We start from the raw sequence: 57,671 nt of genomic DNA on the forward strand, positions 1-57,671 counted from the left end.
ACCACTACTACTACCAAGACCGCATCGACAAGATCAGCGCCCGCTACGGGCTGGACCCGTGGGAGGTCGGCCGCCGCATCGGCGCCACCCGACCCCGCAAGGTGCTCGACGACGTGGTGGCGGACGTCTGCCACGAGATGACCGGAGGACACACCGCATGACCGAGCAACACCCCACCACCGCGCGCGGCACCCGCCTCACCCCCGCCGAGGCCCTGCGCGCCGCCCTGCACGCCGAGCGCCCGGCCCGCGCCATGGGCGCCCACAGCCCGCTCAGCGCCCGACTCGCCGAGGAGGCCGGCTTCGAGGTCATCTGGTCCAGCGGCCTGGAGATCTCCGCCACCGCCGGCGTACCGGACGCCAACATCCTGGCCATGCCCCAGTGCCTGGAGGCCGCCGCCGCCCTCGCCCAGGCGGTGTCCACCCCGATCCTCGCCGACTGCGACTCCGGCTTCGGCAACGTCAACAACGTGATCCACATGGTGCGCGCCTACGAGGCCCGCGGCGTCGCCGGCGTCTGCATCGAGGACAAGCAGTTCCCCAAGCTCAACAGCTTCATCGAGGGCAACCAGGACCTCGCACCGCTGGACGACTTCGCCGCCAAGATCAGGGCCGCCACCGAGGTCCGCCGCGACCTGGTCGTCGTCGCCCGCCTGGAGGCGCTCATCTCCGGCCAGGGCATGGCCGAGGCCCTCCGCCGCGCCGTGGTCTACGAACGCGCCGGCGCCGACGCCCTGTTGATCCACTCCAAGATCTCCGACCCCGGCGAGGTGTTCGCCTTCCGCGAGGCGTACACCGGCGACCTCCCCGTCATCGTGGTCCCCACCACCTACCACCAGGTGACCATCGAGGAACTCCGACAGCGCGGCTTCGCCATGGCCATCTACGCCAACCAGGCACTGCGCAGCTCGCTGCGCGCCATGCGGGAGACCCTCACCAAGATCATCCAGGACGGCTCGACACACGGCATCGAGGACGGCATTGCACCGCTGAAGGAGATCTTCGACCTCCAACACATGCCGCAGATGCTCGAACAGCAGGCCCACTACGAGGCGTTGGGCCGCGAGCTCGCGGAGGCCGGCCGATGACCACCGCACCCCACGCCACCACCGCACTGCGCCTGTCCTTCCTCGACACCTGCCTGGACATCGAGCCGGCCCCCGGCGCCGACATCGACGAAGCCCTGCGCTTCCTCGACACCCACGTCGCCGTCGCCCCCCGACCCGCGGGCGCCGAACCGCCGTTGGCCACGCTCCGCACCGCCCCGGCACCCGACGACCGCCACACACCCCCGGACGGCACGCACTGGGAGGACATCTACCTCCGCAAGAGCGCCAGCGACTTCTTCACCGTCCCGGCCCGCCGATCCCAGGCCGACGGCCGCACCTACGTCGAGTGCACCAAGACCGGCACCCGCTTCGCCTTCGACGGCGCCGCCCGCACCATCGACGTCGCCATGACCGCGACCGGCGCCATGGACCTCGTCGAACTCGTCCGCGACCTGGTCCTCAAGGACCAGGAGAACCGCGGCGCCGCCGTGCTGCACGCCACCGCCGCCGTCAAGAACGGCACCGCCGTGCTCGTCACCGGCGCCAAGGGCGCGGGCAAGAGCACCATCCTGCTGGAACTGGTCGAGCACTTCGGCTACCAGATCATGAGCGGCGACAAGACGGTCGTGCACGAACAGCCCGACGGCACCACCCTGGCCGCCGGCTGGCCCGACTACCCCCACCTCGGCTACGGCACCATCGCCAAGTACCCGGGCCTGAAGGAGATCGCCGGCATCGCGGACGACTACCAGCCCACGGCCGGCCAGGCGTTCTCGCCGATCGGCAAGTTCGCCGTGGACCCCTACGGATTCCGCGAGCGCTTCCCCAGCGCCCCCCTCGGCCTCGCCGTCCCCGTGACCGGGGTCATCCACCCCAACATCGGCCCCGGCGACCACACCGTCCTCGCCCCCTTCCCGCCCGACCCCGCCGAACGCACCGAGGCACTGGCCGCCAACATCGAATCCGCCTTCGACGGCGCCAACGCCGGCTGGCACCACTACCTCGACGACGGCCGCGCCCGGCACACCGAACGCCGCGCCCGCATCGCCGCCGAACTCGCCAAGGCACCGGCCTGGACCCTCACCGGCCCCGGCGACCTCACCCCCGACAACACCCCCTCACCACTGGCACACGGGGGAGCGGCATGATCGAACTCACCGTCGACAGCACCGGACTGAACTCCCACTACGACCTCACCGACGAGATCGCCGCACACCTGCGCGCCACCGACGCCGGCGACGGGCTGGCCGGCGTCTTCGCACACGGCAGCACGGTGGGCCTGACCATCATGCGCTACGAACAGGGCGCCGTGACCGACCTGTTGCGGACCCTGGAGCGCATCGCGCCCGACGACGGCAACCGCTACCTGCACGAGCTCACCACCGGCGATCCCAACGGCTTCTCGCACCTCAAGTCCTCGCTGCTCGGCACCAGCGTGCTGGTCCCGTTCCGGGACGGCGAACCCGCCATGTCGCCGACCCACCGCGTGGTGCTCTTCGACTTCGACCTCAAGCCCGCCACCCGCCGGATCTTCCTCGACCCGCCCCGCCCGCACCGGAAGGACCCCGCATGAAGCTCCGCCTGGCCACCCCCGGCCCCACCGAGGTCCCGCAGCGACTGCTGCTGGCCGGCGCCCGCGAGATCATCCACCACCGCTCGGCGGAGATGGCCGGCCTCCTCCACGAGATCAACGAGGGCCTGCCCCCGCTGTTCGGCACCGAGCACCCCGTCTACACCATCGCCGCCTCCGGCACCGGCGCGATGGAGGCATCCGTCGCCAACTGCTTCTCGCCCGGCGACGAGGTCCTCGTCGTCTCCAACGGCTACTTCGGCGAGCGCTTCGAGGCGATCTGCACCAACTACGGACTGACCGTCCACACCGTGCGCAGCGACTGGGGCACCAGCGCAGACCCCGACCAGGTGGCCGCCGCGTACGCCGAACACCCGGCCATCCGCGGCGTGTTCACCGTCTACAGCGAGACCTCCACCGGCGCCCTCAACGACGTCGAGGCCATCGCCCGGATCTTCCGGGACACCGACGTCATCGTGGTCGTCGACGCCATCAGCGGCCTGCTCGTCCACCCCCTCCCCATGGACGAATGGGGCCTGGACGTCGTGCTCGCCGCCTCCCACAAGGGCTTCATGCTCCCGCCCGGCCTGGCCTTCGTCGCCCTCTCCGACAAGGCATGGACGGCCGTGGAACGCGGCTCGGGCCCCACCTACTACTGGTCCTTCGAGCGGCTGCGCCACTTCTACCCGATGTCCTCCTCGTCCCCGGCCGTCTCACTGCTGCTCGCCCTGCACGAGTCGCTGAAGATGCTCAACGAGGAGGGGCTGCCGGCCTTCCAACGCCGGCACGCCGCACTCGGCGAGGCCGCCGGCCGGGCCCTGACGGCCCTCGGCTTCCAGCCCTTCATCCGAGAACCACACCGGCGCAGCCACGTCATCACCTCGGCGCTCGCACCCGAAGGCATCGACACCGGCGAGCTGTTGAAGACCCTGTCCACCCGGCACGGCGTCACCATGACCGGAGGCCAGGCCCACCTCAAGGGCAAGCTCATCCGCGTCGGCCACGTCGGCGCCGCCGACCCCCTGGACCTGTGCGCCCTCTTCGGCGCCGTCGAGATGGCCCTGCTCCAACTCGGACACCGCTTCACCCCCGGCACCGGCACCGGCGAAATCGTCCGCGCGCTCGCCGACTTCACCAACGAGGAGAGCTGATGCTCGTTCTGTTCCAACGCGAGACCTGCCCCGACTGCAAGCCGGTCCGCGAACTGCTGACCCGCCTCCAGGTCTCCTACCTCAACATCAACGTGCCCAAGCCCCGTGACGAACGACACGAGTTGATCCGGACCACCGGCAGCAAGTTCATCCCCGCACTCATCGACGGCGACACCGTCATCCCGGGCAAACTGCGGGAGAACGCCGACCTGATCGCCTACCTGGAGAAGCGGTTCGGCGCACCGGACTCCGACGCCGCCCCCGCCGAACCGGGAAGCGCCAGCTGACCCTTGCGTTACGCCATCGTCACCGACCTCCACGGCGACCTCGCGGCCCTCCGCCGGGTGCTCGTCGACGTCGCCCGCGAACGGGTCGACCAAGTGCTGTGCCTGGGCGACGTCTTCGAGTGCCACATCGGCAAACGGGACCGCGCCGACTACGCGTTCGGGTCCGTCGCGGAGGTCTTCGACCAGGTCCCGGAGCTGGTCGCGCTGCTCGACGGGGCCGTGGTCGTCCGCGGCAACCAAGAGGAGCGGATCGCCTCCCTCGTGCCCGACCACGCCCTGCCCGCCTGGTCCCGCGCCGTGCTCGACGCCCCGCTGGAGCACCGCACCCCGTTCGCCACCTACTGCCACGGCCACCCGCTGCCGTGGCAGCAGGTGGAACCGGGCAAGTGGTGCCCGCTGGACGCCGAGTTCGCCGGGCGCGCCCTCGTCCACGGGCACCACCACCGCAGCGCGGTGCACCGGCTGCCCCGCACCGGGCGCGCCTGGCGGGACGTGACGACCCTGCCGTTCCGCTACGGCGAGCCGGTGCCCCTCACCGCCGGCCACCGCTACCTGGTCAACGTCGGCCAGGTCCGGGGCGCCGACCCGAACTGGGCCGTCATCGACGAGCGGGCGGCGACTGTCACCTACCACCGACCCGCCCAACAACCTACGGAGAGCGCATGACCCGGCAGGTCCTCCTGCTCAACTCCGACAAGCCCGAGGCGCTACGCGCCCTCGCACACCGCCCCGACCTGCGGGTCCGGGTGATCACCCGGGAAAGCTACGCACCGCTCCACGCCGGTCACGACACCGTCTGCATCGACAGCTTCGAGGACCTCGCCCAGGTCGAGCGCGCCGCCTACGACCTCACCCGCGGCGCACCCGTCGACCACGTCATCGCCGCCACCGAGAAGAGCATCGTCCCGGCCGGCCTGATCCGCTCCCTGCTCGGCGTCCCGGGCCCCACCTTCGACGAGGCCCTGTGGTCGGCGCACAAGCGCGCCATGAAGCAACGACTGCGCGCCGCCGGCCTGACCGTCACGGACTTCGCGCAGGTCACCAGCGTCGACGAGATACCGACCGCGGCCCGCGCCACCGGCTGGCCGGTCGTCGCCAAACCGGTACTGGGATCGGGCACCCACTGCACCCACCGCATCGACTCCGCCGAGGAGTTCGCCAGGCAACGCGCCGCGGGCGCCCTCGACGACCTGGCGGCCCGCGGGCTGCCCGTCCAGGTGGAACGCCTGGTGGACGTCGTCGGCGAATACCACTGCGACGGCATCGTGCGGGACGGCACGGTGACGTTCGCCGCCACCTCCCGCTACTTCGCCCCGCTGCTCACCGTCCAGGCACCGCTGCGCGGCGGCCACCTCGTCGACCCCGACCACCCGCTCGCCCGCCAACTGCCCGGCCTCCTCCAGGAGGTGGCACACGCCCTCCGCGTCCGGGACGGCGTCCTGCACCTGGAGGTCTTCGAGACGCCCGACGGCCCGGTGATCGGCGAGGTGACCACCCGGCCCCCCGGCTCCGGCGTGCCCCGGATGTGGCAGCGCGCCCTCGGCGTCGACCTGTGGGACGAGTTCATCCGCGCCGCGCTCGGCGAGGAACCCGCCCGCACGGCGCCCCACCGACCCGACCGGATCCACGCCTGGACCCACCTCCCCGACATCCCGGGACTCCTGGACCGGCTCACCCGAGTCGACGGCGTCCGCACCGCACTGCCGCCCACCGAGAACGGCTCCGCCCACATCGAGGTCCAGTTCACCGCGCCCGACGCGGAGCAGGCCGGACTCCGCCAAGCCGGGCTGCACGCGCTCGCGGAGGCGGCCCGCACGTGAGCCGCCTCCTCGCCAACGCGCTGCCCGCCCCCGGGACGCCACGCCTCCTGGCCGCCTCCTGGCTCGTCAACACCCTCGGCAGCGGCCTGTACCTCCCCACCAGCTCGCTGTACTTCACTCGCGTCGTCGGCCTCCCCGTATCCCGGGTCGGCATCGGCCTCACCGTCGCCGGGCTGGTGGCCCTCGCCGGGGCCGTGCCGATCGGCAACCTCGCCGACCGCCACGGCCCCCGGCGGGTCCTCGCCTGCGTACTGGCGGTGCAGTGCGCGGCCATGCTCGCCTTCACCGTCGTCCGCTCCTTCCCCGCCTTCCTGGCCTGCGCGTTGGTGTTCACCCTCGCCGACCAGGGCAGCAACGCGGCCCGCGGCGCACTGGTCGCCGCGGCCGGCGAGGGCGCCGAACGCGTCCGCCTACGCGCCTACCTCCGCGTCGTCACCAACCTCGGCATGGGCGCGGGCGCCGGCCTGGCCGCCCTCGCCATCCAGGCCAACAGCCCTCTTTGGTATACCGTCCTGATCGCGGTGAACGCGGCCACCTTCCTCGGCGCCGCGGTGCCACTGCGCTGGCTTCCCCCGGACACCGGCCGCCACCCCGCCGCCGACGCACCGGACTCCCCACCGATCTCCCGCTGGCAAGTGCTCCGCGACACCCGCTACGTATGCACCACCGCCCTCTGCGGCGTGCTCAACCTCCAACTCCAGGTGATCTCCTTCGCCGTTCCGCTCTGGGTCGCCGACCACACCTCCGCCCCGAAGGCGATGGCCTCGGTGATCGTCGTGGTCAACGCTGTCATGGTGGTGCTCTTCCAGATGCGCGCCAGCAGGGGAGTCGAGGACGACGCCCGCGCCGCCGCCCTCTGCCGCCGCGCCGGCGTGGCCCTGCTCGCCGCCTGCGCGGTGGTCGCCCTCACCAGCGGCCGCGGCCCCGCGCCGACCATCGGACTGCTCCTGGTCTTCGCGGTACTCCTCACCCTCGGCGAACTCTGGACCTCCGCCGGCGGCTTCGGCCTGAGCTTCAACCTCGCCCCCGCATCCGCCCACGGCCAGTACCAGGGCTTCTACTCACTCGGCAAGGGCTCATCCCAGGCAGTGGCCCCCTCCCTCCTGGCCGCCCTCTGCCTGGGCGGCCACACCGCCGCCGGCTGGCTCGCCCTCGGCGCCCTCTTCGCCACCGCCGGCCTGCTGATGCCGATCGTGGTCCACCGCGCACCCGCCGCCCGCCCCACCGGAGCCGACCCGCTCACGCCACCTGGAGCTCCCTGACCGCACCCCTCGACAGACCGACCCGCACCAGCGCAGCGGCCAACCTGGCGGCATCCTCCGGCCGCACCAACGCGCCCAACCCGCGCGCCGTATGCGGCAACCCCAACTCCTTGGCCGTCGCGCAACTCCGCTCGTCGAAGAACGGACGCAACCCGGGCCACACGGCCTGCGCCTCCCGACAGAAGATGCCCGCGCCGACCGGCCCGATCCGAGGAACCTCCTGCACCAACCCCGCCAACTGCCCCCGCTCCCCGCCGGCTTCCGCCCACATCCGCCGGAGATCGCCGTGCCAGCGGTCGAGCACGAACTCCGCCCCCCTGCCGAGGGCGGTCGCGGTGCTCTCGTCGTAGCGCACGTAATGGGCCCGCCCCAGCGCGTCCACCCGCACCCGCCAACCGGAGTCCGCCATCGCCCGCGGCGTCCGCAAGCCGGCCGCGAAGAGCTCCCGGGCGGCGCCGGCGGCGATCTCCGCCTTGATCCGGATCGAGCACAACACCGTCAGCACCAGCAACTGGTACAGCGGCGCGGGCTTGTCCCGCAGCGTGATGCCGGCCTCCTCGGCGTACGTCCGGCCGTACGCAGACAACAACTCGGCCACGGTCTCATCAGACTTCATTGCGCACCTCACCATCGTCCGACCTCCCGCACAAACCCCCACCACCCCTCAGCCACTCAACTCACCTCGTCTCCTGGTCACTTGCGCAGACCCGCCAGGCGTCGACGGGCGGGGTTGAGGGAACGCCCACGGAGGTTGCCGCCCCGCCAGGCATCGACCTTGAGGAGCTGCTCCGCGCGAGCCAGCGTCCAACGCCCCGGGCTGAGCTCGGGATCGTCCACATCCGCCGAGGCCACCGGCGCGGCGACGGGTGTACCCGGCCGGGCCCGCACGGCAGAGGGGGCGACGGCGGTCTGGGTCGCGGTGTCGTCGCAGACGGCGTAGGTGACGGTGGTGCCGCTCTCTTTCGGCAGCTCGACCCGGCCGATCCAGCCCGGGAAGTAGTCGGGGACGTCCTTCTGCATGAAGCCGCGACCGTCGATGCCGTCGGGGTGTCGCTCCCACATCAACGGACGCCCGCGCAACTGCGGCGGCATGCGACGGGCCACGGTGCGGTAGTACCCGGCCGGCTCGGCCTTGGTGATGCCGTCCTCGGGGAACAGCACCTTCTCCGGCCGACCGATCTCCACGGTCCTACCTCCGGCCCGCAACCCTTCGACGGCGCTCATCGCTCCTCCCTCGGGCCCAGAACGGTGCCACTGGGCCGCGGCGGCTCGACGGAGCGGGAGGGGTCCCCGAATTTCAGCGTAGGGGGTGGGCCCGGAGGCGGCCACGCCGACTGCGGAGCGGAACGAACCAACCGCGCACCGTACTCCGCCCCCCGACCGCCCATCGTCCCTCACCCACCGCCACCGATTGGCCGTAAGGAAAAGGAGAAGGAGGTGATATCGGTGTGGCGTCGGGTCGGTCGCGTCGGCGAGCCGCTACACACGAAAAACGCCGTCGCGCCGGAAGAAGTCCCGGTCACCGTGCTCCGGAGGAGCCATGTCACAAGTGGGCCACACCCCTCACCGCGCACCGCTGGATTCGCCCGCCAATCCACGGGTCCGCACGGGCGGCCGGATCAGGAAGTACTTCACGACCACCGATCACAAGGCGATCGGCAACATGTACCTGGTCACGGCCTTCGGCTTCTTCCTGTTCGCCGGACTGCTGGCGATGATGATGCGCGCGGAACTGGCGCAGCCCGGAATGCAGTTCTTCAGCCACGAGCAGTACAACCAGCTCTTCACCATCCACGGCACGGTGATGATGCTGCTCTTCGCGACACCCACGTTCGCCGGATTCGCCAACGCCGTCATGCCCTTGCAGATCGGCGCGCCCGATGTCGCCTTTCCCCGACTGAACGCGATGACGTACTGGTTCTTCCTCTTCGGCGGGCTGATGGTCGTCTCGGGCCTCGTCGTTCCCGGCGGCGCGGCCTCGTTCGGCTGGTTCGCCTACGCCCCGCTGAACCGCGCCGAACACACGCCGGGCGCGGGCGGCGACCTGTGGGCGGCCGGGCTGGTCGTGGCCGGCCTCAGCACCGTGCTGGGCGCGGTCAACTTCATCGCCACCATCATCACGCTGCGGGCCCCCGGCATGACGATGTTCCGGATGCCCATCTTCACCTGGAACATCCTCTTCACCTCCATCCTGACCCTGCTCGCCTTTCCGGTCCTGACCGCCGCACTGCTGGCCCTGCTCGCGGACCGGAAACTCGGCTCCCACGTCTACGACCCGGCCAACGGCGGGGCGTTGCTGTGGCAGCACCTCTTCTGGTTCTTCGGCCATCCGGAGGTCTATATCGTCGCCCTGCCGTTCTTCGGGGTGGTGAGCGAGATCATCCCGGTGTTCAGCCGGAAACCCGTCTTCGGATACATGGGCATGGTCGGCGCGACGATCGCCATCACGATGCTGTCGGCGACGGTGTGGGCGCACCACATGTTCGCCACCGGCGGGGTCCTGCTGCCGTTCTTCTCGCTGATGTCCTTCCTCATCGCGGCGCCGACCGGAGTGAAGTTCTTCAACTGGATCGGCACCATGTGGAAGGGCAGTCTCTCCTTCGAGACGCCGATGCTCTGGTCGATCGGATTCATGGTGACGTTTCTCTTCGGTGGACTGAGCGGGGTGTTGATCGCCTCACCGCCACTCGACTTCCACGTCACCGACTCCTATTTCATCGTCGCGCATCTGCATTACGTCCTGTTCGGCACCATCGTCTTCGCCACCTTCGGCGGCTTCTACTTCTGGTGGCCGAAGTGGACCGGCAAGATGCTCGACGAACGGCTGGGAAAGGTGCACTTCTGGATCCTGTTCGTGGGATTCCAGACGACCTTCCTCGTCCAACACTGGCTGGGGGCGAGCGGCATGCCGCGCCGCTACGCCGACTACCTCCCCGCCGACGGCTTCACCGTGCTCAACTCCGTCTCCTCCACCGGCGCGTTCCTGCTCGGCATCTCCACGCTGCCGTTCCTCTACAACGTGTGGCGGACCGCCCGCTACGCGCCCAAGGTGGAGGTGGACGACCCCTGGGGATTCGGGCGCTCCCTGGAGTGGGCGACCTCCTGCCCGCCACCTCGGCACAACTTCGAGGCCCTGCCCCGCATCCGGTCCGACTCCCCGGCCTTCGACCTGCACCACCCCCACGTGCGCATGCTGACGGAAGGCGAGCGCGGCACCACCGAACCCACCCCCGACACCCCCGGAGGCCAGACCCCATGAAGACGGAGGCACTTCTCTTCGCCGGCGTGGCCGCCTTCTTCCTCGTCACCGACGTGATCTACATCTGGCTGGCCCGCGAGCCCGCCGGCGGCGCCGCGCTCGCCGTCTCCTTCGGCATGGCCTCGGTCATCTCCTTCTTCTGCGCGATGAACTACCGCCGCAAGGGCACCCGACCGGAGGACCGGGAAGGCTCGGAAATCCAGGAGCGCGCCGGAGAGCTCGACTTCTTCCCGCCCGAGAGCGGATACCCGGCGGCGGTGGCCTTCGGCGTCTCCCTGCTGGCCCTCGGCCTGGTCTTCGGCCTGTGGGTCTTCCTGATCGGCGTGGGCGTCACCGGCGGCTCGCTCTTCGGGACGGTGTTCCAATTCGCCCGACGCGACCACTGAGGAGACGCCTCACGGGTCCGGACCAGCGAACTTCCTTCCCCTATACGCCAGTTGATCGATCCTCGCTACACTTCCGCACTATGGCCGATCCGCTCTTCGACGCCGTCGAGCGAGCACAGCTCTGCGACCTGTTCGACGAACTCGGTCCCGAGGCACCGACCCTCCTCGGGCCGTGGACGACCCGCGACCTCGCCGCGCACCTCGTCCTGCGCGAGCGCGACCACCTCGCCGGCCCCGGGCTCGCCCTGCCCGGTGCCTGGGGCCGCTTCGCCGCGCGACGAAGAACAGCGCTCGCGCCGAGGGACTTCCGGCGGCTCGTCGCGACGATCCGATCGGGACCACCACCAGGCCTCTTCCGCATCGGATGGGTGCGCCGACTCCCGAACCTCAACGAGTTCTTCGTCCACCACGAGGACGTACGCCGCGCCAACGGTCGTGCTCCGCGCACCAACGCGTACGCGATGGACGAGGCCCTGTGGCGCAACGTGGGTCGCGCGCCCTGGTTCCTCGCGCGGCGACTGCGCGGCGCAGGTCTTGAGCTTCAGTGGGCAGGCACCACCAAGACCGTGCGAGCGCGACGAGGCGAACCCACCGCCAGCATCACCGGCCCCCCAGGCGAACTCCTCCTCTCTCTCTTCGGCCGACAGGGCGCGGCACACGTCGAGTTGAACGGACCCGAAGCGGCCGTCGAAGCCGTGCGATGCACGCGATTCGGCATGTAGCAGGGGCCGACGGTGCCTGGCGGGCGCGATGGCACAATGTGCGGATGGTGACGGACCAGTCCTGGGCGGGGCTCCACGGCGACCTGCTGGCGGCGAAGACACTCGTCTACGACCCCAGTGGCTTTGCCTGCTCACAGCCGGTGCCCGAGCCGGAGAGCGCCGAGTACGCAGCGCACGGGTTCACGATCGACGGGGCGTCGGTCAGGTTCCGCGTGGCCAAGACCACCCCGACGAAGGTGGGCCAGTTCGTCACCGTGTGGCTGCGATCCGCAGAAGGCCCGATCCGGCCCTTCGACACCGAGGACGGGGTCGACCTCTTCGTCATCAGCAGCCGTGACGGCGACCACTTCGGACAGTTCGTGTTCCCGCGGGAGGTGCTGTGCGAGCGCGGCATCATGTCCAGGAACCGCTCCGGCGGGAAGCGAGGATTCCGCGTCTATCCGCCATGGGTGACCACGACCAGCCGCCAGGCGAGCAGCACCCAGGCATGGCAGATCACCTACTTCCTGCACGTCGCGGAGAACGGACCCCTCGACGCGGCGCGCGCCCAAGCCCTCTACCACCCGTAGGCGCACCCTTCACCGGTTCCGTCTGACGCTCGGGCCGGGACGCGCCGCCCGTGCGACCGTAGAATCTGCGCGGGTCAACGGGGGAGGGGCGGCATGTTCAGGTCGCGAGCGCGCGCTGCAAAGCTGACGGAGCGACAGGGCGGCGGCGAGGTCAGGAGCGTGGTCCTGCTCCTGCCCGGCGGATTCGTTCGCAGTCGGCTCAGGCCGTTGAAGATCGTCGAGCAGGGGCTCCAGGAGCTGGCGGCCGAGCTCACGGAACGGGGGTGTTCCGACGGGATCGCCGTCCACCTGCTCCACTACCGCTACGCGGGCTGGAACGGGGCCGCTGCCGACACCGCCTCGGACACTCGCTGGGCGCTGGCGGAACTCGCCAGCCGGTACGGGGACGTACCGGTGGTGCTGATCGGCAACTCGCTCGGTGGGCGCGCGGCGTTCTGGGAGGCGGGCCATCCAGCGGTCGTGGGCGTGGTCGGCATCGCTCCCTGGCTGCCGTACGGCGACCTGGTGGAGCACCTGGCCGGCCGCCGGGTGCTGATCATCCACGGTGACCGGGACCGCAGCCAAGCGAGCGCTGCCAAGTCGCTCGACTACGCCCGGCGGGCCCTGGCCGTCGTCCCGGACCTGGCCCGGTACGAAGTGCCGCGCGGCAGCCACTACCTGGTGAAGCAGGCCGATGCCGTCCGCGCGCTCACCACCGCCTTCGTACTGGCCACCCTTGGTACGGAGCCGTCGCCGCTCGCCAACGGCGGACTGCGCACCCCTCTGCCGACTCGGGACACCAGGGCCGGTTGACGCCCCGACGTCTTGGGCAACGCCCTTGGGGGCGCACCGTTGGGTGCGCCCCCGTTTCGCTTCATGGTGTTGGGGCGCCTGGTGGCGGGGCTACCGAGTCACTCGCGGGTCACTGGTGGACGGTCCAGTGATCGTTGGCGCCTGCCTGGACGAACTTCAGCGGCGGGCACAGGAAGGCGTTCGGATCGGGGTTGGTGTCGGTCCACGGTGAGTCGGTCGGGCTCGCCGGCTTCCAGGCACCGTTGTGGCGCAACTGCACGGCGCTGCTGTCGAAGGTGGTGTTCCGTGCCTCCGTGCAGTAGTACCCCTCTCCCGTGGCCGGGTTGACGCTCGCATAGATCTCGAACATGTCCCATCCGTGGTCCAGCCCGCTCTGGTCCGCCCCCGACTGCTGGAACAACAGGTCCCAGGCGGCGGTGCGGTAGTTGTAGAGATAGGCCGACCAGCGGTTGGTGGCGGCGTCGTCCTGCACCATCTGCACGCTGTACGCGGCCGGCCCACCGTTGCCGGGGGTGTAGTTCTTCAGGAAGTTGTCGTCGATGGGGACGGTCTTGGCCGGACCGACGGTCCCGCACCAGTCCCACGCCCAGATCTCGTTGCCGGTGTTGGTGTAGGCGGTCACCACTTCCATGCAGGAGTTCTGTGCCTTGGTGGTGGGCGCGTAGGTGACGTTGTCCGCGTCGGTGACCGTGTAGGACGGGTCGACGGTGTGGGTGGCCATGATGCCGTCATGCGTACCGGGCTGGGGGAAGACGCCCCACCAGTTGTGGGTGACCTGGCCCGCCTGGGGAGCCGATGCGGTCGGCTGGCTGCCGGGGATCCGGGGGTGGTGCGTCCACGCGGGGCCGGATACGGCGCGACGCCCGGCCAGGAACGTACGGACGGCTTGCGCGTGCTCCGGCGTGCGGGCCGGCGTGTGCGCCCCGGCGACGACGCCGGTGTGGGGAGCCGTGGGGGAGGGCGGCGGAGTGGTCCGGGCGGTCGCCGGGTGGGTGGTGGCGGTGGCGGGGGCGGCCAGGGGCACGGTCACCAGGGTGACCAGGGCGGAGGCGGCGAGGACCAGGGCGGCGAGGGGCGAACGACGTCTTGCTCTGGAACCGGTTCGGGGTCCTGGGCTGTTCACGGTTGACCTCCAGGGCGTGTGGGGGGTTCCCCTGAGCTGGTCCGAGCGTGCAGTTACGTGTCTGCGCCGACCTGAACGTGCCCGTACCTACCTGCACTTGCCTGAGCGTGTCCGTGCCGGCCTGCTCTGGCCTGGACCAACCAGGGCCAAAGGGAATGTCCATGACGGAGCATCGGGTGTCAAGGGATCCGACGGAGCGGCAGCGCAACACCGTCCGACCGACCCCATCGTCAGTCGCACCGAGCACGCGCAGGACCGCGCCCTGTCTCGCTCCCTGTCCCGGCTCCGCCTCGGACGCTGCCCCTTCGCCGCGCTCGTGTTGCGTCCGGGCGCACGTGCTGCCCGTGGCGGTGGCTCGAAGGGATCGGCCGCTCGGGATCCCGTGACGACGCGACCACGCCGCGGGATGCGCGCGACAAGATCGCTTGGGTCCGCGTCCACCGCGGCACCGAACGGCGCAGCATCCCGCGCCATCGGGCTGGGTACATGATCGCGGAAGCCGACCCTAGCTCGTGCGTTCCTCGCCGGCGCCGACCTTCGGGCTGGCCACCGTTTCGGCGATCTGGCGCCGTTGTTCGGAGGTGACCGGGAGTTCCACGCGGTCGCGGAAGTACCAGGCGCTGAGGGCGGCGCGCAGGCGGTCCAGGCGGGGGGCCTGGGCGCCGGGGTGTGGCAGGGGTTCGGGGATGTCCCTGGCCAGCATGCGGTAGCGCTCGGTGGTCGGCACCGGTTCCTGGGTCTCGCGCAGGCCGCCGTAGACGCTCTGCAGCACGTAGCCCGTTTCGCGGCCCTCCAGGAGGAGTTGGCGTTCGCGGTCCTGGAGGGCCAGGCAGATGCGCTTGGTGAGGAGGAAGGCGAGGACCGGGCCGAGGACGAACAACACCCGGAAGATCCAGGTCAGGGTCTCGACCGAGACCCGGAAGAGGGTGGCGATGACGTCGTTGCCGCCCGCCGCCAGCAGCACGGCGTACCAGACGATGGCGGCGACGCCGAGCGCCGTGCGGGTGGGGACGTTGCGCGGCCGGTCGCACAGGTGATGTTCCATCAGATCACCGGTCACCCAGCGCTCGAAGAACGGGTAGGCGTACAGCAGCACGAAGAGGATGCCGGGCAGGACGATGGCGGGGAGCAGCACGTTCCACATCAGCGTGTGGCCCGCCACGTTGGTCTCCCAGGCCGGCATCAGCCGCAGTGCGCCTTCGAGGAAGCCCACGTACCAGTCGGGTTGGGCGTCGGTGGAGACGGTGTCGGTGAGGTACGGGCCGTAGGCCCAGACGGGGTTGATCTGGGCCAGCCCGCCGAGCAGGGTCAACACCGCGAAGACCATGAAGAACAGGCCGGAGGACTTGGCGGTGAACTGGGGGAACATCGGCTGTCCGACGGCGTTGCGGTTGGTGCGCCCGCGGGCCGGCCAATGGGTGTGCTTGAGGTACACCACGAGGAGAAGGTGCAGGCCGATCAGTGCGAGCAGCAGCCCGGGGACGAGGAGGATGTGCACGGTGTAGAGCCGGGACAGCAGGATGTGGCCGGGGTAGGAGCCGCCCCAGATGAAGTAGCTGAGGTACGTCCCCACCAACGGCAGGGACAGCACGATGGTGTTGGCGGTGCGCAGGCCGGTGCCGGACAGCAGGTCGTCGGGGAGCGAGTAGCCGGCGAAACCCTCCAACATGGCCAGCATGAACAGCGTCACGCCGACCGTCCAGTTGACCTCCCGCGGCCGGCGGAACGCGCCGGTGAAGAAGACCCGCAGCAGATGCACCCCGAGCGCGGAGACGAAGACCAGGGCCGCCCAGTGGTGGATCTGACGGATCAACAGGCCGCCCCGGACCTCGAAGCTGATGCGCAGCGTCGAGGCGTAGGCACCCGACATCGACAGCCCCCGCAGCGGGCCGTACGCACCGTCGTAGATGCGGTGGGCCATGCTCGGCTCGAAGAACAGCGTCAGGTAGACGCCGGTCAGTACCAGGACCAGCAGGCTGTAGAGCGCGATCTCGCCGAGGAGGAAGGACCAGTGGTCCGGGAACGCCTTGCGCAACAGGGCCCGCCCGGCCTCCGAGGCGGGCAGGCGGCCGTCAACCGCGGTGAAGGCGGAGCGGCCGGCCCGACGGGCCCTCGCCGCCGTCCCTTCCTCTGCGCTCCCGAACAGCATCTGCGGCCCTCCTCGGCGCGGTGGTTCACGCGGGCACCCGTGGTGCCCGCCCCACCGCACCCTGCCTGGCCGATCGCCGCCCGGTGCGCATTACGCAGATCGGGGGCACCGCCGGACGGCCGGGGACGTCACGCCACGACGCCGATGTCCTGCCGCACCGGTCGGCCGGTGAGGTAGTGGACGTACTCGTCGGCCAGCCGGAAGCCGGCGGTCCAGGCGAGCAGGCGACTGGCCCGGTTGTCGCGGGAGCAGGTCCAGCTCGGGGTGTGGCCCCGGGCGGCGATGTCCCGGCACAGGGCGGTGACGCAGGCGAGGGCCAGCCGTTGCCGGCGGTGTTCGGGGAGGGTCACGCAGGCGACGTCCTCGTACCCGGTGCCGCGGAAGTACGTGCAGGCGACCGCGAGCACCCGGCCCGCGTGGAAGGCGCCCCAGCCGTGCCCGGAGGCGGCCAGGCCCGCCGGGCCGCCCCAACTGGCGTGGATCCAGGAGGCGTCCGCACCCAGCGAGCCCAACGCCGCGGCGTCCTGGGGCAACAGGCGGCGCACCTTCACGCCGTGCGGCGGACGCGGGGCGGCGGTGGACTGACGGTGCAGGTACACCATGCGCTCCCAGGGCACCAGGAGGTCGAACGAGCTGCCCAACAGGGGCAGGAAGCGGGCGGGCGCCTGGGCGTGGTGCCCGGCGAAGCCGGCCAGGGAGAGCGGTGACAGCGCGGTGGGATCGCCGCGGAAGAGCGCGTGGTCGGCGCAGGAGACGACCACCGCGCGGGGCGCGTCCGGACGGTCGACCCACCAGCGGCCGTTGCCGGAGATCAGCGCGTGTTGGGTGAGGGCTACCGTGCCGGGCGGACCGTCGGCGAACCAGTAGGCGAGGTCCGGGAGTTGGTGCGGCAGGATTTCGATCACGGCGATTCCTAGTGGCTGGGTACGCTGGGCCGGCCCTGCGCGGTGCGGGCCTACGGGTACGCGAAGAGGGGCGCCCGGTCGGGTCACGGGCGCCCCAGGTGCGGAGACGTGTCAGCGGGCGGTGGACGTCTCCGGGCAGCGCGGCGCGTGACCTCGGCCCGCCGTATGGGGCGGGTGGGCGAGCACGAGCCGGGCGCTGTTCACGTCCCTATCGAATGCCATGGCGTACCCCGCCGCAAGCGGTGGCAGCGCCTCTTTACGTACCCCTGATGAACTGGGATTTCGCCGCTTGGCGGGGGCCTGCGTGGGCACGGTGGGGTTCCGGAGTTCCGGCCCTGAGCGCCGCGCCCACGCCCGCCGTCGGCTCACATGCCGGTTATCCGTCCGGCGCCGGGGCGGAGGTAGACGGCCCAGGTCACCAGCGAGCAGAGCGCGTAGACGGCCAGGAACGCCCAGTAGGCGGCGTTGCCGTTGCCGACCGTCAGGAACGACTGGCGGAAGGCGAAGTTGACCAGGACACCGCCGAACGCCCCGACGGCACCCGCGAGTCCGATCAGCGCCGAGGCGCGGCGTCGCGCGTCCTGCTCCGCGGTGGCCGGATCGGTGCCGCCGTCCGCCACCGCCGCCCGCGCCCTGGCGTGGAAGACCGCGGGGATCATCTTGTACGTGGAGCCGTTGCCGAGGCCGCTCAGGGCGAAGAGGGCGACGAAGCCAGCCAGGAACAGCGGCAGCGAACCGGCGCCCGAGGCGACGAGCACGGTGACCGTCCCGAGGGCCATCAGCAGGAACGTCAGCACGGTGATCCGCGCACCGCCGTAGCGGTCCGCGAGCCGCCCGCCGACCGGCCGGGCCAGCGAGCCCAGCAGGGGCCCGAGGAAGGTGAGGTACGCGGCCTTCACGGGGGTGTCGAACTGCTGCTGGAACTGCACCTGGAGGACCTGCCCGAAGGCGAAGCCGAAGCCGATGAAGCTGCCGAAGGTGCCGATGTAGAGCAGCGAGATGACCCAACTGTGCGGTTCTCGGACGACCTCGCGCAGCGCGCGCCGGTCGTTGCGCAGCGAGGGCAGGTTGTCCATCCGCAGCGCGGCACCGAGCGCCGCCAGCACGATCAGCGGCAGATAGACCAGCGGCACCAGGCGCGGATGGGCGGCGCCGGCGGTGGCCAGCACGGCCAGACCCACCAACTGCACCACCGGGACGCCGAGGTTGCCGCCGCCCGCGTTCATGCCCAGGGCCCAGCCCTTGAGGCGCTGCGGGTAGAAGGCGTTGATGTTCGCCATCGAGGAGGCGAAGTTGCCGCCGCCGACGCCCGCGACACAGGCGACCGCGAGCAGCGTGCCGTAGGAGACGCCCGGCTCCAGCACGAGCCCGGCCAGCACCGTGGGGACCAGCAGCAACGAGGCGCTGAAGACGGTCCAGTTGCGGCCGCCGAAGCGCGCCACCGCGTAGGTGTAGGGCAGCCGCAGCGCCGCGCCGAGCGCGGTGGGCAGCGCGGTGAGGGTGAACTTGCCCGCGGGGTCGATGTGGTACTCCGGGCCGAGGAAGAGCACCAGCACCGACCACAGGCTCCACACCGAGAAGCCGATGTGCTCGGAGAGGACGGAGTAGATGAGGTTGCGGCGGGCCACTCTGGCGCCGGCCTCGGCCCAGAAGTCCTCGTCCTCCGGTCGCCAGTCGGTGAGGGTACGGGCCCGGACCGGGGCCGTTGCGGTGGTGGGTTCGCTGCCGACGGCAGTGCTCGTCATGACGTGTCACCTGATCGTGAGAGAGGGGATCCGGACGGTGGGGGTGTGGTGAGGTGACGGTAGTGCGGGGTGCTCGGGGACGGCTCGCGTACGCCGGCGGGCGGGCCGTCGGCGGGCTACGACCCGAGGCGAACCGGCCAGATGCGCAGGACCGCGGGCCGCCCGTCGGGGGTGGTCTCCTCGTCCAGGCAGCGGCCGTCGCGCAGGTCGAACGCCTGCTTGTACATCGGGGAGGCCACCGTCGGCACGCCCGCGCGGCTGCCGAGGATGCCGCGGGAGAGGACGTAGGCGCCGCTGAACGGATCGCGGTTGTCGACCGCGTACAGCTCGCCGGCGCGGTCCCGGAAGACCGCGACCTGCTGGCCGCTCGCACTGAGCACGGCCACGCCGCGGCCGGGCGTCAACTCGTCGTAGTGGCAGACCCGGGTCCACCTCCGGCCGTCCAGGATCTCGACGGTTCCGGTCGCGGGGGACGTCGTGGTCGCCGGGTGGGTTTCGAGGGTGGTGTCGGTCATGCGGTTCGCACCTCCAGTTGGGAGCCGGCGATCAGGGCCGGGGTGCCGTGCCCGTCCTCGTCGGGACGGGCGGGACGGATCTGGCCGCGCTCGGGGACGAAGGTCACGGCCGGGTCGGGGGTTCCGGGGGCGTTGACGAAGGAGGTGAAGCGGCGTAGCCGATCGGGGTCGGCGAGCACCGCGGCCCACTCGTCCTCGTAGCGGTCGATGTGCCGCTCCATCTGCAGCTCCAGCTCGGCGCAGATGCCCAGCGAATCGTCCAGCACCACCTCCCGGACGTGGTCCAGGCCGCCGTCGATGCGGTCCAGCCAGGTCGAGGTGCGCTCCAGCCGGTCGGCGGTGCGGATGTAGAACATCAGGAACCGGTCGATCGTCCGGAGCAGGGTCTTCTTGTCCAGGTCGGCCGCGAGCAGATCGGCGTGGCGCGGGGTCATGCCGCCGTTGCCGCCGATGTAGAGGTTCCAGCCCGCGGAGGTGGCGATGATGCCGAAGTCCTTGCCCTGGGCCTCGGCGCACTCGCGGGCGCAGCCGGAGACCGCCGCCTTGATCTTGTGCGGCGAGCGCAACCCCCGGTAGCGCAGCTCCAGTTCGATGGCCAGCCCGACCGAGTCCTGCACGCCGTAGCGGCACCAGGTCTCGCCCACACAGGACTTCACCGTGCGCAGCGACTTGCCGTACGCGTGGCCGGACTCGAAGCCGGCGTCGACGAGGCGGCGCCAGATCCGGGGGAGCTGGTCGACGGTGGCGCCGAACAGGTCGATCCGCTGACCACCTGTGATCTTGGTGTAGAGGCCGTAGTCGCGGGCGATCTCGCCGATGGTGATCAGGCCCTGCGGGGTGATCTCGCCGCCGGGCACCCGCGGCACGACCGAATAGGAGCCGTTGCGCTGCAGGTTGGCGAGGAAGTGGTCGTTGGTGTCCTGCAGCGCGCCCTGCTCCCCGTCGAGGACGTGGCCGCCGGCCAGGCCGGCCAGGATCGAGGCGACGACCGGCTTGCAGACCTCGCAGCCCTCGCCGCCGCGCCCGTACCGATCAAGCAGATCGCCGAAGGAGTCGATCCCGGCCACCTGGACGATCTCGTAGAGCTCGGCACGGGTGTGCCCGAAGTGCTCGCACAGGCTCGTGTCGACGGTGACACCGCCGGCCGCCAGCTCCTCGGTCACGATCGTGCCGAGCTGCTTCACACAACTGCCGCAGCCGGTACCGGCCTTGGTGCACTTCTTGACGTCGGGGACGGTGGTGCAGCCCTGCTCGGAGACGGCCGTGCGGATGGCGGCCTTGGTGACGTTGTGACAGGAGCAGACGATCGCGTCGTCGGGCAGCGCGGTCGACCCGGTGGCCGGTGCGAGCCCGGCGGGCAGCACCAGTTGCTCGGGCGCGGTCGTCAGCGGCTTGCCGCCGAGCGCGAGCGGGCGCAGCAGGCCGTAGGACTCGGTGTCGCCGACCAGCACGCCACCCAGGAGTTGGCCCTCGCGGCCGACCACCAGCTTCTTGTAGATCCCGGCCCGACTGTCGCTGTAGCGGACGTCGGCCGCACCCTCGGCGGCGCCGTGCGCATCGCCGAAGCTGGCGACGTCGACGCCCAGCAGCTTGAGCTTGGTGGAGGTGTCCGCGCCGGTGAACAGGTGCTCCGCCGCGGGCGGTTGCTCGGACCGCCCGGCGGTCAGTGAGCGGGCGGCGGCCTCGGCCATCGCATAGCCGGGGGCGACCAGGCCGTAGACCCGGCCGTCGGCGGCCAGCGCGCACTCGCCGATGGCGTGGATGCGCGGGTCGGTGGTGCGGCAGCGCTCGTCGACGACGATGCCACCGCGCTCGCCGACCGGCAGCCCGCAGTCCCGGGCCAGTTGGTCGCGCGGCCGCACGCCGGCGGAGAACACCACCAGGTCGGCGGGGAGTTCGCGGCCGTCGGACAGGCCCATGGCGCGGACCCGGCCCTCGTCGTCGGTGACGATCTCCTGGGTGCCGGCCCCGGTGTGCACGGAGACGCCGAGGTCCTCGATCTTGCGGCGCAGCAGCTGGCCACCTCCCTCGTCGACCTGGATCGCCATCAGGCGCGGGGCGAACTCCACGACATGGGTCTCCAGGCCCAGGGCGGTGAGCGCGCCGGCGGCCTCCAGGCCCAGCAGCCCGCCACCGACCACCACACCGATCCGGGTGCGCTCCGCCTCGGCCTCGTCCCGTATCCCCTGCAGGTCCTCGATGGTGCGGTAGACGTGGCAGCCGGCCGCCTCCCGGCCGGGGACCGGCGGCACGAACGGGACCGAGCCGGTGGCCAGCACCAGCGCGTCGTAGCGCAGTTCCGCGCCGGAGGCGCAGGTGACGGTCCCGGCGGCGCGGTCGATCGCGGTCGCCGGGTCGGACAGGCGCAGGTCGATGCCGTGCTCGGCGAGGAAACCGGCCGGGGTCAGGGAGAGTTCCTCCGTACTGGTGCCGGAGAACCACGAGGTCAGATGGACCCGGTCGTAGGCGGCGCGGGGTTCCTCGGCGAGCACGGTGATCCGCCACCGCGCGGCCTCCGGCTGCTCGACGAAGGTCTCCAGGAAGCGCTGGCCGACCATGCCGTGGCCGACCAGGACCAGGTCCTTGAGCGGGCTGTTCGAGGGGCGCTGCGTCATGAGGAGGCTCCGAGGGTGGTGAGCAGGTGCAGGGGGTGGTCGGGCAGCGGCTCGTCGCGCTCCAGCGCGCGGGCGAGGTCGCCGACGGTGGTCAGGTCGCCGAGGAGGATCGCGCCGACCAGACGGTCCCCGCGCAGCACCAGCTTCTTGTAGCTGCCGCGGGTGGTGTCGGTCAGGCGCACCACGGCCAGCCCCGGGTCGTCGCCCGGGTCGGCCTCGTCGAGGTGGACCTCGCCGAAGGCCGCGTACTCCAGCGGTCCGGCGCTGAGCCGGGCCAGCGGCCGGGAGCCGGTGTAGCGGGCGTCCGGGGCGCTGCCGGAGAGCCGGGCGGCGAGCACGTCCGCCTGCTCCCAGGCCGGGCCGGCCAACCCGTGGACGGTGCCGCGGTGTTGGGTGCAGTCGCCGATCGCGTGCACATGAGGGGCGGAGGCGGCCAGGGCGTCGTCGACGACGATCCCGGTGCCGACCGCCAGGCCGGCCGCGTGCGCCAGCGCGGTGCGCGGCCGCACCCCGCAGGCCAGCACGAGCAGATCGGTGCCCAGCCGGTAGCCGCTGGCCAACTCGACCTCACCGTCCTCGGTCAGGGCCCGCGCGCGGTTGCCGAGATAGACCTCCACGCCGAGCGCGCGCAGGGCACCGCGCAGCGCCGCAGCGGCGTCCGCATCGAGTTGGCGCTCTATCAAGTACGGTCCCTGGTGCACGATTTCGACCTGGATGCCGAGCGTGGCCAGCGCCCGCGCGGCGCTCACCCCGAGCACCCCGCCGCCGACCACGACGGCCCGCCTCGCGCCGGCCGCCTCCTCCGCGAGCCGGGCGCAGTCGGCCAACGTGCGCAGCGCGTGCACCCCGGCCCGCAGCCCCCGGCCGTCGGGGCGGCGCAGCCCGCGGACCGGCGGCAGTACCGGATTGGCGCCGGTGGCCAGGACGAGCTCGTCGTACTCCGCGCTGTCGCCGTCGGCGAGGGCGAGCGTGCGGGCCGCGGTGTCGAGGGACACCACCTCACAGCCGGGCCGCACCGCGGCACCCCCGATCGGCAGCGCGATGGCCTCGGCGTCGAACCGGCCGGCCAACACGTCCGCGAGCAGGACGCGGTTGTAGGGGGCGCGCGGCTCGGCGCCGTAGAGCGTGACCCGACCGGAGCCGCCCAGCGCGTGGTACCGCTCGGCGAACCGCGCCGCGGCCATGCCCGCACCGACCACCGCGACATGACGCGCACTCATCCCAGGTCCCCCGCCCCCGAGACCCGGCCAGGTGCCCCGCCCGGGACCTCCAACCGCACCGCGCACACCTTGAACTCCGGCATCTTCGACGTCGGGTCCAGCGCGGGGTTGGTCAGCGTGTTGGCCCGGCCCGGGCCCGGCCAGTGGAACGGCATGAAGACCGTGTCCGCCCGGATGGCGTCGGTGATCCGGGCCGGGGCGAGCGCCCGACCGCGCCGGGAGACCACCGAGAGCGGTGCGCCCTCCACGACGCCGAGCCGGGCCGCCAGTCGCGGATGCAGCGCCACGAACGGGCCCGGCGCGGCCTCGGTGAGCTCGGCCACCCGGCGGGTCTGCGCGCCGCTTTGGTACTGCGCCAGCACCCGGCCGGTGGTCAGATACAGCGGGTACTCCGCGTCCGGCTCCTCCGCCGCCGGCCGGTGAGTGACCGCGGCGAACCGCGCCCGGCCGTCCGGGGTGGCGAACGCGTCGAGGAAGAGCCGCGGCGTGCCGGGGTGCTCCGCGTCCGGGCAGGGCCAGAAGACGCCGTCCTCGGCGCGGATCCGGTCGTAGCTGATGCCCGCGTAGTCCGCCTGCCCGCCCGCCGAGGCGCGGCGCAGCTCGGCGAAGACGGTCCGGGGATCGTCGTCGAACCGGGCCGGTCGGCCAGCACGCGTCGCCGCCCCCAGCCTTTCGGCCAGCTCGCGCAGGATCCACAGGTCGCTGCGGACGCCGGGCGGGGGAGTGGTGGCCTGCTGGCGCAGTATCACCCGGCCCTCCAGATTGGTCAGGGTGCCGGTCTCCTCCGCCCACTGGGTGCTCGGCAGCACCACGTCCGCGAGCTGCGCGGTCTCCGAGAGCACCACATCGGAGACCACCAACAGCCCCAACGTCCGCAGCCGCTCGGCGACGTGGGCGGCGTGCGGCGCGGAGACCACCGGGTTGGACCCCATCACCAGGAGCGCGTGCACGCCTCCCGGGCCCGACCGGCCCAGGCTGTCCAGCAGCTCGTAGGCGGAGCGGCCGGCGCGCGGCAGGGCGTCCGGAGCGACGCCCCAGACGGCGGCGACATGGGCCCGGGCGGCGGGGTCCTCGATGGAGCGGTAGCCGGGGAGCTGGTCGGCCTTCTGGCCGTGTTCACGCCCGCCCTGGCCGTTGCCCTGGCCGGTCAGGCAGCCGTAGCCGGAGTAGGGCCGACCCGCCTTGCCCGCGGCCAGACAGAGGTTGATCCAGGCGCCGACGGTGTCGGTGCCCTTGCTCTGCTGCTCGGGACCGCGGGCGGTCAGCACCATGCCGCGCGGGGCGCGCCCGAAGTGGCGGGCGGCCTGCCGCAGTTGGGCCACCGTGACGCCGGTGATCCGCTCCACGCGCTCCGGCCAGTGCGCCATCGCCGCGGCCCGGGCGTCCCCGTACCCCTTGGTGCGGGCCGCGATGAAGTCCGCGTCGACCAGGCCGTCGGCGACCAGCACGTGCAGCAGGCCGAGCGCCAGCGCGAGATCGGTGCCGGGCAGCGGTTGCAGATGCAGGTCGGCCTGCTCGGCGGTCCGCGTCCGGCGCGGGTCCACCACGATCAACGTGCCGCCGTTCTCCTGGAGTTCCCGGAAGTAGCGCAGCGCCGGCGGCATCGTCTCGGCCGGGTTGCCGCCGACCAGGATGAGGCACCCGGTGTGCGGGATGTCCGCCAACGGGAACGGCAGCCCGCGGTCCAGCCCGAACGCCAGCCGGCTCGCGGCGGCGGCCGACGACATGCAGAACCGGCCGTTGTAGTCGATCGAGGCGGTCCCCAGCGCCACCCGGGCGAACTTGCCGAGCTGGTAGACCTTCTCGTTGGTCAACCCGCCGCCGCCGAAGACGCCCACCGCGTCCGCGCCGTGCTCCGCCCGCACCGCGGCGAGCCCGGTCGCCACCCGGTCCAGCGCCACCGGCCAGCTCGTGGCCCGCAGTTCACCCCGTTCGCGTACCAACGGCGTCGTCAGCCGCGCGGCGGGAGTCAGCAGCCCCGCCGCGCTCTGCCCCTTGCCGCACAACGCGCCCCGGTTGACCGGGAAGTCGGCGCGCTCCCACACCTCCGGGGGCACCCCGGCACTCAGCCGCATGCCGCACTGCAACGAACAGTACGGACAGTGCGTCGCCGTGCCGGCGAGGGCGGTGGTGGTGACGGTGTCGGTCATGACTCGACCCTGACCGCAGCGCGTTACATCCCCTCACCCCGTGCATTGCGCCCTTGATACGCCTCGCGCACGCCACCACTGCCACGTGGTGCGGCCAGTGACATATGCCGTAACACAACGAACGGTTCGCTAACACCGGTGTGACGGCTGGGCAACCTGCGGGTAACTTATGCCCCCGACTCTGCCGACATGGGAACTGCCGCCGCCTCCAACCCCACCGGCCCCGCCGGTGACGCACACCTCCCGCTGACCGGCTTCACCGTCGGCGTCACCGCCGCACGCCGCCGCGAGGAGCTCGTCGCCTTGCTGACCAGGCGCGGAGCCCGGGTGGTCGAGGCGCCGGCGCTGCGCATCCTCCCACTGGAGGACGATCTCGCGCTGCGCCGCGCCACCCAACAGTGCCTGGCGAAACCACTGGACTACGTGGTGGCGACCACCGGCGTCGGATGGCGCGGCTGGATGAGCGCCGCCGACGGCTGGGGCCGGGGCGCCGAACTCGCCGCCGCCTGCCGGAACGCGGTCGTCCTCACCCGCGGCCCCAAGGCGACCGGCGCGGTCCGGGCCAGCGGAGTGGACGAGAGCTGGTCCCCGGAGACCGAGGCCACCGACGAACTCCTCACCTGGCTCCTGGCCCGACCGCTCGACGGCCGCCGGATCGCCGTCCAGGAACACGGCCTGCCACTGGACGACTTCGCCGCCGCACTGCGCGAACGCGGAGCCGAGGTGATCTCCGTCCCCGTCTACCGCTGGGCACCACCCGAAGACCCCGGCCCGGTACGACGACTGGTCGAGCAGACCGCCCGCCGGGAGATCCACGCGCTCACCTTCACCAGCGCCCCCGCGATCGCCGCCTTCCTGGCCACCGCCACCGCCGACGGCCTGCACGAGCAGGTGGTGGCCGCGCTGCGCACCGACGTGCTCGCCATCTGCGTCGGCCCCGTCTGCGCCCGCCCGCTCCTCGACGCCGGCCTCCCGGTCGTCTGGCCCGAACGCGGCCGACTCGGCGCCCTGGTACGTACCGTCACCGAGGAACTCCCGCCCCGCAGCCGCCGGACGCTCACCGTCGACGGCCGCGAGCTGGTGCTCCAGGGCAACGCCCTCCTGGTGGACGACGAGAGCTACTGGCTCTCGCCCAAGAGCGCCACCGTGCTGCGCGCCCTCGCCGAACACCCCGGCTGGGTACTCAGCCGCGCCGAACTGCTCCGCCGCGCCTGGGCCGGCTCCGACGCCGACGAACACGCCGTCGAGGCCGCCGTCGGCCGGCTGCGGCACTCGCTCGGCAGGCACGGCGACCTGATCCGCACCGTCCCCAAGCGCGGCTACCGACTGGCGGCGGGATGACCGACACCCCGACCCTGCTGGCCGTCGCCCACGGCACCCGCGACCCCCGGGGCGCGGCCGCCACCGAGGCCCTGATAGCCCGAACCCGCGCACTCCACCCGGAACTCCCCGTCGAACACTGTTACTTGGACCTGCTCACCCCCTCGCTCCCCGAAGCCCTGGCCGGCCTGACCGGCGAGGTGATCGTGGTCCCACTGCTCCTCGGCACCGGCTACCACCTCCGCGTCGACATACCCGCCGCCCTCGCCGGCGCACCCCACCTGCACGCCCGCATCGCCCGCGCCCTCGGCCCCGACCCCCTCCTCGCCGACGTTCTGACGGACCGCCTGCACCAGGCCGGCTGGCGCCCGGGTGACCACGCGGACGGCGGCGCCCTGGTCCTGGCCGCCGCCGGCTCCACCGACCCGCGCGCCAACGCCGACACCGTGGTCATGGCCGAACTGCTCCGCGCCAGACTCCCGCAGGGCGGCCCCGTGCTGCCCGCCTACCTCTGCGCCGCCGGCCCCACCCCCGCCGAGGCCGTCGCAGCCCTCCGCGCGGCCGGCCACCCCCGCGTCGCCGTCGCCGAATACCTCCTGGGCCCCGGCCTCTTCGCCCGCCGCGCGGCCCGCTCCGGCGCCTGCCGCACCACCGCCCCCCTGGGCACCCACGACGCGGTCGCCCACCTCATCGCGCGGCGCTACGAGGAGGCGGTGGGGGAGCTGGTGGCGGCCGGTTCCGCCCGGAATCCGGAAATGACGGCGCGGAGTCGCACTCCTGACGCAGGGCCACCGCATACCTGACACGTGCCGGCAATATTGGGCGAGTTGACGCACGCCTTGCGGCCGTCTCCTGTCACGGCCGGCGGAGAGTGGTGCCACAACTGGACTGACGCGACGTCGAGATGATGCTGTGTCAGATCGCTGTCGCGCGGAGCTCTCCTCTTTCCCTCTTCTCTTGCCGGTATGTGTTTTTTTGGTTTCCGGAACATGGCGCGGCAGGGGCGCCGAGGCAACGCGAATCGGGTGCCGGGAAGAGGTTCTCGGATGGGCGCGGGGATCGCCTCGTAACGTGCGCAGGTGAATTCCCCTGCGTGGTAAGTGACATGGGGGAGTAAAGGATGCGTCAGGGCGGCGTTTGGATCGGGAGTCGCTGCTCAGGGCGGTGATGCGGAGGTAAGGGGTCTACCCGGCGGTAATTTTAGGCGGGCGGGGGGCGGTTGGGGTGGAGAGTGCGCCGCGGGGCGTTTTTCGGCGGTCCGCGATGCGTAATACGTGTGAACAGGGTCACGTTGCACCAGGCTGTGTAGCTGCTGCTACGTTGAGTGCGTTGCAGGGCGACCGAGGGGGCGCACGACCATTTGCCACGTCACTATTGTTGCGGGATCAGGTTCCTGTCGGTGTGGTGAATCCGCTATAGGGGGAGACCGGAAAACCGGACGGTGAGCCGGCGGCAACGGCGTGCCACGCCACGCCAGTTGCCATGGGGACGGGCCCGGTCTGAATGACCACCCCTCGCCCCTGTCCGCTATCCCGGCAGCACGACGCCCCATTACTTCAATTCGCATCACTTCAATACCGTTCCACCGCGACGGCGCTCGGGAGACCCCCGCTGCCCGTCGGTTCGTATGCGTGCCCGACCGGCGCGCGACGGGAAAGGTCCATCCGTTGATGAACACGGCGCCTGTGCCAGGCACCAGTCAGCAGCCATTACTCGAAGAGCTCTTCCGGGAACAGGTGGCATGCCGCCCCGACGCGCCGGCCGTGGTCGACGGCGAGACCACGCTGTCGTACCGCGAACTCCACGACCGTGCGGGCCGGGTGGCGGCCGGGCTGATCGCGCTGGGCGTGGGCCGGGAGACGCCGGTGGCCATGGCCTTCCCGCGCTCGGCCGACGCGATCGTATGCACCGTGGCCACCGTGCTGGCCGGCGGCGCCTACCTCCCGGTCAACCCCGACTTCCCCGGCGAGCGCCTGGCGCACATGCTGGGCGACAGCGGCGCCGAACTGCTGGTCTGCGCGCCGGGACTGACCGGAGCACTGGCCCCCGCGTTACCGCAGACGACCCGGGCCATGACGCTCGGGGCGCTGATCGCCGAAGGGGAGCGCGCCGGGATCGCCCCGCCGACCGAGGCCCTGCCCAGCGCGGGGGAGCGGTCCCCACTGGCCTACGTGATGTTCACCTCCGGGTCCACCGGCCGCCCCAAGGGCGTGCTCGTGGAGCAGGCCGGCATCATCCGACTGGTCAAGGACAACGGCTTCTTCGACTTCTCCGCGGACGAGCGGTTGCTGCTGACCGGCGCCCTGGAGTTCGACGCGGCGACCTTCGAGATCTGGGGATGCCTGCTCAACGGCGCGACGCTGTATGTGACCGGCAAGGAAACCCTGCTGGTCCCCTCCGCCCTGAAGACCTTCCTGCACCGCCACGCCATCACCGCGATGTGGATGACCGCCCCACTGTTCAGCCAGACCGCGGACGCCGACCCCGCGGTCTTCGCCCGACTGGGCGCGGTTGTCGTGGGCGGCGATGTGCTCCCCGCCCGCCAGGCACACGCACTGCGGACCGCGTACCCCGGGTTGCGGATCATCAACGGCTACGGCCCGACCGAGAACACCACCTTCACCACCACCCACGAGGTGCGTGACGAGGAGCCCGGCGCGGTGCCCATCGGACGCCCGCTGAACGGCACGACCGTGCGGGTGTTGGACGAGGCCGGACGACCGGTGCCCACCGGAACGCCCGGTGAGCTGTACACCGGCGGGAGCGGACTGGCCCGTGGCTATCTGGGCCGGCCGGACCTGACCGCGGAGCGCTTCGTCATGATCGACGGCGAGCGCTGCTACCGCACCGGCGACCGCGTGACGATGGACGCGGACGGCCTGCTGCACTTCCACGGCAGGATCGACGACCAGGTCAAGATCCGCGGGCACCGGGTGGAGGTCAAGGAGGTCGAGGCGGTCCTGCTGGGCTGCCCCGGTGTCCTGGACGGCTGCGTGATCGTCGCGGCGGACGAGGCCGGCAAGCACCTCGTCGGCTACGCGGTCCTCGACGAGGGCATGGGCGCCGAACAGGTCCAGGCGGCACTGGCCGCACGGCTTCCCGACTACCTGCGCCCGGACGACCTGGTGGCGCTGGACCGACTCCCGCTGAACGCCAACGGCAAGGTCGACAAGGCCGCGCTTCCCCCGGTGGCGAAGGAAGTTGATGACAGGTCAGGGAGCGCGGACGCCTACGCCGCGCTCTCCGACGAGCAGCGGCGGCTCGCCGAGGTGTGGGACGTGGTGCTGCGGCTGAAGGGCCGAGCCGTGCGGCCCGAGGACGACTTCTTCGCGCTGGGCGGCAACTCCCTCGCCGCCGGGGCACTCATCGGGCGACTGGCCGTGCGGGACGGGGTGGCGCTCTCCTACCGGGAGGTCTTCGAGAGCCGCACCCTGGCGCGGATGACGGAGGCCGTGGGGCGCGCCGGGCAGGCGTCGTCGGCCGGTCTGCCGCCGGTCACGCCGGCCCCGACCGGCGTCCCCACCGCCCTCCACCCGCAGCAGTACGGGCTGCACACCCACGCCCAGGTCGCTCCGGCCTCGCTGGCCTACCACATCCCGCTCCGCATCGACCTCGACGGACCGGTGACGGCGTCGGCGGTCAGGTCGGCGCTGAGTGAACTGGTGCGCCGGCACGACGCGTTGCGGACCCGCCTCGTCGTCACCGACGAGGGCGTGCGGCAACTGACGGACCCGCACGCGGTGGTGGAGATGATGGGGCCGCCCGACTCCGACGTCTTCGCCGACGAGGACGACCGGTCGCTGCTGGCGTCCTTCGTCCGGCCGTTCGACCTGGACAGCGGGCCGCTGTTCCGGGCGCTGCTGATCCGGCTGGACGACAGTTGCCACCGGCTCTACCTCGACGTCCACCACGCGGTGTTCGACGGGGTGTCGTTGCGGATCGTCGCGGAGGAGCTGACCGAGCTGCTCTCCGGCGGTGTCCTGCCGGAGCCCAAGTGGGGCTACGCCGACGCCGCGCAGTGGTACGCCGAGCGGCTGGCCGAGGGCGCGTTCGCGGCCGACGAGCGGTACTGGACGGAGGCCCTGGCCGATCCGCCGCGGCTGGAGCTGCCCACGGACCACCCCCGCCCGCCCGTGCGCGCGGAGAGCGGGGCGGTGGTGCGGCTGGGGCTGACGCCCGAGCGCGAGGCGGCGGTCCGACGGATCGCCGAACGGGCCGGCAGCACGCCGTTCACCGTGCTGCTCAGCGCCTACGGCGCAGCGCTGATGCAACTCTCCGGCCAGCGCGACGTGGTGGTCGGCAGCCCGATGAGCGGGCGGATCCACCCCGACTTCGAGCCCGTGGTGGGGATGTTCGTCAACACCGCCCCGCTGCGCCTCACCGTCGACGAACCCGCCACCCTCACCGACCTGTTGGACACCGCCCACCAACGGCACCAGGAAGCCCTGGAACACCAGGCGTACCCCTTCGACCGGATTGTCGGGCAGCTGGGGCTGCCCCGGGACACCGCCCGGCTCCCCCTCCTGGACGCCTTCTTCGCCTGGCAGAACATCGACTTCCACGGCTTCGCCCGCGACGGGCTGCGGGTGGACGTCACCCTGCTGCACCCGGACTCCTGCCGCTTCGACCTGAACCTCCAGGCGTACCAGCGGCCCGACGGCACGGTGCTCGAATTGGAGTACAGCACCGCGCTGTTCACCGCGTCCTCCGCGGAATACCTCCTCCACCGCGTGGCCGAGCTGATCGACGACCTCGACGCCGCCCCGCACACCCCCCTGTTCGACTCTCCGGCGTCCACGAGCGCGGCCACCCCCGCCTACGCCGATTTCTCTTTCTAGAAGGACCCCATGACCAGCGCACTTCAGGTCCAGCAGGCCCTCCGCAACCACCCCGACCAGCAGGAGTTCTGGGAGACCCGCGGTCAGGGCTGGACCGAACCCGTCCAGGCCATCCGCGACCACCTGCGTCCCGGGGCCGGCGAACACCGCACCACCGACGCCCCGTTGGACGCCACCACCACGGCCGCCCTGGCGCGGATCACCTCGGGCGACGCGGTGCTGCTGCGCACCGTCGCCGCCACCGTGCTGGCGCTGCTCGCCGCGCGGACCACCGACCGCGACGACGTCGTCGTCCACCTGCCCGTGCCGCCGCAGCACTTCGACGCCCCCAACCGTGCCGTCCCGCTCGACGTGCGCATACCGGCGCAGACCGCGGCCAGGCAACTCCTCGGCGCCGTCCGCGCCGGCTACCTCGACGCGGCGGCCCATCTCGACGTGCCCGTACGGCACTTGCTGGAGCGCACCGGCAGCCGCCCGACCGACTTCATGGTCGCGGTCGACGGCGACCTCGGCCCGGAGGACGCCGACCAGGCCGGCGCCCCCCTGCTGTTCACCCTGACCACCGGCGCCGACCCGCGCCTGGCCCTGCGCTACGACCCGACGCTGTTCACCGAGGCCACCGCGGACCGCCTGCTGGACGGCTACCGCACGCTGCTGCACACCCTCACCACCGCGCCGGACACCACCACCGACGCCCTGCGCGCCCCGTCCGAGGACGAACTCGCCCTGCTCGAAGGCGAGTTCAATGACACGGACGCCGACTTCCCGAGTGGACGGCTGCTGCACAGCTTCCTGGAGGAGCGGGCCCGCGAGCACGGTGACCGGATCGCCGTCGCCGACGGCAGCGGAACCACCTACGCCCAGCTGAACGCGGACGCCAACCGCCTGGCCCGCACCCTGCGCGCCCGCGGGGTGCGTGCCGGCAGCATCGTCGGCGTCTGCATCCCCCGCTCCGCCGCGATGCTCACCGCCATCTACGCCGTGCTCAAGGCGGGCGGCGCCTACCTGCCGATTGACCCCACCCTGCCCGACAACCGCATCGCCTACCTGCTGGAGCACAGCCGCACCGAGCTGGCGCTCACCACCGGCGACACCGCCCACGTGCTCGGCACCCACCCCACCCTCGACCTCGACGACCCGGCCAACTGGGCGGCCGAGGACGGCGACCTCGCCCCCGTCACCGGGCCCGACGACGCCTGCTACGTCATCTACACCTCCGGCTCCACCGGCCGTCCCAAGGGCGTGGTCGTCGAGCACCGCGCCATCGTCAACCGGCTGTGGTGGATGCAGCGCCAGTACCCGCTGGGCGCCGACGACGTCATCCTGCACAAGACGCCGTTCACCTTCGACGTGTCGGTGTGGGAGATCTTCTGGTGGTCGCTGGCCGGCGCGTCGGTCGCCACCCTGCCCAACGGCGCGGAGAAGGACCCCGAGCGGATCGCCGAGCGGGTCGCCGAGAGCGGGGCGACCACCCTGCACTTCGTGCCCAGCATGCTGCACGCCTTCCTCACCTTCACCCGGGCCGCCGGCACCACGACCCACCTCCGCACACTGCGGCAGGTCTTCGCCAGCGGCGAGGCGCTCGCCGCGGCCCATGTCGAGCTGTTCCGCGAGGCGTTGCCCGACGCCCGGCTGAGCAACCTCTACGGCCCCACCGAGGCCGCCGTCGACGTCAGCTACTTCGACTGCGAGACCGTCGACACCACCCGCTCGGTGCCCATCGGCCGCCCCATCGACAACATCAGGCTGCTGGTGCGCACCCGCGGCGGCGCCCCCGCCCCGATCGGGGTCCCCGGCGAACTGTGCATCGCCGGCGTCGGCCTGGCCCGCGGCTACCTGCACGCACCGGAGCTGACCGCGGAACGCTTCGTGGCCGGCCCGGAGGGCTTCGGCCGCCTCTACCGCACCGGCGACCTGGCCCGTTGGCTGCCCGGCGGAATCCTCGAATACCTCGGCCGACTCGACACCCAGGTCAAGATCCGCGGCTACCGCATCGAACTGGGCGAGATCGAGCACCTGGCGAGCGGCGTGGCCGGAGTCGTGGAGTGCGCGGTCGCGGCCGTCGAGGGCGACCGCGGCGAGAAGGCGCTGTGCGCCTACGTCGTGACCGGACCCGACTTCGACGAGACGGCTCTGCGCACCGCGCTCGCCGCCGAACTGCCCTCCTACATGGTCCCGCAGTTCATCGTCACCGTCCCCGCCATCCCCACCAACCACAACGGCAAGCGCGACCTGGCCGCCCTGCCGCGCCCGACCCAACAGACCGCCGAAGAACAGCACATCGAGCCGGCCACCGACACCGAGCGCCTGATCGCCGCGGTGTGGGCGGACGTCCTGGGCACCGAACGCATCGGCGCGCAGGACAGCTTCTTCGCCCTCGGCGGCGACTCCATCCTCGGCATCCGCGTGGTCGCCGCACTGCGACAGGCCGGCTACGAGATCACCGTCGGCGAGGTCTTCGCCCACCAGCGACTGACCGACCTCGCGACCGTGGTCCGCCCGGTCCAGCAGGCGACCCGACCCGAGCCCGCGACCGACGACACCGGCTCCTGGCCGGCCTCCGCGCTCCAACAGGGCATGATCTACCACAGCAGCGTGGACACCGACGTGCCCGTCTACCACGACATCTTCCGCTACCACGTGGACGTTCCCCGCGTCGACGAGGACGCCCTGGTGACCGCCTGGCGCCGACTGACGGAACGCCACCCCGTCCTGCGCGCCCGCTTCGACCTGGAGACCTTCGACCGGCCCCACATGGTCGTCGAGGACACCCCGGAGCTGCCGGTGGACGTCGTCGACCTGCGCACCGCCGCGGACCCGGCCGCCGACGTCACCGCCTGGGCCGAACAGGAGAAGCGCACCCCCATCGACCCGGGCACCGCCCCCGTCTACCGCGTCCGGATCTTCGTCACCGCGCCCGACCGCGTCACCCTCGGCCTGAGCTTCCACCACGCCCTCCTGGACGGCTGGAGCGTCGCCTCACTCGTCGAGGAGTGGGTCCGCGGCTACGGCGACCTGCTCCAGGGCCGGGACGAGACCCCCACCCCCGCCGTGACCCTGCAGTCCCAGTACGCCGTCCTGGAACGCCGGGCCGAAGAGGACCCCGCCCAACGGGACTTCTGGGCCGCCGAACTCGACGGCGCCGACCTGACCGAGGTGCCGCGGCTGGGCACCGACCGCGGCCACGGGGTCACCTCCGAGGTCGTCATCGCCGCCCGCCCCCTGGACCCCGAACTGCTGGCGACGCTCCGCCACCGCGCCCAGGAGTGGTCCGTCCCGCTCAAGAGCGTCTTCCTGGCCGCCCACCTGCGGGTGCAGGCGTTCGTCGCCAACCGGCGCCAGGTCATCACCGGCCTGGTCGCCAACGGCCGGCCCGAGGTCGACGGCGCCGAGACCGCACTGGGCATGTTCCTCAACACCCTGCCGTTCCGGCTCGACCTCGACACCGACCACACCTGGCGCGAACTGGCCGAACGCTGCTTCGCGTTGGAACAGCGACTGCAACCCCACCGCTGGTTCCCACTGCCGGCCATCCAGAAGCTGCACGGCGGCCCGGTCTTCGACGTGCTGTTCAACTTCACCAACTTCCACGTCCACCAGCAGGACGCACAGACCGACGGACCCGCCGTCCGCGCCGTGGACTACTTCGAGCAGACCAACGCACCCCTCGTCGTCTACGTCGGCGCCAACGCCTACGAGGGCGGCTGGGAATACCGCATCGGCTACGACCCCGGACAGTTCACCGCCGAGCAGATCGACCGCTACCTCGGCTACTACGGCAAGTGCTTCGCGGAACTGGCCACCGCCGGCGAACGCCCCTGGGCCGACACCGTCCCGCTCACCGCCGACGAACGCGCCGTGCTGCTGCCCGCCGTCGCCCACTCCACCGTCCCCGAACTCGACGGCAGCGCCACCCTCGTCGACCGCTTCGCGGCCATGGCCGACAAGCACGGCGACGCCACCGCCGTCTCCTGCGACGGACGCCGGCTGACCTACCGCGAACTGGACCGCCGCGCCAACGCGTTGGCACACCACCTGGCCTCCCGCGGCGTCCGCCCCGGCGACCTCGTCGCCCTGGCACTGGAACGCGACGTCGAAATGGTCGTCAGCATCCTGGCCACCCTCAAGGCCGGCGCGGTGTACGTGCCGATCGACCCCGGCTACCCCGAGGACCGCATCCGCACCACCGTCGAGGACGCCGGCGTCCGCCTGGTCCTGGCCACCGCCGAGGTCTGCGCCCTCTTCCCCGACCGCGCCACCCTCACCGGCACCGCCGACGTCCTGGACACCCTCATCGGCGAGGGCGTCGAGCACGGCCCCGAGCACGGCCTGAGCGCCGACTCCCCGGCCTACGTCATCTACACCTCCGGCTCCACCGGCCGTCCCAAGGGCGTCCTGGTGACCCACGGCAACGTCCTGCGCCTGTTCTCGCGCACCGCGCACTGGTACGACTTCTCCGAGGACGACACCTGGGCGCTGTTCCACTCCTTCGCCTTCGACTTCTCCGTCTGGGAGTTGTGGGGCGCCCTGCTGTACGGCGGCCACCTCGTGGTCGTCCCCTACTGGGTCAGCCGGTCCGTGGAGGACTTCGCCGACCTCGTCGTCACCGAGGGCGTCACCGTCCTCAACCAGACCCCCTCCGCGTTCGGACAGGTCAAGCAGGCCCTGATGGACCGCGTCGGCCCCGACGACGTCCGTCTGCGCCACGTCGTCTTCGGCGGCGAGGCCCTGGACTTCGCCGGGCTCACCGACTGGTTCGACCACTTCGGCGACGCCCGCCCCGAGCTGGTCAACATGTACGGCATCACCGAGACCACCGTGCACGTCACCTACCGCCCGGTGCGCACCGCCGACACCCGCGCCCCCGGCAGCATGATCGGCGAACCCATCCCCGACCTCGGCCTCTACCTCGTCGACGACCTGGGCCGGCCGGTGCCCCTCGGCACCCCCGGCGAGATCGCGGTCACCGGCGGCGGCGTCGCCCTCGGCTACCTCAACCGGCCCGAGGAGAACGCCAAGCGGTTCGTCGAACTCGACCTGGGCCACGGCCCGACCCGCGCCTACCGCTCCGGCGACGTGGCCCGCCGACTGCCCGGCGGCGACGTCGAATACCTCGGCCGCGGCGACGCCCAGGTCAAGATCCAGGGCTACCGCATCGAGACCGGCGACATCGAGTCCGCACTGGTCGCCCACCCCCGGATCGACTCGGCCCTGGTCATCGCCTTCACCCGCCGCTCCGGCGGCAAGGCCCTGGCCGGGTACTACGTCCCGCTGCCCGGCGAGACCATCGACCGCCAGGAGTTGCGCGCCCACCTCACCGACCGGCTGCCCGGCTACATGGTGCCCAGCTTCCTGGTCGAGGTCGAGCGCTGGCCCCTGACCATCAACGGCAAGACCGACCGCCGCGCGCTGCCGCACCCCGAGGACCACTCCGGCGGCACCGACCGCGCCCACACCGCGCCGCGCAACGCCACCGAGGCCCGCCTGACCGCCGTCTGGCAGGACGTCCTCGGTCTGGAACGGGTCGGCATCGACGACGCCTACTACGACCTGGGCGGCGACTCCCTCCAGGGCATCCGCCTCATCGGCGCCCTACGGCGCGCCGGTTACGAGGTGCCGCTGCACGAGCTGTTCCGCCTGCAGACCATCCGCGCCCTGACCGACCAGAACATGATCACCGGCACCAGCGACCCGTCGGCCCAGGCCCCCGAGAGCCGGCCCTTCGACCTCGTCGACACCGAGGACCGGGACCGCCTCCCGGCGGACGTCGTGGACGCCTACCCCGCCACCCAGCTCCAGCTCGGCATGATCTTCCACACCGACCTCGAACCGGCCCAGGCGGTCTTCCACGACCTGATCCGCTACCGCGTCGACCTCCCCTTCGACCAGGAGGCCCTGACCGGCCTGCTGACCGCCATGGTCGACGCCGACGGACACGAGATCCTCCGCACCTCCTTCGCGCTGGACGGCCACCGCCGCCCGCTCCAACTGGTCCACCCCCACGGCCGGGTCGAGCTGGCCGTGCACGACCTCACCCACCTCGACGACGCACCGCGCACCGCGCACGTCGACGCCTGGTTCGAGGAGGAGAAGAGCACCGGTTTCGACTGGCACCTGCCGACCCAGATGCGGTTCTTCGCACACCGGGCCACCGACGACTCCTTCTACCTCTCGGTCAGCTTCCACCACGCGATCATCGACGGCTGGAGCTTCTCCGGCCTGATGGCCCGACTGCTGGGCGACTACCGCAACGTCCTGGCCGGCCGCGCCCCGGCCCCGCACCAGCCGGCGCCGCTGGCCTACCGCGACTACGTCGCCCTGGACCAGGCCGCCCAGCAGGACACCGCGGCCCGGGACTACTGGACCGACCTGCTGGCCGACGCCCCCGACACCACGCTGCCCCGCCTGCCCGAGCCCGGACGCCGCTGGTCGGAGTCCGAACTCCTGCTGGACGAGGGGCAGTACGACCGCCTGACCACGCTCGCCGCCCGGCACGGCGTCTCCGTCAAGCACCTGTGCCTGGCCGCACACTTCCGCGCACTGTCACTGATCACCCGCACCACCGACGTGACCACCGGCGTCTTCGGCCACGGCCGCCCCGAACACCTGGAAGCCGACCGCATGGTGGGCCTCTTCCTCAACATCGTGCCGCTGCGCGCGGCCACCGACGGCCCGTGGGACCAACTGATCGCCGCCGTCAACCGCGTCGGCCACGAACACCTCCCGCACCGCCGCTACGCCTACGCCGGCATCCAGCAGGCCACCGGCGGACGCCGACTGGTCGAGACCGCCTTCAACTTCGTCAACTTCACCGCCTACGCGGACCAGTTGGGCGAGGACGGCGGACAGGTCATCGGCGAGCTGAAGTGGTTCGAGCACGCCGACTTCGCCCTGCTGGTGACCTTCAGCGCCGACCTGTTCACCCGCCAGATGCGGGTCAACTTCAACGCCGCGGCACACGTCCTCGGCAGCGAGGCGGTCCACACCCTCGCCGCCGTCTACCGCGCCGTCCTCGCCGACCTGCTGGACGAGCCGGCCGAGGGACCGGACCTCACCGCGCTCCTCGCCCACCTCCCGCCGCCCGCCGACGGCGAGGGCCACCCCTACGACCGCCCGGCACCGACCGCGCACCCCGCCGGCCTCGACACCGTCGACCCGGCGGCCCTCCGCGACCTGCTGACCGAGCTCCTCGGCGACACCGCCTCCGACGGCCCCCTCCCCGCCCTGGACTCCCTGACCACCCTCCGCCTGGCCCACGCCCTCAACCACCGCCACGGCATCGACATCCCGCTGCCGGAGCTGCTCGACGGCACCGCCCTGACCGACGCCCTGGAACGGTGACCATGAAGGCGACGTTCTCCACCATCCTCCTCAGCTCACTGGGCTCCACGGTCCTGTGGCTGCTGCTGGTGCCCAACTTCCAGGCGCAGACCCACTCCGACGGCCTGGTCGGCCTGCTCGGCATGGAACGCCAGGTGCTCGGCGTGGTCGGCGCGCTGCTGGTCGGCGTCTGGGCCGACCGGGGTCGGATCGGCCGGAAGTTCGCCCTGCTCCAGGGCATGCAACTGGCCCTCGCGGTGGCCTTCCTCCTGCTGACCTGGCTCGGCACCGTGGGACCGGACTTCGTCCTGGTATGGACCGCGCTGCGGTTCACGCTGGTCGGCGCGAGCTCCGTCCTCGCCTACCGACTGCTCGCCGACGCCTCCGGCTCCAGCGCCCAGGGCGCGGTGCTCCAGATGGTGACCTCCCCGCAGGGCGCCATGGTCTTCGCCGCCGTCATCTGCGCGGCGGTACCCGCCTGGACCGCACACACCCTGGTCACCGCGCTGGTCTTCGACATCGTCTCCTCGCTCCTGGTGATCTGGCTGCTGCTGGCCCGCCCGGAGGTCGGCGAGGGCGAGTTCGGCTTCGAGTGGCGCCACGTCCTACGGCGCGGTGCCGGCGCCGTGCGCAGCTACTGGCTGCCCGAACTGTGGCCGTGGAACCTCCTCCAACTGGCCTTCCTGGTCAGCCTCTCCGGCATGATGGTCTACGCCAGCGCCATCGCCGAGGCCCAGACCCTGGTCCCCACCAGCATCGCCTTCTCCGGCAGCTGGTTCTTCTACGGACTGGCCTTCTGGCTGACCGCCCCCCTGCTGCGCAACCCCGAACGGGCCCGCCGCTGGGCCCTGGGCTTCGCCGGCGTCCTCATCGTCTGCGGCGTGGTCGGCACCGTGATCGGCCGCTCCGCCTTCCCCGTCCACATGGCCCTCTACGTGGCGCTGACCTTCGTCAACGCCTACTGGATCCACTTCACCAACGCCCGCATCCTCGAACCGGCCCCCGCCGCCCACCTCGGCCAGATCCGTGCGAGCATGATCTTCTACCTCGGACTGGTCTTCGGTATCGGCGAACAAGTGGTGGGCCTGTTGCTGGAGTTGAAGACCGGACTGCTGCTGCTCGGCCTGGCCCACGTGGTGGGCGGCATCGCCCTGGCCGGCGCGCTGCTCACCATCCGCACCCGCACCCGCCGCCGCGCCCTCGTGCCGGTCGCCTGACCCAAGGAGTACCCATGACCCCCGAAGAGATCGTCGACGGTCAGCTCGCCGCCTACAACGCCCGCGACCTCGACGCCTTCCTCGGCTACTACGTCGAGGACGTCCCGGTGTACGCCTTCCCCTCCGGCGAGGTGCTCGCCGACCGCTCGGGACCGGCCTTCCGCGAGCGCTACCGCGCCCTCTTCGATGGCAGCCCCGACCTGCACGCCGAACTCGTCTCCCGGGTCACCCACGGCCGCATCGTCATCGACCAGGAGCTGGTCTCCGGCTTCCAGGGCGACGAGGTCCGCGCCGCCGTCGCCCTCTACGAGGTCGGCGAGGAGCGCATCGAACGCGTCTGGTTCGCCGTCTGACGCCTCACCGTCACCCTCGCCATGCGTGACCCTCCCGCGGACGCCCTGTGCACGGCGTCCGCGGGAGGCGCGGTTCGCGGGGCGGGCACCGGCCGGGGGCGTGCCGTCCCCGGCAGCCCGCCGTCACACCGTCGGGATGGTGGCGCGGAACTTCTTCGTCAGGTCGGCCCCGCGGATCACCCCGCCCTTGTGGTACTTCAGCCCCCAGGCATCGATCACCGAGCCGTCCGCGAACATGCAGGCGGACCTGGCCTTCGACGGGTCTTTGAGGTTCCTGGGACCCCAACCGCCCCCGTCCGTGGGCCGGTTGCCGAACATCGCGGTGCCGTTGATCCCCTGGCAGTAGGCGATGGAGGGGTTGCCGGGGCTGCTCGGACCGTTGGGCTTGCGGACGTAGGCGAGCGCGGCCAGCGTCGGCTTGTCCGCGGCCAACGTGTCCGCACCGATCATGATCTGACTGCCGTCGCCGGCGGTGAACAGACACATCTCCCGCTCACCACCCAGCGGCGTGATCTTGTTGCCGGTGCTGGTGAAGTAGGGGACCCGGGTCTCGGCCTTGCCGCCCTGTTGCGCACACCAGGCCGCATCCGCGGAGACGGAGTGCCTCGCCGGGCCGGCGGCCGGGCCGCCGCGGGGCGTTCCGGCGGCGCCGGTGGCCGCGTTGGCCGCCACGGCCGTACCGGAGAGCAGGGCGAGCACGGACACGGCAAGGACATGGGAGCGCTTCACGCTTCCTCCTCAGGATGCTGCGCGGAAAGTGGCTGTCGGCCGGCGGGGTGCACGCGCCCATCCTCAGCAACCCCCGTCGCACCGTCAACGCACGTCACGCGGCCTTCCGGCGGCCCCGCGGACATTGACGCGATCACGCGGGTGCGCCCCCGACGACGTGCCCGGACCGACGATCGGATCCGGCCAGTAACGGGGGCGTAATTCCCGCGTCTATGAGGCGTGTTGGGGAACGGATAGAGTCTTCGCCCGATGAACGCCCCACTGCTGCGCATCCGGCTGCTCGGCGGCTTCCGCCTCGCCCGCGAGGACGGCGCACCGCTGGTGGCGCGCTGGGCCCGGCCCGGCGCACGCACCCTGGTCAAGCTGCTCGCCCTCGCCCCGGACCACGCGCTGCACCGCGAACAGGTCATGGCCGTGTGCTGGCCGCACGCCGAACTCCGGGCCGCACTGGGCAGCCTACGGGTGGCACTGCACACCGCCCGGCACGCGCTGGAGCCCGAACTGCCACCGCGCGGCACCTCCGCCTATCTCGTCAGCGACGGAGAGCTGCTGCGCCTGGTACCCGACACGGTACGCGTGGATGTCGACGAGGCCCAGGCGCGCGCGGCGCGGGCCCTGCGCAACGGTGGGCGGCGCGAACTGGCCGACGCACTGGAGGCGTTGGGCGGCGAGCTGTTGCCCGAGGACCGCTACGCGCCATGGGTCGAACCGGTCCGAGAACGGCTGGCGCGCCGGCGGGCCGAGCTGCGCGACGCGCTCGCGGAGCAGCGCAGATCCACGAGCCGCCGGCCGGCGCCGTCCGAGCTGGACGCGGCGCGGGTACGGCTGGACTGGGCACTGCACCTGGACCGCTCGGGGCAGTACGACGAGGCCGTCACCGTGGTCCGCGAGGCCCTGCACGCCTACCAACGCCAAGGACTGCGCGACGCCTGCACATTGGCCGCCGCCCGGCTGGCCGAGGTGCTCAGCCGCGGCCGGGGCGCGGAACAGGCGCTCACGGTCCTGGACGCCCACCCGCCCGATCCCGGCGCCCCCGACGCCATCCGGGCCGCGCACCACATGGCGCGCTCGGCGGTGCTGTCGTACCGCGGCCGGTACGCGGACGGACTGGCGGCCGCGCGGGCCGCGGAGCGCTGCGCGGGGGCCGCCCGCGGGGCCGACGGACCGGTGCTGCTGGCCCGTTCACTGGCCCAACAGACCGTCTGCCTGGGCCTGTCCGGCCTCGCCGACCAGGCCGCCGGACCCGCCGCCGCGGCACTGGCACCGGCCGAGGAGTCCGGCGACCGGGCACTGCTGGCCACCGTGCTCTCCGTACTCCGGGAAACCGAGCGCCGCGCGGGCCGGCTCGGGGACGCGCTGGCCCACGGACACCGCGCCCTCGCCCTGGCCGAACAGGCGGGCCGGCCCACCGCCACCGCCTTCGAACGCGCCAACCTGGCCGAGCTCCACCTCCTGCGCGAGGAACGGGCGGACGCCGAGCGGCTGGCCCGGGCCTCGGTCGAACTGGCCGAGCCGTTCGGCGGCACGGCACTGGCCTTCGCCCTGACCGCACTGGCCCGCGTACGGGGCGGGCCCGCGCCACGGGAGGCCGCACGGCTGCTGACCCGGGCCGGGCGCTGCGCGGCGGACGGCGGGCACCTTCAGGCCATCGAGGAGGTGCGCACGGCCCGCGCCGAGATGGGCGAGGCCGGCGAGGCGCGACGGGTGTCGCGGTGATTCCACGAGCCAGCCGTGCCGGGGCAGTTCGGGCCCGGTCGCCCAGCACCGCGCCCTGGAAGGCCGCCCGAGCGCGGGCGTAGCCTGCCGGCTGACGAGACCACGCCGGCTCGGCCGCGGGCCGGCCAGCGGAAGGAGCCGTCTTGGAAGGCACCACGCCGTCACCACCGCCCGCACCGCCGCACCGACTCGACGCCACGGGAGCCGGCGGGCACGCGGAGGCGGGGCTCCTACGGGAGCGTGGGCCGGCCGCTCCGGTCCTCCTACCGGGCGGAGTGCCGGCCGTCGCGGTCACCCGCTACGAGGAGTTGCGGGAGTTCCTCGCCCACCCCGACGTCGCCAGGGACCCCCGCCACTTCGCGGCCCTCCAACAGGGCGCCGTCCCGGACGACTGGCCGCTGACCGTCTTCGCCACCGTCAGCGGCATGGTCACCGCCGACGGCCCCGACCACCGCCGCCTGCGCGGCCTGGTCACCCGCGCCTTCACCGCCCGCCGCGTCGAGGCCCTCCGACCGCGCGTCGAGAAGCTGACCGCCGACCTCTTGGACCGGCTCCCCGAACGGGCGGCCCCCGACGGCACCGTGGACCTCCGCACGCACTTCGCCTACCCGCTCCCCATGGAGGTCATCGGCGAACTCCTCGGCGTCGACGGCGAGCTGAGGGACACCCTCCACCGCTGCTCGCAGACGATCGTCAGCACCTGCGCCACCCCGGAGGAGACCCGTGCCGCCCACCACGAGACGGCAGCCACCCTCGAACGCGTCGTCGCGGCCCGCCGCGCCGCGCCCGGCGACGACCTCACCAGCGCCCTGCTCGCCGCCCAACAGGAGGACGGCTACCGGCTCACCGACGGCGAACTGGTCGGCACGCTCCTGCTGTTGATCATCGCCGGCCACGAGACCACGCTCAACCTCCTGACCAACGCCGTGCGGGCACTGTGCACGCACCCCGACCAACTGGCCCTGGTCCGCACTGGCCGGGCCGGTTGGGCGGACGTCGTCGAGGAGACCCTGCGCCACGACAGCCCGGTCGGCCACTTCCCCTTCCGCTACCCCACCCGAGACCTGACGATCGGCGACACCGTCGTCCCGCAGGGCACCGCGGTCCTCGCCTCCTACACCTCCGCCGGCCGCGACGAACGCGCCTACGGCCCGGACGCCGCCCGCTTCGACGTGACCCGCCGCCCCGCACACCGCCACCTCTCCTTCGGCCACGGCCCCCACCACTGCCTCGGGGCACCCCTGGCCCGGATGGAGGCGACGATCGCGCTCCGCGCGCTGTTCACCCGCCACCCGGGGCTCACCCTCGCCGTCCCCGACGCCGAACTGCCCCGACACCGCAGCTTCGTCGGCAACAGCACGGACACCCTTCCCGTCCGCCTCGAACCCGCGCGGTGAGCAACGCCCGGTGCCCTTCCGGTACGCGTCCCGTACCTGACGCACGCGACCGTGACCGCCGCGATCCACTGACTGATCCGGGTCGGATCGGGTCGTGATCGCGGCGGCCGAAGTCGCGCAGAGGGTCATCCGGAAGGTCAACCGGAGTGTCGATTACGGGTCAACTGCCGGTCACCAGGGGCCACAACCGGTCGCCGGCCTCCACCACCCGCCGCCCGATGCCGCGCTGCCAGGCGTGCTCGCCACCGTCCTCGTCGCGCCAGGACCACATCCGGGTGGTGGCCAGACGCAGCGGGCTGAGCTCGGTGAAACCGATCGCGCCGTGGAGCTGGTGGGCGATGCGGGCGATCTCGGCCACCGAAGCGGAAGCCTGCGCGGCCGCGATCCAGGCGGAGAACTCCGCCGCGCCCGGCTCGGCCAGGGCGGCGGTCGCCGCGCCCACGGCCGCGCCGATCAGCGCCGCCTCCTCGACCAGCTTGGCCTCCTCCTGCTTCACCGCCTGGAAGTGGCTCAACGGGCGCCCGAACTGCACCCGGGACGAGGTGTGAGCCACGGTCAGCTCGACGCAGCGCCGCGCCGCCCCGGCGATCAGCGCGGCCCGCGCCAGACCGCTCCGCCACCGCGCCTCCTCGACCAGCGCCGTCGGAATCCGGCGCACCCGCTCGGCGGGCACCGCCACATCGATCAGCACGAGCTCGTCCCGGGGCTCGCCCGCCAGATTGCTGCCCGCGACCTGCCGGCCCTGGCCGGCGTCCAACAGCAGCAGCATCGGCCCGCTGGACGGACCCTCGGTCAGCACCACCACCGCGTCCGCGCCGCGGGCCCACGGCACCCGGCTCAGTGTGCCGCTGACCCGCACGGCGTCATCGGTGCCGCCGGCCCCCAGTGGGCCGACCCGGCTGCCGGCGTCCACGTGCCCGAACCGCACGTCAAGCGGACCGGAGGCGACGGTGAGCGGGCCGTCGGGGACGGGCAGTTGGGCCGCGGCCAGCAGCGGTCGGGCGACGAGCAGCGTCTCGGCGAGCGGCGCCGGGGTGCCGCGGCGGCCGGCCTCGCACACCAGGTCCACCAGGACGGCCGGGTCGGCATCGAGCGGCGGCAGGGCGTCGGCGGCGCGCAGCGCCTGCCACAGCGCGTGGGCGGACTCGGCGGGGCGTTCCAGGGCACCGGTCCCCAAAGTTCCGTCAGCTCTGTGGGTACCGCCGGTCTCGTTGGCCCCGTCGGTCTCGTCCGTTGCGGCGAGAACGGCGGCGGCGCGTGCGAAGAGGGATTGCGTGCTCATGAGTTCAGCTCCAGACCTCGGGTGATGATGCCGCGCAGGATCTCGTTGGTGCCGCCGCGCAGGGTGTAGCCGGGGGAGTGCAGGATGGCGGTGGCGAGCAGCTCGGGATAGGTGCCGCGGGTGGCGTCGAAGCGGGCGGCGACGGGGAGGATCTCCCGGACCTCGCCCACGAGTTCACCCTCGAAGCGCGTGCCGAGGTCCTTGACGAGTGCGGCCTGCACATCGGCCGGGCGCCCGGCCTCCAGGGCGGCGGCCACCCCCAGCGAGAGCTGCCGGATCGAGGCCAGCCGCGCGGTCAGCCGACCCACTCGACCGTGCTGCTCGGGGCTGCACGCGGCCCGCTGCAACTGACCGACGAGCGCGGTCAGCAGCGGCAGCGTGGACAGGAAACGCTCGGGACCGCTGCGCTCCAGGGCCAGTTCGCCGGTGACCTGCCGCCAGCCGTCACCGGGGCGACCGAGCAGCGCGTCCTCGCCGACCTCGACGCCCTCCAGATGGAAGTAGTTGAAGGTGTGCTCGCCGGTGAGCAGGCGGATCGGCTCGACCCGGATGTGCGGAGCGCGCAGGTCGACGATGAACTGGCTCAGCCCGGCGTGCCGGTCCTCGGAGTCCTCGGTGCGGGCGAGCACGATCGCGTGGTCGTTGATGTGCGCGCCACCGGTCCACATCTTGGTACCGGTCAACCGCCAGCCACCGGCCGTCCGTTCGGCCCGGGTCCGCACGGAGGCCAGGTCCGAGCCGCTGGTCTGCTCGCTCATGCCGATCGAGAAGAAGCACGCGCCGGCGGCGATCCGGGGCAGATAGAACTTCCGCTGCTGCTCGGTGCCGTGCCGCAGGATGGAGGGCCCGGCCTGCCGGTCGGCGACCCAGTGGGCCGAGACCGGGGCGCCGGCGGCAAGCAACTCCTCGATGACCACATAGCGTTCGAGGTTGCCGCGCCCGCCACCGCCGTACTCCTGCGGCAGGGCCATGCCGACCCAACCACGCTCGGCCAGCCGGCGGGTGAACGCGGGGTCCCAACCGGTCAGCCAGGAGTCGGGCCGGCCCAGGATGGTGCCGGCGGCGCGCTCCTCGGCGAGGAAGTCGCGCACCTCCTGCCGCAGTTTCCGGGCCTCGGGGGGCAGTGTCACGGCCCCGGGGGCAAGGGTGGAGAGAGCCATTCGGATACTCCTCACGGGTAGTGGTCGTTGGGTCAGGGGTGGGCCGGCCGTCGGCGGTCAGGCACCCGTGAAGCGCGGTCGGCGACGCTCCTGTTGGGCCCGGACGCCCTCGCGGAAGTCGTCCGTGGTGGTCGTCACGGGCTGGGCGAGAGCCTCCCAGGCAAGGGCCTGTTCGACGGTGGGCCGCCCCTGGGCCAGGCCGCTCTTGGTCAGCCGGACCGCCAAGGGGGCCGCCGCGGCGATCTCCTCGGCCACGCCGAGCGCGGTGTCGAGCACCTGGTCGGCGGGGACCGCGGACTGCACCATCCCCATGTCCGCGGCCTGCGCGCCGCTCACCAGCCGGCCGGTCAGCAGCAGTTCACGGGCCCGCGGCAGCCCGACGGCCTCGGCCAGCGTCGCGGTGGTGGCCATGCCGGCGTGCAGCCCGAGCCGGACGAACGGCGCACCCAGCTTCGCGTCCTCGGCGGCGTACCGCAGGTCGCAGGCGAGCGCCAGGGCCAGTCCGGCACCCACCGCATGGCCGTTGACGGCCGCGACGGTGGGAACGGGCAGGTCACGGACGGCCAGCCAGGTCCGGTAGAAGTCCGACAGATGGGCCCGCGCGCCGGCGAGGCCCTGGTCGTGTTGGTCGCCGAGTTCGCCGAGGTCGGCGCCCGAGCAGAACGCGGGGCCGGTGCCGGTGACCACAACGGCGCGCAGGTCGGGGGAGTCGTGAAGGGACCGGAGGGCGCGCCGCCACTCCTCGGTCAGCCGACTGGTCATCGGGTTGCGCCTGGCGGGGTTGTCGAAGGTGAGCACGGTGATGCCGTGCGGGCGGTGCTCGACGCGCAGCGGTTCCTGCTCGCTCATGAGGGACCTCAATTCCGGGAGTTGGGGACTCAGGCGGCCGGGCTGCGGCCGATCTCGGCGAACACTTCCTCGGTGTGCTCACCGAGCGCCGGGCAGTGCCGGTGCAGACCGGCCGGGGTCGCCCAGTACCGCACCGGCTGCCCGATCAGGTAGTAGCCGCCCTCGGTGGGGTGCTCGACGGTCTTCAGCAGCTCGCCCTCGACGGCGTAGTCGCTGTTGGCGGCCTCGTCCAGGCTCAACACCGGGGCCGCCGGAATGCTGGCGGAATCGCAGAACGACTGCCACTCCGCGTTGGTGTGATGGACAGTCAACTCGGCCACCAGGGCGTAGAGTTCGTCGACGTTGCGGGCGCGCTCGGGCAGCGAGGCGAAGCGCGGCTCGTCGGCCAGCTCCGGGCGGCCGACGAAGGCGAAGAAGTCCCGCCAGTTGCGGTCGCTGTAGGGCAGGATGCACATCCAGCCGTCCGCCGTGCGGGAGGCGGTGCGCTGCGAACTGAGGGCCCGCCGATAGCCGATGGGCCCCTCCGGCGGATCCAGGGTCGCCGCGGCCAGGTGCTCGACCAGGTTGAAGGCCAACATGGTGTCGGCCATCGGAACCTCGACGTGCTGCCCCTGGCCGGTACGGTCTCGGTGGTGCAGCGCGGCAAGCGCCGACTGCACGATCACCAGGCCGCAGATCTTGTCCGCGAGGACCGTGGGGACGAAGTACGGGACCCCGCTGACCTGTTCGTTCAGCCACACCAGGCCGGAGGCCGCCTGCACGATGTCGTCGTAGGCGGCGTGTCCGCCGAGCGCGGAGTCGCTGCGGAAGCCCTGCGCGTTGAGGTAGACCAGGCCGGAGTTGGCGGCCGCCACCTCCTCGTAACCCAGGCCGAGCCGGGCCAGCGCCTGCGGCCGGACGTTGGTGAGGAACACATCCGCGGTCGCGAGCAGATCGAGCAGCGCCTCGCGGCCGCCCGGTGCCTTGAGGTCGACCACCACGCTGCGCTTGTTGCGGTTGAGATTGAGCGTCAGCGCGCCCATCCCGGGGTTGCGGGTCGGCGGGTAGTGGCGGGTCATGTCCCCGGCCGGCGGCTCGACCTTGATCACGTCCGCCCCGAGGTCCCCGAGCTGCTGCGCCGCGTACGGTGCCATGATCACGCTGGCCAACTCGACCACCCGCACGCCGCTCAACGGCCCCACGCCACCGGCCTGTTGCTGCCCTGCCGCCATGCCACGCCTCCGATCTCCTTCGGAACCGGCGCTGGCTGCCGGCCCGTTGAGAGAAGTCAAAGCCCGGGCAACCCATATCGTCCAATACTTCCTACTGCCACCTCCCATATGCTCTTCCATATGAAACGGGGTGGGCGCATCCGACTGGCCCCTCGCTCCTTCTCCGCGGATGGCCGAAGCGCGCCCTGGGTAAGGTGCCTCCATGTCCCAGCCGAACGCCACGGATTCCCGTCTGCTCACCGAGGCCGTCACGCGCCTGCGACGCTCCCTGCGCGCCTCGATCCGCACCGACTATCCGTGGGAGACGCTGCCCATGGCCCAGGTCGAACTGCTCCAGGTCCTCGCCGAGCATTCACCGGCCCGGGTCGGCGACCTGGCGACCCGCCAGCGGCTCGCCGTCAGCACGGTCAGTGGGCTCATCGGACAGATGATCAACGCCGGTCTGGTCGCCCGGGCCGTCGACCCCGCGGACCGCCGCGCCTCCGTCGTCACCCTCACCGAGCAGGGCGGCGAGCAACTGGCCGCCTGGACCCGTGCCCACGAGAGGCGCCTGGAGTCCGCGTTGGGCTCGTTGGACGAGCCCGACCGCGCCGCCGTACGGGCCGCATTGCCGGCACTCTTCCGGGTCGCGGAGTTCTTGGAGGACCGGGGGAGTGCCTGACGGAGGCGCCGCCTTTCGGCAACGGTCTCTCCACCGCAGGTAATTGACGCCTGCTCAGCCATACGCGAGGAACGGTTCGGCGAGCGCCAGTCCGGGCAGGGGACGCCGCCAGGAGGCGGTCCCCGGCCGGCGGACGGGTGCGAATTCTTCCGTGGTGCGGTGGTGCGGTGGTGTGCCCGGAGTTTCGGCGCACGGGTCCCGCACGGCCGACCGGCGTCACCACCGACGACCCCGTCACCGAGCAGACCGGTCAGCCGCGGTGCCGGAGCCGAATCGCCAGGGCCGGGCACTGGCTGACCGCACGACGGGCGCCGTGCTCCTGCCAGGAGGCGACCGGCATGGCGGTGGAGGTGGGATAGCCGTGCGGGCCGAGACGGACGAGGTCGGGAGCCAACACGGCGCACAGGCCATGGCCGGCGCAGCGGGACCAATCCACCTCCAGCCGGGCGCCGTTGGCGCGCGGCAGCGGCAGTACGCCGCGCACCGGACGGCCGCAACCGGGACCGGCGAGGTGCGCGTCGACGTCCTCGGCGAAGACGTCCAGCGCGGTCAGCGCGAAGCGGGCCGTGCCGTCGGGGTGCGAACAGGCGCCCCCGCCCTGGGCCGCCCCGAGCGCGGACCGGGCGTCCTCCAGCGCCGAGGGCTCGGCGGCACCGGCGGCCAGCAGGGCCAGGGCCTCGGCGGCCGCGGGCAGGCCGCGCTTGCACGGCCCGCACTGGCCGGCCGACTCGGCCGCCAGCCAGGCCGCGACCTGGGCGATCTCGCCGAGCGGGCAGGTGCCGTCCGGCAGCGCAACGATCGCGCCCGCGCCGAGAGTTCCACCGCGGTCGGCCAGCCCGGCCCGGGAGAGCGGCACGTCGACGGCGTCCGTCGGCGGCAGCCAGGCACCGTGATAGCCACCCACCAGCACCCCGGCGCCCGGCCGGAGCCCACAGGCATCCAACACCAGACCCAGCCGGATGCCGGCCGGAACCTCGACCACCAGCGGATCGCCGTTCGGTTGGTTGACGGTGAGTAGGACCGTGCCGCCTTCGGCAGCGGTGCCGACGGCGGCATGGGCGTCGGGGCCGAGACGGGCCGCAACGGCGAGTTGGGCCCAGGTCTCGGCGTTGGAGAGCAGCGTGGGACGGCGGCGCACCCCGCCCGTTCCGCCGTCGGACGCGCGGGACTTCAACGGCGACGGCACCACCGGCAGACCGTTGACGCCACGGATCAGGGCCCCCGACTCACCGGAGACGAAGCGCTCCGGCAGGCACAACGTCCGGGCCTGGCAGGGAAGTTCGCGTTCGGCGAGGGCGGCCGGGACCGATATCTCGCCGGGGCTGCCCGCGGTGACGGCGATCACGATCTCCTCCGCGCCGAACGCCGCCGCGGCCAGACAGGCACCGTCCAACACCAGATGCGGAACGCGGGTGAGCAACATCTTGTCCTTGGCGCTGGCCGGTTCGCCCTCGGCGCCGTTGACCACGATGACGGGCGGTGCACCGGTGCGGTCGGCGGCGGCGAGCGCGGCCCGGGCCTTGCGGGCGAACGGGAAGCCGGCACCACCGCGACCGGGCAGCGCAACGGCGTCAGCCAGCGCGAGCAACTCCTCCCGGTCCAGTTGGCGCAGCGGTTGATGGGTACGGGCGTGCGCGGCGAGATCCAGGCGCTGGTGGCGGTCCAGACCGGCGGTGAGTCGGGCCGATCCCATCCAGCCGACCTCGGGCAGTTCCAGCGGGGCGTCGTTCACTCGCTGCCCCTCGGTCGGGCCCGCCGGAACGGTCGATGCCGCGGCCCCGCGGCGTGCCTGGGCTGCCCGGTCGGGCCGACGCCCCGTGCGGACCGCGGACGGGGCACCGCCGGCGTCGCGGACTCAGCCGCCCAGGCAGTTGTGCGGGCGCTGGTCACGGGCCGGGCGGACGGCGCGGACAAGGCAGCCAACGCGGCTGGGCGGGCGGAAGCGGGCCGGTACGCCTTGGCGCCCCGCCGCCGTCGACTCAGAGACCGACGATGCCCCAGGTAGGAAAGCCCGCGGACCAACAGCGCCAACGCCACCAGCGCCGCGCACAGGCCGTAACCCCACAGCACCCACACGTGCGCCGCGCGCCCCGCCGTCAGCCCGTGCACCAACGCGATCGGCCAACAGGCATACGCCGTCGCATGCAGCACCCGCCACAGCCACGGACGGCGGCAACCGGCGAACCGTCCACGGAACACACCGGTGGCCGCGATCAGGACGAGCAGATCGGCGGCGAGGGTGCCCAGGCTCACCGCGAGGGCGACGCGACCGGTGAACGGGACCACCGCGTTCTGCGCGGCGGTATGCCGCTCGACGACCTTGACGGCGATATGGGTACCGAGGAAGCCGAGCGCCCCGACGGCGCTCGCCCGATGCACGGACTGCATCGCCACCCGGAGCCGGGGGCTGAGCACCAGCCGGTCGGTGGCCACCAGTCCGCACACCACCACGGCGGTCAGCGAGATCAGGGTGAAGACGCCGGCGAAGTAGTCCAGGAAGGCCATCGTCCGGCCGGCCAGTGCGGCCGTCGCGGCGCCCGCCGAAGACTGGGCGAGCAGGGCGACGCTGGAAATGGGGACACCTTCTTCCGTGCACTCGGACCACGCAGCGGAGACCGCGGCGGGGCCGGATCGAGATCCCCCCATACTCATGTCGAGGAGAACACCGGCGGTATGCCGCAGCCGTCCTGCACGACATCGCACATTGTTAGCGCGTCCCCAGCCGGTGACAACGAACCCCGCTACGACCCGCGACCGTAGTGAGCGCCGACGGCGGCATGGGTTTCTCGGAGGTTCCGCGGGGACCGGCCGCGAGTTGGGCACTACTACCGCGGGTAGGAGCGCCGAGACGGATGTGACTGGTCTCACCCGCACCGGGCTGGCTCCCGGCGCCATGGGCCGCGACGAAAGCCGGCCCAGGCACTGCCTGGCTGGCTGCACGAGCGCGTGCCGAGCCGTGATCAACGAGCGGGTTCCCCCCCTCGCGTTGATCTTCGACCCGGCGGCTCGTCGTGCCGACACCTGCGCAACTGCCCGATGCGGAAGGGGGGTTGGTCGAGGCGTACCTGCCGACCGGCGAGTACGGCCCGCATCCGGATGGTGCGCCGCCGGCGCGGTGCCGGTCCGCGGGGTCAGGTGAGGGCGGCGACCAGCAGGGCGAAGGCGGCGATGATGACGGCGACGCGAGCGTGGTGGAAGCGCTCCCAGCGCTTCATCTGCTGCTTCCAGTCGGCGGGCCGGTTGTCGGGGGTCCAGGTCTTGTTCCGGTTGTTGATCGGGACGAGCAGCAGGACCGACATGATCACGCTGAGGATCAGCAGTGCGGCGGCGGTGACGATGAGGCCGGTGCCGTGGTGGTGCCATCCGGCGACGGCCCAGACCGCGACGAGGACGAGCGAGGTGACGTACCAGACCGGCATCACGGCGCCGAGCAGCCGGCCCCCGTGAGCGCGGCCGAGTTGACCACTGTCCTCCGGGAGGGCGTCCAGGATCCGGTTCACGACGAAGGCGACCGAGAACTCCACCCCCACCATCACGCCGACGACCACGGTGGTGAGGACCTGAAGTGCGTTGAGCATGATGACCCCTCGGGACCTAGCGCTGATAGCTGGCATGTCAACGCTAGTACTGCCGTCGCTTGTATGTCTAGCGGTGCTAGAATCGACTCATGTCGGTACAGGAACGCAAGGAGCGCGAACGGGCGGAGCGCGAGCGCCTCATCGTGGCGACGGCCCGCGAACTCGCCGAGCAGCAGGGCTGGGACGCGGTCACCACCCGCCGGCTCGCCGAGCGCATCGAGTACAGCCAGCCCGTCCTCTACAGCCACTTCCGCGGCAAGCGCGAGATCGTCGGCGCCGTCGCCCTCGAAGGCGCCGCCGAGATGGCCGCAGCGGTGCGGGCCGCGGCCCGCACCGCGGACGGCCCGCGCGCCCGGGTCACCACCCTCGCCCGCGCCTACCTCGACTTCGCCGCACACAACCCGGCGGTCTACGACGCGATGTTCCGACTCGACGGCGGCCTGGCCTTCGCGCAGGAGGACACCCCGGAACCCCTGAAGGACGCCTTCGCCGCCCTGCTGGAGAGCCTCGGGGAGGTCGCCGGGGCGGGCGTCCAACCGGGGCTGTTCACCGAGGTGTTCTGGGCGGCCCTGCACGGGATGGCGACCCTGACCCGGGCGGGACGGCTGCCACCGGAGGAGACCGAGCGGAGGACCGAACTGCTGGTGGACCGGCTCGCCATGCTCTGACGCACCGTCCCGACGGGCACGCAGCCGGGGGCCTCAAGTCCCGCTGCCTGCCCGCGGCATGCCCTCCGCTCACTCACGCCCACGCCGCGCAGCCGTCAGATCCCCCAGGCCGCGTCGGCTGTATGCCTGCTTGCCCGCTTGTCGTGGCCCGACCGTGGCAAGCCGGAGCAGGAGGAATCCGGCGCACTCTCTGGGGAATTCGGGGGGGATGACGCGGAGGGAACCCGTCGCGGCCGCTCGCGGGCTCGCCCGGCACCTCTTCGGCGACGCGCTCACCGTGGCCGTGGGCGGCAGCGTGCTCACCGAACGGCGCACCCCGACCTCCGACTTGGACATGCTCGTGGCGACCGGGCCGCGCCAGAACCCTTACCGCCACTCGTTGACGTGGGAAGGGCGGTCGGTGGAGGTACTGGGCGGCGCAGTCGGCCCTGCTGTCCGGTCGGCACTGGCAGGGCGCCGGGAAATGGCTGCTGCGCGAACTGCGCGACCTGCGCGAACTGCGCGAACTGCGCGACCACGACCCGGCGTTGGCCGATCGCCTGGCCCCCGCCCCGCCACCCCCGCCCGACTTGCCGAGGTCGCCCGGGGCGTGCTCGACGTCGTGGGCGGCCCGTCGCGAGCGGGCTACCGGGTGGCCGATCCACGTGTTCCATGACGTGACGGTGACGAGGCGCGCCATGTCTGCGAGACTGCCCGAGTGATCGTCAGACTCGCGCGCGAGCAGGACCTCCCCGGCCTTCTTGACCTGGCCGCCCAGGTCGAGCACTGGTTCGGCCCGATGGTCGAGGACCCGGGATTCCACCGCGCCGTGGACAGCCACCTACGCCGGTCCACGGCGCTCGTCGCCGTATCGGGGTCGGATGTCGTCGGTGGCCTGTTGTTCGGTGGCAACGCCCCGACCTACCACGTCGATTGGCTCGTCGTCTCGGAGGAGACGCGCGGAGGGGGCGTTGGCCGGGCCTTGGTCGCGGACGCGCTACGTCGGTTCGTCTCGGTACCGGGCCACATTGAGGTGATCACCTTCGGAGCCGACCATCCGGGCGCGACCGCCAGCGGCGCCCGCGTCTTCTACGAGCGCCTCGGCTTCAGTCCGGCCGAGGCCGCCGACCCCGGCCCGGAAGGCGGCTCACGGCAGGTCTATCGCCTGGCCGTCACCTGATACCCCGCACCGATGCTGAGGTTGAGTTCGGCGTCGGCGAACGGGATGGGGGTGGGGGTGGGCGATGCAGGCATGCTGACGGCGGCTCGATTCTGCGCGGGGGCGGGTCGGGGGAGTGGGACGGTGGACCTTGCGTTGATTCTCGCGTCTCGTTCATCTATGCCGCCTATTCCGTCAGTTCGGCCGCCGCGGCCTCCAAGTCGTCGATGCTGCCGGACATGATGGTGCGGACGTGTGCGGTGAGGTGCTGGAGCGGCCAGTCCCACCAGGCGAGGGCCCGGAGGCGCTCGATGTCGGGGTCGCTGTAGCGGCGGCGAATGAGGCGGGCGGGGTTGCCGCCGACGATGCCGTAGTCGGGGACGTCGTCGACGACCACGGCGCCGGAGGCGATGATCGCCCCGTGGCCGATGCGGACGCCCGGCATCACCATGGACCGGTAACCGAACCAGACATCATGGCCCACCACGGTGTCGCCCCGCCCTTCCAGGCCGGAGACGAGGTCGAAGTGCTCGGCCCAGGAGCCGCCCATGATGGGGAAGGGGAACGTGGAGGGGCCGTCCATGCGGTGGTTGGCGCCGTTCATGATGAACCGCACGCCCTCGCCCAGCGCGCAGAACTTTCCGATGACCAACTTCTCCGGCCCGTAGTGGTACAGCACGTTGCGGGTCTCGAAGGCGGTCGGATCGTCGGGGTCGTCGTAGTAGGAGAAGTCACCGACCTCGATCAGCGGTGAGGTGACCAGCGGTTTGAGCAGCACCACGCGCGGCTGGCCGGGCATCGGGTGCAGCACGGTGGGGTCGGCGGGAACAGGCGGCATCAAGGATGGCTTTCTCTCGGAAGGGCGCTGGGGTGTCTGACTGAGGGATGTCTGCGGGGCCGGAGGGCTCAGCGCTCGGTGGTGGACGTCTCGGTCGCCGGTATGTCCAGGCGGTCGCCCCGCCAGCGCCGTCGCAGCCGTCGATCGTGGCTGACGATGACGAGGGCGCCGTCGTACCCGTCCAGTGCGGTTTCCAAGTCCTCGACGAGGGCGGGCGACAGATGGTTGGTGGGTTCGTCGAGCAACAGGGCGTCCGCCGGCTCGCTGAGCAGGCGCGCCAGGGCCAGGCGTTGCAACTGCCCGGTGGACAACCGGCCGACGGGAACGGTGAGTTGCTCGCGGTCGAACAGGCCCAGGGACAGCAGCCGTTCGGCGTGCTCGTCGGTCCCCCCGGCCTCGACTCCGGTGGTCCGGCCGCGGGCGAAGGCGGCCAGCACGGTCTCCTCCGGTCTTCCGGGGCGCGGCTCCTGGGGGAGGTAGCCGATCCTGCCGCGGCAAACGACGCTCCCGCCGTCGGGGGCGACCTCCCCGGCCAGGACGCGGAGCAGGGTGCTCTTGCCCGCGCCGTTCGGCCCCGTGATCAGCAGGCGCTCGCCCGCCTTGACGGTGAGGCTCGTGCGGACGAGCCGGTCCCTGACGGCGAGGTCGGCGGCGTCGAGTACGACGCCCTCCAGGCGGCGGGCCCGTAGTACGGGGGTGAAGCGCAGCGGCTCCGGCGGGGGCGGAACGGGGTCGGCGAGAAGCCGGCGCAACCGTTCCTCGGCGTTGCGCACCCGACTGGCCAGCGACTGCTGCACCCGGCCGCCCGCCCGGTCGTAGGCCATCTTGTTGCCGTCCTTCATCGGGCGGCCGGGGGCCACTTGGCGGGCGGTGGTCGCCGCGGTCTCGCGGAGCCGGTCGACGTCGGCCCGCCACTGGTCGTGTGCCTGCGCCCAACGTTGCCGGGCCGCCGCCTTCTCGGCGAGGTAGCCGGCGTAGCCGTTGCCGTACCGGACGACGCGGCGCCGATCGGCGTCCACCTCCAACAGGCTGGTGGCGACCCGCTCCAGGAAGGCCCGGTCATGGGAGACCGCCACCGTGGTGCCCCGCCGGGTGCGCAGATGGTCTTCCAGCCACTGCAGGGCGGAGTCGTCGAGGTGGTTGGTGGGCTCGTCCAGCAGCAGCACCTCCGGTGCGGCCGCCAGGACGGCCGCCAGCCGCAACCTGACGCGTTCGCCGCCGGACAGGCTGCCCACGGTACGGTCACGGCCCACCAGGCCCAGGCCGAGACCGTGCAGGGCGCGTTCCACGCGGGCGTCGGCGTCGTAACCGCCGCGCAGTTCGAAGACGGTCATCAGCTCGCCGTACTCGGTCAGGACCGCCTCGTCGCCGTCGGCCATCGCGGCCTCCAGGCGGCGCATGCGCTCCTCGACGGCGCGCAGATCGCTCAACGCCCGGTCGATGACCTGCTGGACGGTCGCCTGCGGCACCATCCGTTCGTCCTGGGCGAGATAGCCGACGCCGCCGGTGGCCTGGACGACGACCTCGCCCTGATCGGGCCGTTCACGCCCGGCGAGCAGGCGCAGCAGGGTGGTCTTGCCCGATCCGTTCTCGCCGATGATCCCGGTCCGTTCGCCCGCGGCGAGCGAGCAGGTCACCGAGTCAAGAACGGGCCTGCCGTCGAAGGACTTGCTGACGGCGAGCGCGGTGATCTGGGTAGGCATACAAGGACTCCAAAGCATTCGAGAACGAGGCGGTCATCAAGGGCCGCGTGGCCGGGCGAACGCTTTGAAGGAACATCGATCACTCTCCTAGTGCGACAACTGCTGCTTTAGGATGTTGGCACAGCACCGCCCCCTGAGCAATCGGAAATCCAGTGATGACTCCCACAGGCAAAGAATCACCGCACGAGTCGCCCCAACAACCAACCCCTGGACGGGCGTCGGAACCAGAGGGCGCCCGGACGCCGCCCCGGCGCCGCCCCGGGGGCCGCACCGCCCGTATCCGCAGGCAGGTGCTCGACGCGGTCCTCGCGGAGCTCGGCGAACACGGCTATGACGGTCTCACCACGGACACCGTCGCCGCCCGCGCCGGCGTGCACCGCACAACGGTCTACCGGCGCTGGGGAG

General features: G+C 72.2%; 46 protein-coding genes (2 of these 46 cut by a window edge). 26 read left to right on the forward strand and 20 right to left on the reverse strand.

All coding sequences use genetic code 11. The features are described 5' to 3' along the window. The 9 genes in view from ACIQU6_RS19655 to ACIQU6_RS19695 are tightly spaced (at most 3 nt apart) and all read left to right on the forward strand, a layout consistent with a single transcriptional unit that may run on beyond the window. Positions 1–161 carry the end of a hypothetical protein gene (locus ACIQU6_RS19655; RefSeq protein WP_403482905.1) on the forward strand. Its footprint begins 850 nt before the window's first position, so the window shows 161 of its 1,011 coding nt (coding positions 851–1,011); the start codon falls outside the window, past its left edge; the stop codon is at positions 159–161. Further along, entirely contained in the window at positions 158–1,087 is a 930-nt protein-coding gene (locus ACIQU6_RS19660; protein WP_403482906.1) for an isocitrate lyase/phosphoenolpyruvate mutase family protein, read from the forward strand. Before ACIQU6_RS19655 ends, ACIQU6_RS19660 begins: the two co-directional genes overlap by 4 nt. Beyond that, positions 1,084–2,196, forward strand: a complete 1,113-nt coding sequence (locus tag ACIQU6_RS19665) for a hypothetical protein (protein WP_403482907.1) — start codon at positions 1,084–1,086, stop codon at positions 2,194–2,196. The genes ACIQU6_RS19660 and ACIQU6_RS19665 overlap by 4 nt, the downstream gene beginning before the upstream one ends. Next, positions 2,193–2,621, forward strand: a complete 429-nt coding sequence (locus ACIQU6_RS19670; protein WP_403482908.1) for a YjbQ family protein — start codon at positions 2,193–2,195, stop codon at positions 2,619–2,621. Before ACIQU6_RS19665 ends, ACIQU6_RS19670 begins: the two co-directional genes overlap by 4 nt. Beyond that, the gene (locus ACIQU6_RS19675) at positions 2,618–3,769 is read left to right on the forward strand and encodes a pyridoxal-phosphate-dependent aminotransferase family protein (protein WP_403482909.1); all 1,152 of its coding nucleotides are present in this window, start codon (positions 2,618–2,620) and stop codon (positions 3,767–3,769) included. Before ACIQU6_RS19670 ends, ACIQU6_RS19675 begins: the two co-directional genes overlap by 4 nt. Then, positions 3,769–4,056 carry a glutaredoxin domain-containing protein gene (locus ACIQU6_RS19680; RefSeq protein WP_403482910.1) on the forward strand — a complete coding sequence of 96 codons (288 nt, stop codon included), beginning with the start codon at positions 3,769–3,771 and terminating at the stop codon, positions 4,054–4,056. Before ACIQU6_RS19675 ends, ACIQU6_RS19680 begins: the two co-directional genes overlap by 1 nt. A 3-nt stretch (positions 4,057–4,059) precedes the next feature. Next, a complete protein-coding gene (locus ACIQU6_RS19685; RefSeq protein ID WP_403482911.1) occupies positions 4,060–4,722 on the forward strand; it encodes a metallophosphoesterase family protein in 663 nt (220 codons plus the stop codon). Further along, a complete protein-coding gene (locus ACIQU6_RS19690; protein ID WP_403482912.1) occupies positions 4,719–5,876 on the forward strand; it encodes an acetyl-CoA carboxylase biotin carboxylase subunit family protein in 1,158 nt (385 codons plus the stop codon). The genes ACIQU6_RS19685 and ACIQU6_RS19690 overlap by 4 nt, the downstream gene beginning before the upstream one ends. Further along, positions 5,873–7,138: an MFS transporter gene (locus ACIQU6_RS19695; RefSeq protein WP_403482913.1), complete on the forward strand. Its 1,266-nt coding sequence runs from the start codon at positions 5,873–5,875 to the stop codon at positions 7,136–7,138. Before ACIQU6_RS19690 ends, ACIQU6_RS19695 begins: the two co-directional genes overlap by 4 nt. Here ACIQU6_RS19695 and ACIQU6_RS19700 read toward each other — a convergent pair. Together ACIQU6_RS19700 and ACIQU6_RS19705 are read right to left on the reverse strand one after the other, a co-directional pair. After that, entirely contained in the window at positions 7,116–7,754 is a 639-nt protein-coding gene (locus ACIQU6_RS19700) for an endonuclease (RefSeq protein WP_403482914.1), read from the reverse strand. The two genes, ACIQU6_RS19695 and ACIQU6_RS19700, sit on opposite strands and share 23 nt — an antisense overlap. 77 nt (positions 7,755–7,831) lie before the next feature. Next, a complete protein-coding gene (locus ACIQU6_RS19705) occupies positions 7,832–8,362 on the reverse strand; it encodes a hypothetical protein (protein ID WP_403482915.1) in 531 nt (176 codons plus the stop codon). A 316-nt stretch (positions 8,363–8,678) separates the two neighbouring features. Here ACIQU6_RS19705 and ctaD point away from each other — a divergent pair, with 316 nt between their 5' ends. From ctaD to ACIQU6_RS19730, 5 genes are all read left to right on the forward strand, one after another. After that, positions 8,679–10,397 carry a cytochrome c oxidase subunit I gene (ctaD, locus tag ACIQU6_RS19710; protein WP_403482916.1) on the forward strand — a complete coding sequence of 573 codons (1,719 nt, stop codon included), beginning with the start codon at positions 8,679–8,681 and terminating at the stop codon, positions 10,395–10,397. Further along, positions 10,394–10,783: a cytochrome c oxidase subunit 4 gene (locus ACIQU6_RS19715; RefSeq protein ID WP_403482917.1), complete on the forward strand. Its 390-nt coding sequence runs from the start codon at positions 10,394–10,396 to the stop codon at positions 10,781–10,783. The genes ctaD and ACIQU6_RS19715 overlap by 4 nt, the downstream gene beginning before the upstream one ends. An 80-nt stretch (positions 10,784–10,863) precedes the next feature. Then, on the forward strand, positions 10,864–11,505 hold the full coding sequence (locus ACIQU6_RS19720) for a TIGR03085 family metal-binding protein (protein WP_403482918.1): 642 nt from the start codon (positions 10,864–10,866) through the stop codon (positions 11,503–11,505). A 44-nt stretch (positions 11,506–11,549) separates the two neighbouring features. Beyond that, positions 11,550–12,074, forward strand: coding sequence for a MepB family protein (locus ACIQU6_RS19725; protein ID WP_403482919.1), 525 nt, complete (start codon positions 11,550–11,552; stop codon positions 12,072–12,074). Positions 12,075–12,167: 93 nt separating this feature from the next. Beyond that, positions 12,168–12,866, forward strand: a complete 699-nt coding sequence (locus tag ACIQU6_RS19730) for an alpha/beta hydrolase (RefSeq protein ID WP_403482920.1) — start codon at positions 12,168–12,170, stop codon at positions 12,864–12,866. A 109-nt stretch (positions 12,867–12,975) separates the two neighbouring features. On the opposite strand, the gene ACIQU6_RS19735 is transcribed toward ACIQU6_RS19730, so the two are convergent. The 8 genes from ACIQU6_RS19735 to ACIQU6_RS19770 form a co-directional block, all read right to left on the reverse strand. Beyond that, positions 12,976–13,989, reverse strand: coding sequence for a carbohydrate-binding protein (locus ACIQU6_RS19735; RefSeq protein ID WP_403482921.1), 1,014 nt, complete (start codon positions 13,987–13,989; stop codon positions 12,976–12,978). 505 nt (positions 13,990–14,494) lie between these two features. Next, a complete protein-coding gene (locus ACIQU6_RS19740) occupies positions 14,495–16,138 on the reverse strand; it encodes a cytochrome bc complex cytochrome b subunit (protein WP_403482922.1) in 1,644 nt (547 codons plus the stop codon). A 128-nt stretch (positions 16,139–16,266) separates the two neighbouring features. Next, the gene (locus tag ACIQU6_RS19745; protein WP_403482923.1) at positions 16,267–17,043 is read right to left on the reverse strand and encodes a GNAT family N-acetyltransferase; all 777 of its coding nucleotides are present in this window, start codon (positions 17,041–17,043) and stop codon (positions 16,267–16,269) included. A gap of 365 nt (positions 17,044–17,408) precedes the next feature. Next, a complete protein-coding gene (locus ACIQU6_RS19750) occupies positions 17,409–18,788 on the reverse strand; it encodes an MFS transporter (RefSeq protein ID WP_403482924.1) in 1,380 nt (459 codons plus the stop codon). 116 nt (positions 18,789–18,904) lie between these two features. Further along, complete coding sequence (gene nirD / locus ACIQU6_RS19755) at positions 18,905–19,303, reverse strand: nitrite reductase small subunit NirD (RefSeq protein ID WP_403482925.1); 399 nt, start codon at positions 19,301–19,303, stop codon at positions 18,905–18,907. Continuing rightward, positions 19,300–21,918 carry a nitrite reductase large subunit NirB gene (gene nirB, locus ACIQU6_RS19760; protein ID WP_403482926.1) on the reverse strand — a complete coding sequence of 873 codons (2,619 nt, stop codon included), beginning with the start codon at positions 21,916–21,918 and terminating at the stop codon, positions 19,300–19,302. The genes nirD and nirB overlap by 4 nt, the downstream gene beginning before the upstream one ends. Continuing rightward, positions 21,915–23,138, reverse strand: coding sequence for an NAD(P)/FAD-dependent oxidoreductase (locus ACIQU6_RS19765; protein WP_403482927.1), 1,224 nt, complete (start codon positions 23,136–23,138; stop codon positions 21,915–21,917). Before ACIQU6_RS19765 ends, nirB begins: the two co-directional genes overlap by 4 nt. Further along, positions 23,135–25,288, reverse strand: a complete 2,154-nt coding sequence (locus ACIQU6_RS19770; protein WP_403482928.1) for a molybdopterin oxidoreductase family protein — start codon at positions 25,286–25,288, stop codon at positions 23,135–23,137. Before ACIQU6_RS19770 ends, ACIQU6_RS19765 begins: the two co-directional genes overlap by 4 nt. Positions 25,289–25,477: 189 nt before the next feature. Between ACIQU6_RS19770 and ACIQU6_RS19775 the strand changes: the two genes are divergently transcribed. The 6 genes from ACIQU6_RS19775 to ACIQU6_RS19800 all read left to right on the forward strand — a co-directional run bounded on the left by ACIQU6_RS19775 (position 25,478) and on the right by ACIQU6_RS19800 (position 40,336). After that, on the forward strand, positions 25,478–26,629 hold the full coding sequence (locus tag ACIQU6_RS19775; protein WP_403482929.1) for a uroporphyrinogen-III synthase: 1,152 nt from the start codon (positions 25,478–25,480) through the stop codon (positions 26,627–26,629). Then, the gene (locus ACIQU6_RS19780; RefSeq protein ID WP_403482930.1) at positions 26,626–27,411 is read left to right on the forward strand and encodes a sirohydrochlorin chelatase; all 786 of its coding nucleotides are present in this window, start codon (positions 26,626–26,628) and stop codon (positions 27,409–27,411) included. Before ACIQU6_RS19775 ends, ACIQU6_RS19780 begins: the two co-directional genes overlap by 4 nt. 867 nt (positions 27,412–28,278) lie before the next feature. Continuing rightward, positions 28,279–31,446 (forward strand): amino acid adenylation domain-containing protein, encoded by a 3,168-nt coding sequence (locus ACIQU6_RS19785; RefSeq protein ID WP_403482931.1) that lies wholly within the window; start codon positions 28,279–28,281, stop codon positions 31,444–31,446. A 9-nt stretch (positions 31,447–31,455) separates the two neighbouring features. Beyond that, positions 31,456–38,787 (forward strand): amino acid adenylation domain-containing protein, encoded by a 7,332-nt coding sequence (locus ACIQU6_RS19790; protein WP_403482932.1) that lies wholly within the window; start codon positions 31,456–31,458, stop codon positions 38,785–38,787. Positions 38,788–38,789: 2 nt separating this feature from the next. Beyond that, positions 38,790–39,983 carry a hypothetical protein gene (locus ACIQU6_RS19795; protein WP_403482933.1) on the forward strand — a complete coding sequence of 398 codons (1,194 nt, stop codon included), beginning with the start codon at positions 38,790–38,792 and terminating at the stop codon, positions 39,981–39,983. 14 nt (positions 39,984–39,997) lie between these two features. Beyond that, on the forward strand, positions 39,998–40,336 hold the full coding sequence (locus tag ACIQU6_RS19800) for a nuclear transport factor 2 family protein (protein ID WP_403482934.1): 339 nt from the start codon (positions 39,998–40,000) through the stop codon (positions 40,334–40,336). Between the two features lie 123 nt (positions 40,337–40,459). Here ACIQU6_RS19800 and ACIQU6_RS19805 read toward each other — a convergent pair whose 3' ends face one another. After that, positions 40,460–41,065, reverse strand: a complete 606-nt coding sequence (locus ACIQU6_RS19805; RefSeq protein WP_403482935.1) for a hypothetical protein — start codon at positions 41,063–41,065, stop codon at positions 40,460–40,462. Positions 41,066–41,314: 249 nt separating this feature from the next. Here ACIQU6_RS19805 and ACIQU6_RS19810 point away from each other — a divergent pair, with 249 nt between their 5' ends. After that, positions 41,315–42,781: a hypothetical protein gene (locus ACIQU6_RS19810; RefSeq protein ID WP_403482936.1), complete on the forward strand. Its 1,467-nt coding sequence runs from the start codon at positions 41,315–41,317 to the stop codon at positions 42,779–42,781. 143 nt (positions 42,782–42,924) lie between these two features. Then, positions 42,925–44,178, forward strand: a complete 1,254-nt coding sequence (locus ACIQU6_RS19815) for a cytochrome P450 (RefSeq protein WP_403482937.1) — start codon at positions 42,925–42,927, stop codon at positions 44,176–44,178. A 160-nt stretch (positions 44,179–44,338) separates the two neighbouring features. On the opposite strand, the gene ACIQU6_RS19820 is transcribed toward ACIQU6_RS19815, so the two are convergent. The 4 genes from ACIQU6_RS19820 to ACIQU6_RS19835 are packed head-to-tail and all read right to left on the reverse strand — an operon-like array spanning position 44,339 to position 48,680. Continuing rightward, complete coding sequence (locus tag ACIQU6_RS19820) at positions 44,339–45,460, reverse strand: acyl-CoA dehydrogenase family protein (protein ID WP_403482938.1); 1,122 nt, start codon at positions 45,458–45,460, stop codon at positions 44,339–44,341. Continuing rightward, positions 45,457–46,620, reverse strand: coding sequence for an acyl-CoA dehydrogenase family protein (locus ACIQU6_RS19825; RefSeq protein ID WP_403482939.1), 1,164 nt, complete (start codon positions 46,618–46,620; stop codon positions 45,457–45,459). The genes ACIQU6_RS19820 and ACIQU6_RS19825 overlap by 4 nt, the downstream gene beginning before the upstream one ends. Positions 46,621–46,677: 57 nt before the next feature. Next, positions 46,678–47,469: an enoyl-CoA hydratase/isomerase family protein gene (locus ACIQU6_RS19830; protein WP_403482940.1), complete on the reverse strand. Its 792-nt coding sequence runs from the start codon at positions 47,467–47,469 to the stop codon at positions 46,678–46,680. A gap of 29 nt (positions 47,470–47,498) precedes the next feature. Beyond that, a complete protein-coding gene (locus ACIQU6_RS19835; RefSeq protein ID WP_403482941.1) occupies positions 47,499–48,680 on the reverse strand; it encodes a CaiB/BaiF CoA transferase family protein in 1,182 nt (393 codons plus the stop codon). A 202-nt stretch (positions 48,681–48,882) separates the two neighbouring features. On the opposite strand from ACIQU6_RS19835, the gene ACIQU6_RS19840 reads away from it, so the two are divergent. Continuing rightward, complete coding sequence (locus ACIQU6_RS19840) at positions 48,883–49,341, forward strand: MarR family winged helix-turn-helix transcriptional regulator (protein WP_403482942.1); 459 nt, start codon at positions 48,883–48,885, stop codon at positions 49,339–49,341. 250 nt (positions 49,342–49,591) lie between these two features. Here the strand turns inward: ACIQU6_RS19840 and ACIQU6_RS19845 are convergent, their stop codons facing one another. The 3 genes from ACIQU6_RS19845 to ACIQU6_RS19855 all read right to left on the reverse strand — a co-directional run bounded on the left by ACIQU6_RS19845 (position 49,592) and on the right by ACIQU6_RS19855 (position 52,919). Further along, the gene (locus tag ACIQU6_RS19845) at positions 49,592–51,073 is read right to left on the reverse strand and encodes an NADH-ubiquinone oxidoreductase-F iron-sulfur binding region domain-containing protein (RefSeq protein ID WP_403482943.1); all 1,482 of its coding nucleotides are present in this window, start codon (positions 51,071–51,073) and stop codon (positions 49,592–49,594) included. Beyond that, on the reverse strand, positions 51,070–51,993 hold the full coding sequence (locus ACIQU6_RS19850) for a hypothetical protein (RefSeq protein ID WP_403482944.1): 924 nt from the start codon (positions 51,991–51,993) through the stop codon (positions 51,070–51,072). The genes ACIQU6_RS19845 and ACIQU6_RS19850 overlap by 4 nt, the downstream gene beginning before the upstream one ends. A gap of 479 nt (positions 51,994–52,472) precedes the next feature. After that, positions 52,473–52,919, reverse strand: coding sequence for an anthrone oxygenase family protein (locus ACIQU6_RS19855; RefSeq protein WP_403482945.1), 447 nt, complete (start codon positions 52,917–52,919; stop codon positions 52,473–52,475). An 89-nt stretch (positions 52,920–53,008) separates the two neighbouring features. Between ACIQU6_RS19855 and ACIQU6_RS19860 the strand changes: the two genes are divergently transcribed. Next, positions 53,009–53,587: a TetR/AcrR family transcriptional regulator gene (locus ACIQU6_RS19860; RefSeq protein ID WP_403482946.1), complete on the forward strand. Its 579-nt coding sequence runs from the start codon at positions 53,009–53,011 to the stop codon at positions 53,585–53,587. A 697-nt stretch (positions 53,588–54,284) separates the two neighbouring features. Further along, positions 54,285–54,746: a GNAT family N-acetyltransferase gene (locus tag ACIQU6_RS19865; RefSeq protein WP_403482947.1), complete on the forward strand. Its 462-nt coding sequence runs from the start codon at positions 54,285–54,287 to the stop codon at positions 54,744–54,746. Between the two features lie 166 nt (positions 54,747–54,912). Here ACIQU6_RS19865 and ACIQU6_RS19870 read toward each other — a convergent pair whose 3' ends face one another. Beyond that, positions 54,913–55,563, reverse strand: a complete 651-nt coding sequence (locus ACIQU6_RS19870; protein ID WP_403482948.1) for a CatB-related O-acetyltransferase — start codon at positions 55,561–55,563, stop codon at positions 54,913–54,915. A 68-nt stretch (positions 55,564–55,631) separates the two neighbouring features. Beyond that, the gene (gene abc-f / locus ACIQU6_RS19875) at positions 55,632–57,266 is read right to left on the reverse strand and encodes a ribosomal protection-like ABC-F family protein (protein ID WP_403482949.1); all 1,635 of its coding nucleotides are present in this window, start codon (positions 57,264–57,266) and stop codon (positions 55,632–55,634) included. Positions 57,267–57,421: 155 nt separating this feature from the next. On the opposite strand from abc-f, the gene ACIQU6_RS19880 reads away from it, so the two are divergent. Beyond that, on the forward strand, positions 57,422–57,671 hold the 5' end (the start) of the coding sequence (locus tag ACIQU6_RS19880) for a TetR/AcrR family transcriptional regulator (protein ID WP_403482950.1). Its footprint extends 443 nt past the window's final position; only the first 250 of its 693 coding nucleotides appear in the window; it begins with the start codon at positions 57,422–57,424; the stop codon falls past the right edge of the window.

Origin of the sequence: Streptomyces sp. NPDC090442 (assembly GCF_044769405.1) — a bacterium.
In the GTDB taxonomy this organism is placed as follows: domain Bacteria; phylum Actinomycetota; class Actinomycetes; order Streptomycetales; family Streptomycetaceae; genus Streptomyces.

Coding starts and splice junctions, on each gene's coding strand:
- ACIQU6_RS19770 (WP_403482928.1), bottom strand. CDS start 25,288: ATGACCGACACCGTCACCACCACCGCCCTCGCCGGCACGGCGACGCAC.
- ACIQU6_RS19870 (WP_403482948.1), bottom strand. CDS start 55,563: ATGCCGCCTGTTCCCGCCGACCCCACCGTGCTGCACCCGATGCCCGGC.
- ACIQU6_RS19790 (WP_403482932.1), top strand. CDS start 31,456: ATGACCAGCGCACTTCAGGTCCAGCAGGCCCTCCGCAACCACCCCGAC.
- ACIQU6_RS19660 (WP_403482906.1), top strand. CDS start 158: ATGACCGAGCAACACCCCACCACCGCGCGCGGCACCCGCCTCACCCCC.
- ACIQU6_RS19700 (WP_403482914.1), bottom strand. CDS start 7,754: ATGAAGTCTGATGAGACCGTGGCCGAGTTGTTGTCTGCGTACGGCCGG.
- ACIQU6_RS19780 (WP_403482930.1), top strand. CDS start 26,626: ATGACCGACACCCCGACCCTGCTGGCCGTCGCCCACGGCACCCGCGAC.
- ACIQU6_RS19705 (WP_403482915.1), bottom strand. CDS start 8,362: ATGAGCGCCGTCGAAGGGTTGCGGGCCGGAGGTAGGACCGTGGAGATC.
- ACIQU6_RS19675 (WP_403482909.1), top strand. CDS start 2,618: ATGAAGCTCCGCCTGGCCACCCCCGGCCCCACCGAGGTCCCGCAGCGA.
- abc-f (WP_403482949.1), bottom strand. CDS start 57,266: ATGCCTACCCAGATCACCGCGCTCGCCGTCAGCAAGTCCTTCGACGGC.
- ACIQU6_RS19855 (WP_403482945.1), bottom strand. CDS start 52,919: ATGCTCAACGCACTTCAGGTCCTCACCACCGTGGTCGTCGGCGTGATG.
- ACIQU6_RS19785 (WP_403482931.1), top strand. CDS start 28,279: ATGAACACGGCGCCTGTGCCAGGCACCAGTCAGCAGCCATTACTCGAA.
- ACIQU6_RS19730 (WP_403482920.1), top strand. CDS start 12,168: ATGTTCAGGTCGCGAGCGCGCGCTGCAAAGCTGACGGAGCGACAGGGC.
- ACIQU6_RS19810 (WP_403482936.1), top strand. CDS start 41,315: ATGAACGCCCCACTGCTGCGCATCCGGCTGCTCGGCGGCTTCCGCCTC.
- ACIQU6_RS19825 (WP_403482939.1), bottom strand. CDS start 46,620: ATGGCTCTCTCCACCCTTGCCCCCGGGGCCGTGACACTGCCCCCCGAG.
- ACIQU6_RS19670 (WP_403482908.1), top strand. CDS start 2,193: ATGATCGAACTCACCGTCGACAGCACCGGACTGAACTCCCACTACGAC.
- nirD (WP_403482925.1), bottom strand. CDS start 19,303: ATGACCGACACCACCCTCGAAACCCACCCGGCGACCACGACGTCCCCC.
- ACIQU6_RS19680 (WP_403482910.1), top strand. CDS start 3,769: ATGCTCGTTCTGTTCCAACGCGAGACCTGCCCCGACTGCAAGCCGGTC.
- ACIQU6_RS19860 (WP_403482946.1), top strand. CDS start 53,009: ATGTCGGTACAGGAACGCAAGGAGCGCGAACGGGCGGAGCGCGAGCGC.
- nirB (WP_403482926.1), bottom strand. CDS start 21,918: ATGACGCAGCGCCCCTCGAACAGCCCGCTCAAGGACCTGGTCCTGGTC.
- ACIQU6_RS19750 (WP_403482924.1), bottom strand. CDS start 18,788: ATGACGAGCACTGCCGTCGGCAGCGAACCCACCACCGCAACGGCCCCG.
- ACIQU6_RS19835 (WP_403482941.1), bottom strand. CDS start 48,680: ATGGCGGCAGGGCAGCAACAGGCCGGTGGCGTGGGGCCGTTGAGCGGC.
- ACIQU6_RS19775 (WP_403482929.1), top strand. CDS start 25,478: ATGGGAACTGCCGCCGCCTCCAACCCCACCGGCCCCGCCGGTGACGCA.
- ACIQU6_RS19800 (WP_403482934.1), top strand. CDS start 39,998: ATGACCCCCGAAGAGATCGTCGACGGTCAGCTCGCCGCCTACAACGCC.
- ACIQU6_RS19820 (WP_403482938.1), bottom strand. CDS start 45,460: ATGAGCACGCAATCCCTCTTCGCACGCGCCGCCGCCGTTCTCGCCGCA.
- ACIQU6_RS19840 (WP_403482942.1), top strand. CDS start 48,883: ATGTCCCAGCCGAACGCCACGGATTCCCGTCTGCTCACCGAGGCCGTC.
- ACIQU6_RS19795 (WP_403482933.1), top strand. CDS start 38,790: ATGAAGGCGACGTTCTCCACCATCCTCCTCAGCTCACTGGGCTCCACG.
- ACIQU6_RS19850 (WP_403482944.1), bottom strand. CDS start 51,993: ATGAGTATGGGGGGATCTCGATCCGGCCCCGCCGCGGTCTCCGCTGCG.
- ACIQU6_RS19725 (WP_403482919.1), top strand. CDS start 11,550: ATGGTGACGGACCAGTCCTGGGCGGGGCTCCACGGCGACCTGCTGGCG.
- ACIQU6_RS19720 (WP_403482918.1), top strand. CDS start 10,864: ATGGCCGATCCGCTCTTCGACGCCGTCGAGCGAGCACAGCTCTGCGAC.
- ACIQU6_RS19830 (WP_403482940.1), bottom strand. CDS start 47,469: ATGAGCGAGCAGGAACCGCTGCGCGTCGAGCACCGCCCGCACGGCATC.
- ACIQU6_RS19765 (WP_403482927.1), bottom strand. CDS start 23,138: ATGAGTGCGCGTCATGTCGCGGTGGTCGGTGCGGGCATGGCCGCGGCG.
- ACIQU6_RS19740 (WP_403482922.1), bottom strand. CDS start 16,138: ATGCTGTTCGGGAGCGCAGAGGAAGGGACGGCGGCGAGGGCCCGTCGG.
- ACIQU6_RS19715 (WP_403482917.1), top strand. CDS start 10,394: ATGAAGACGGAGGCACTTCTCTTCGCCGGCGTGGCCGCCTTCTTCCTC.
- ctaD (WP_403482916.1), top strand. CDS start 8,679: ATGTCACAAGTGGGCCACACCCCTCACCGCGCACCGCTGGATTCGCCC.
- ACIQU6_RS19690 (WP_403482912.1), top strand. CDS start 4,719: ATGACCCGGCAGGTCCTCCTGCTCAACTCCGACAAGCCCGAGGCGCTA.
- ACIQU6_RS19665 (WP_403482907.1), top strand. CDS start 1,084: ATGACCACCGCACCCCACGCCACCACCGCACTGCGCCTGTCCTTCCTC.